The organism is Fusicatenibacter faecihominis (assembly GCF_020686945.1).
GTDB lineage: Bacteria > Bacillota > Clostridia > Lachnospirales > Lachnospiraceae > Limivivens > Limivivens faecihominis.
The window spans coordinates 1-55,156 of the sequence record NZ_JAJEPR010000017.1 but is presented as its reverse complement, the minus strand read 5'-3'; the positions used below and the strand labels follow the sequence as shown (position 1 = coordinate 55,156).

Sequence of the window (55,156 nt, the reverse complement as noted above, 5' to 3'; positions counted from 1 at the left end):
ATAAGCTTAAAATGCAAGGGCGGTTCATAGATACATGAGCCGCTTTTGTCAATTTGACGGAAAAATTAAAAAATACTGGACATCTTTCACAAATAAGCTATAATAAATGCAAAAAGTACCAGTCGAAAAAAGGCGAAAGAGGGTGTTTTGTATGAGAGAAATTTTTGATCTTTATTCATACCTAAAAATTTCCGGGGCCCAGGCAGCCGGAAGGCGTCTGAAGGCAAGGGAAGCCGGGATTCATGTTCCGGTATTTCTGCAGGCAGATATTTCGGTCCATTGCAATCTGTCCTGTCCAGGTTGTGAGAACGGTTATATTCATACGAAACATCAGGAAGAGCTCATGACGGTAAACGAGTGGGATGTTCTGTTTCGGGAGGCGGAAAAGCTGGGTATCCGTTTTTTCTTTCTCACCGGTGGAGAGCCGCTGATGGAGAGGGAGATCCTGGAGCGGGCGGCCCGGTATCAGAACAGCTGGTTTCTGGTTTTCACGAAGGGAACGCTTCTGAATGAAGAATATGATCAGTTTTTCAGCGATCACCGGAATCTGGTTCCCATGCTCTGTCTTGATGCCTGCTCGGATATCAACCTGGAGAAAATGGGAAAGAGTTCCTATCTTTATGAGAGCCTTATGTATTCCATGGATGCTCTGAGCCGTCGGGATATTGTATATGGAACCAGCGTTACCCTGACAGGAGAGAACAGAAACCGCGTTCTCACCAGAGGCTTCCTGGATGGACTGAACCGGAGAAAATGCAACGGCGTCCTCTATCTCGTCCGGGATGAGGCAGACGGCCACGGCGCGGGTCATGGCGTGGGAAATCCGGCCTGGGACGGAAGCCTTCGCCTGACGGAAGAGGAAAAAGAAGAGGTGAAGGAGAACTTAAAGGAGCTCTGGAAGGACTATCACGATATGGTATTGTATACACTATCCAGAAGCGGACATTTCTTGGGGCAGCCCTTTGAAAAGGCGGAGGTTTACCGGGTTTCCGCAGAAGGGAATGTATACAATTCTCCCGCAGGCCTGGAAAAACTGGGAAATCTCAGGGAAAAAGATCTCCGGAGCATTTTGCAGAGGTAGTAAGTTTACATTTTGATTACAAAATCTTGTATACTTTTGTGAGCCACAACTGCTATAATTTTGTTAGGCTTTACGGCAGCAGTTCGCGTCAGAGCTGTTGCTTTTTCATGTAACAGGAAATTCTGCTGGATTACCGGTTACACAAATATATGAGGGGCAGGATAAAGAATGGAACAGTTGAAGGAATATCTGGAGAAATTGGAAAGCGCCGATATGACGGCGGCTTTTTGTATAGATGGAGAAGAAGAGGCGGAGGTCAGGGGGGTGACCTTTGATTCCAAGGAGGTGGTTTCCGGCGGGATCTTTGTATGCAAAGGGAAAAACTTCCGGGTGGAGTATTTAAAGGAGGCCCTGGAGCGGGGCTGTATCTGTTATGTGAGCGAGAAGCGGTACGAGCTTTCGGAAGAGACCGCCTGGATTCAGGTGAAAGATATCCGGAAGGCCATGCCGGTGCTGGCGGCCATTTTCTACCGGACGGAGCCGCTGCCGCTTCATCTCACCGGCGTCACGGGAACCAAGGGAAAGACGACCACTTCCTATTATATTAAGGCGATCCTGGATGTCTGGGAGAAGAAGCAGCAGGGGAAGGAGACAGGCATCCTTTCCTCCGTGGATATCTACGACGGAAAAGAACTGGTACCGGCGAAGATGACTACGCCGGAGGCTATGGAAATCCACCGCCATATCCGGAACTGTGCGGACGAGAACATCCGTTATCTGACGATGGAGGTCTCCAGCCAGGCGCTGAAATATAAGAGAGTACGGGGGCTGAAATTTGATGTGGGGATCTTCCTCAACATCTCCGAGGATCACATCAGCCCCTGCGAGCATGAAAATTTCGAGGATTATTTTACCTCGAAGCTTTCTCTTTTCAAGCAGACGAAGGTGGCCTGCGTGAATCTGGACAGCGCAGAGAAAGAGAGAATCCTTTCTGCCTCTCAGATTGCGGAGAAGGTGCTGACTTTCGGAACCACGGGAGCGCCGGATATCTGGGGACACGATATCGAGATGCACGGGGGAAGGATTTCCTTCTGGGTGCGCTGCGACCGGTTCCATGAGAAGTTCAATCTCCGGATGCACGGCCTTTTCAATGTGGAAAATGCGCTGGCGGCCATCACGGCGGCTTATGCCTACGGGGTGGATGTGGACTCCATGAAGGAGGCTCTGGCCAATGTGCAGGTGAAGGGACGGATGGAAGAGTTCGAGAGCCGCGACCGGAAACTGGTGGCCATCGTGGATTACGCTCATAACCGGCTGAGCTTCGAGAAGCTCTATGATTCTGTATACAAGGAATATCCGGGCTATGAGATCTACACGGTCTTCGGCTGTCCAGGAGACAAAGCATTGAACCGGCGGCGGGATCTGGGACTGATTTCCGGGCTTTTTTCCAACCGGGTTTATCTCACGACGGATGATCCGGGGACGGAATCTGTGACCAGGATTTCCGAGGAGACCGGTCATTATGTGGAGATGGTGGGCTGTCCCTGCGAGTGCATTGAGGACCGGGCGCTGGCGATTCACCGGGCAATTCAGGACGCGGGGGAGAAGACCGTCGTGCTGGTTCTGGGAAAAGGAAGCGAGGGGCGGCAGCGTTTCGGAAACCTCACTTACGACTGTCCCACGGATTCTGAGATGGTGCGAAAGAGCATGAATAATTACGACCGCCAGACGATTCGGAAGAAGATTTCCAGGAGAGCGTAAAGGTATTTTTTCCGGCTGCAGGAGCAAGAAACTCCGGCAGCCGGATTTTTGTTGTGGCGATGAGGAGAGGGTTGTCCGTCATGGAAATACAAATATCTTCCTTGTGAAAAAATAAGCGGCATGGTAGAATAAGACGAACCAGAATTGCGTGAGCTGCCTGTCAGCAGAGCAATTCGCAGGTGTCGAAACGAAAAAAGAGAAAACGGAGATTCTATATATGGAAAAGATTGTGCTTGCTTCTTCTTCTCCGAGAAGACGGGAGCTTATGGCCCGGGCTGGGTTTAGATTTGAAGTGATTGTAAGTGAAGCAGATGAAAACATCGAGGTGGAGGCCCCGGACCGAATGGTGGAGGAGCTCTCCAAAAGAAAGGCGGGAGCCGTGGCGGAACTGGTGAAAACGCAGGGCTTTGCCGAGGATTCCGTTCTGATCGTCGGGGCCGACACCATGGTATCCATCGATGGGAAAAAGCTGGGAAAACCCGCCGGGGAAGCAGGTGCAGAAGCCATGCTGAAAGAGCTTTCCAGCAGAACCCATCAGGTGTATACCGGCGTGACCCTGATTCGCATCAAAAAGGAGAGCGGGCATTTTTCCCAGGAGAGCAGGACGTTTTCCGAGGGGACGGACGTCTCCTTTTATCCGATGACGGAGCGGGAGATCTGTGACTACATCGCCACCGGGGAGCCCATGGATAAGGCAGGGGCTTACGGAATCCAGGGAAAAGCGGCGATTTTTGTCAAAGGAATCCGGGGGGACTACAACAATGTGGTGGGACTTCCCATCGCAAGGCTCTATCAGGAGCTGAAAAGCTGGAAAGAGAAAAAATAGAAAAGAGGGATATTTTGAAAAACAGAATTTTGGTCATAGAGGATGATACTGCCATTTCTGAGCTGATCTCCATGAATCTTACAGTGGCGGGGTACGATACGGAGGCGCTTTTCGACGGGAACGAGGTGGAAGAGCTCTTAAAAACGGACAGGAATTTCGACCTGGCCCTTCTGGACGTGATGCTTCCGGGAAAAGACGGCTTCGAGCTCATGGACCTTATGAAGGAGGCGAAGATTCCGGTGATCTATCTCACGGCGAAAAGCGACGTGGGCTCGAAGATCCGGGGACTTCGTTCCGGAGCGGAGGATTACATTGTCAAGCCTTTCGAGGTGCTGGAGCTTCTGGTCCGCGTCGAAAAAGTGCTGGAGCGGACCGGACGGCAGATCAGCCGGATCACTGTGGGCGATATCGAGATCAACTTAAATGAGCATCAGGTCACAAAAAACGGCCAGGAGGTCAGCTTAAAACCCCTGGAGTACGATCTTCTGGTGCTGCTGGCGAAGAATAAAAACATGGCTTTTACCCGGGAACAGCTCTTAAATCAGGTCTGGGGAAGCGATTATCTCGGGGAGACCAGGACCGTGGACGTCCACATCGGCCAGCTTCGGAAAAAACTGGAACTTTTTGATGTGATCAAGACGATTCCCAAGATCGGATACCGTCTGGAGGATTAAGGATGAAGTTATGGAAGAAAATTTCCCTTCTGACGGCAGTGGTGCTTTTCATTGCCATGGGGATTTTCGGAGGCGGCATGCTGTACGAGACCTGGAAGTACAACCTGAACCAGACCGTCAGCAGCTACCAGCAGCAGATGAAGGTCAATTCTTATGTCATCGCCCAGGAGATCAACAACAATCCGCTCTCCCGTTTCAGCGAGGTGACGAGGAAATCCTTTCTGAATTATACCGTGCAGAAATACGGCGGGACGGATTACATTCTGCTGAAAAACGGCCAGGAGGTCGTGAATCTCACGGGCTATACGCTGGTGAGTGGGGAGGATGCGCGGTTTAATGACCAGGATCCGGCCTATGTCCTGCAGAAAACGGACAACCGCCATCTTCTGGTCATGGGGCAGACGCTGAAGACGGAGAAAAAGGAAAATCTCAAGTTCCAGCTCATTCTTGTGAAGGATATTTCCGGCATTTATGAGGAAATGACAAAGCAGATGTGGCTTTTCATCATGATCTATCTGGTGGTGATCTTTTTTGCTGTGGATATTGTATTCTGGCTCGTGCGGATGGTCTTAAAACCGCTGACGGAGCTTGAGAACACCGCGGGGGCCATCAGCCGGGGTGACTGGGAGCGGCGCTGTCGGGTTCGTCGAAATGACGAGATCGGCAAGGTGAGCGTGGCTTTCAACCGGATGGCGGACAAGATGGAGGAACAGATGGAGGAGCTGGAGACCGTTTCCGAGCGGCGGCGTCAGCTGCTGGGAAGTCTGACTCATGAGCTCAAGACGCCCATGACTTCGATTATCGGCTATTCCGACACGCTTCTCCATGTGAAAATTTCCGAGGAGCAGCAGAAAAAAGCTCTGGAGCACATCAATTCCGAATGCCGTCGTCTGGAGCGTCTTTCTGGAAAAATGATGACCCTCATCGGTCTTTATGACGAGGACCGGATTCACAAGGAACCTTACCCGGTGGACAGACTGGTCCGGGAGGTGGCCGATCTGGAGCGCTACCATATGCAGGACAGTCAGATGGAGCTTCTGGCTTCCTCCGAGAGCTGGGAGTGTGAGATGGATGTGGACCTGATGGAAAGCCTTCTGGTGAACCTTCTGGACAACGCCATCAAGGCCTCGAAGCCGGGCTCTGTCATTGAGCTTCACGGGGAAAAGGGCTGCATCTGGGTCCGGGATTCCGGAAAAGGAATTCCGGAGGAAGAGATACCGCGGATTACGGAGGCCTTTTATATGGTAGATAAATCCCGGAGCCGGAAGGCCGGAGGCATTGGCATGGGTCTGGCGCTCTGCCAGAAAATCGCCGAGATTCACAGGGCGAACCTTGTGATCGAGAGCGTTGTGGGTCAGGGAACGAAAATCAGCGTGGTATTTCAGGAGGAGACGGACGAATGAGAAAAGGGAGAATTTTGCTGACAGGTTTTCTTCTGGGGAGTCTTTTGCTGAATGGCTGCAGCCGGAATTCCAGCCTTCAGGTGGTGGTTCCGAAAAAAGAGCAGGAGAGTGTGCTTTTAAATCAGGGAGATGAGAGCAGCGTGCAGGAGCAGGTTCAGGCTCCCGTGCGTTACCTCTGCGATAAAGATTTCAGCAATTTCCGCCTGTTGGCCAACGCGCGGGTCATTGTGCCGGAGGTGGAAGGAATCCAGCTGAAAAAGATCAGAAGCCGGAATTTTTCCAGTGAGGAGATGGAACGCATGGAAAAAGCCCTCATGAAGGGCGGCGCTTTCTATGAGATCAGGCAGGGGTTCGACTATGATACGGAAATCAAAGAGACGGAGATCGAGGAGGAGTACGGTTATAATGCTTCCAGCCAGGCAAGTCTTCAGAAGAAGGAAGTCGGGTTTACCATGGGGACCGGCGAGGCGGCTGCGGAGGTTCAGGAGGTTCCTGTTGGTGAGAATGTGGAAACTTTTACAGAAGGGAGTACCTACGAGGAGCTCTATTCCGGCCAGACAGAGATGGTAAAACCCAAGCCTCCGGACAGCTACGCGGATGCCTGGAAGCTTCTCTGTGATTTCCTGGATGGAAAGAAAACCTTCTATTTTAATACGGAGGATGATTTTACTACACTGCAGGAGCTCTTGGGAGAGACGGCCGAGAAGGAAAGCGACTGGAGAGAGCAGCTTATGACCCAGAATCTCGTCATGCTCTGTGAGGAGCTTTCCTGGAGCACAGCGGATGGAACCAACTGGGAGAGAAAGGAGCTGAAAGACCTTGCAGGCAGAAGTGAATTTCTGGGGTTTGCCATGATGGATAACGGCTTTTTTTCCTGCACAATGCAGCACTATATGGATGAACTGAATCCGGTGCAGTTTACGATGTACCTCCCTTATGCGGATGTTTTTTCCAGTCAGGATGCGGAAAAGCTGAACGAAGCCCAGAATGGGGTAAACCGGATCCATGAGGAAAATCTGGCAGAGGTGGATCTCCAGAAGCAGGGAAGCGAGCTGATGAGAACGCTTGGACTGGAGGAGACAGAGCTCTGGGAGGTCAAAGACGGGATGCTTTTCTGGTGGAGCAAGCTGGATGCCATGGTTCAGCAGACGGATGAGGAGCCGGTGAGGCGCTTTTCCTATTGCAGAAGTGTGGATGGCGTGCCGGTGATCCGTACTTCCACAGCAACCTATTGTGACATTCAGGACGACGGTCTCATGAACTGGCCCCAGGAAGATATTAACGTGGTCTATGGAAAAAACGGCCTTGTCTCTTTCAACTGGATGGCGCCGGTTGAGATCGAGGACTGGCAGGATGATTATGCGTTCCTTCTGCCTTTTTCAGAAATTTCTCAGATTTTTGAGGAAATGCTGGAGGGTAGTCTGACGATAGATGCTGGAGTCCTTACGGGAGATCTGAATATATCTGAGGTGCGCCTGGGGTATGTGAGGGTCATCAGCAAGGATCTTCTGCAGGAAGACAGCAACGTTACCACAGAGAACGGAGTGGAGGTCTATACAGGCGTTCTGGTGCCTGCCTGGAGTTTTATCGGGACAGCCACGGGCTCTGTGGCGGAGGCCTATGGCGTGGAAGAAGGGACGAGAATCAGCTACATGACTATCAATGCCACTGATGGAAGTATCATCGGGAACTAAAGAAGGAGGAGCCTTTATGAAAAATGTTGTTCTCATCGGAATGCCGGGATCCGGCAAAAGTACCGTTGGCGTAGTCCTGGCGAAGGTGCTCGGCTACCGTTTTATCGATTCCGATCTGGTGATCCAGGAAGCGGAAGGAAAACTTTTACATGAGATTATCTCAGAAAGAGGAATCGAAGGCTTTCTGGAGGTAGAAAATAAGATCAACAGCGAACTGAATCCGGAGCGGAGCGTCATTGCCACAGGAGGCAGCGTCATCTATGGAAAAGAGGCCATGGAACATTTAAGTGAGATTGGTACCGTGGTCTATCTGAAGCTTCCCTATGACGTTCTGGTCCGTCGCCTGGGAAATTTAAAAGACAGGGGAGTGGTGCTGAAAGAAGGACAGACCTTAAAAGGGCTTTACGAAGAGCGTACCCCGCTTTATGAAAAATATGCACAGCTGACCGTGGATGAGGAAACTCTGGGCATCCGGGAGACGGTGGAGCTGGTAGCAGAGGCCCTGAAAAAGGAGTGAGCCGGATACTTATCAGATAGGTCGAAAAATAAACACGCAGGGAAATGTATCCATGGAATCACCTGATTATGTCCTGAATATTGGATAATATGCATAAAAATGGCTTAAAAATTTAAGAAAATATTATGATTTCAAGCTAAAATTACCGAAATCTTAATTTTTGTTTACAAACAGGGCGAAAAAGACTATAATAATCATTAGTTTCGATGCGTAAGCGAGGACAATGGTGCCACCGAAGATGAGAAAAGAAGCCCTGAACCTACGGGAGAGATTTTCTTTGCATGCGGTGGCTTTTATCGGTAAAGGGCAGGATTGTGAAGCTGCCTGAGTCTGAATAAAAAAGAATATTTGAGGTGTCTTTATGGATCAATATATAATTAAAGGTGGAAATCCGTTAGTTGGCGAGGTAGAGATCGGCGGAGCGAAAAACGCGGCGCTCGGCATCCTGGCAGCAGCGATCATGACGGATGAGACCGTGGTGATCGATAACCTGCCTGATGTTCAGGATATCAATGTACTTCTGGAGGCCATTGCCGGAATCGGCGCGAAGGTGGACAGACTGGACCGTCATAAAGCTGCAATCAATGGATCTATGATCGGTGACTGCAGTGTCGATTATGAATATATCAAAAAGATCAGAGCGTCTTATTATCTTCTGGGAGCCCTGCTGGGTAAATATAAGAGAGCGGAAGTTCCCCTTCCCGGCGGCTGCAATATCGGAAGCCGTCCCATAGACCTTCATCTGAAGGGTTTTAAATCTCTGGGAGCAGAGGTAGAGATCTGTCATGGATCTATCATTGCCAAGGCAGAGCGTTTAAGAGGAAGTCATATTTTCCTGGATACCGTTTCTGTAGGTGCGACCATCAATATTATGATGGCAGCTTCCATGGCAGAGGGCTATACGATCATCGAGAACTCCGCCCGTGAGCCTCACGTTGTTGATGTGGCAAACTTCCTGAACAGCATGGGAGCCAACATCAAGGGTGCAGGAACCGATGTGATCCGTATCCGCGGAGTGGAGAAGCTTCATCGCACGGAGTACTCTATCATTCCGGACCAGATCGAGGCAGGAACCTTTATGTTTGCCGCAGCAGCCACCAAGGGCGATATCATGGTGAAAAACGTGATTCCGAAACATCTGGAGGCTACCACAGCGAAGCTTGAGGAGATCGGCTGCGAGGTGGAAGAGTTTGATGATGCGGTGCGTGTGGTCGCGTCCAAGCGTCTCCGGAACACCCATGTAAAGACCCAGCCGTATCCGGGCTATCCGACGGACATGCAGCCCCAGATCGGTGTAACCCTGGCTCTGGCTTCGGGAACCAGCATTGTGACAGAGAGTATTTTTGAGAACCGTTTCAAATACATCGATGAGCTCACCCGCATGGGAGCCAATGTGAAGGTGGAAGGAAACAGTGCGATTATCACCGGCGTGGAAAAATTCACAGGAGCAAGAGTCAGCGCTCCGGATCTGAGAGCAGGAGCTGCTCTTGTGATCGCAGGACTGGCTGCGGAGGGTATTACCGTGGTCGATGATATCGTGTATATCCAGAGAGGATATGAGTGCTTCGAGGAGAAGCTGAGAAGCCTTGGAGCGGAGATTGAGAGAGTGTCTTCGGAGAAGGAGATACAGAAGTTTAAACTTAGAGTTGGATGATATGAAAAAAGAGAGCGGGAGGCTCTCTTTTTTAATATGGGGGCTTTTGAAAGCCACCAGGGAATAAGCAGGGGGAAAACCATCGGAGTCTTGCAGTCCTGGTTTTCCCCCTGCACCCCCTTTCCTGGGCACGCTAGAAAATAAGGGGCTTACGTCATACTGCTATTGCGTGAAATGACGGGTGGTTGTGGATATAAAAACCTAGTATAGCGTTTTTGAAATAACCAGACCATTGACTTGTCTACAAATCCGATTGCACAGTTGAATCTGCATCCTGCGTGAATGCTCCAGTTATTTTCGAAACGTTATACTAGAAAATAAGGGGCTTACGTCAAGCTGGTACATAGCGATCATATGGTGTTTAACGCTTCATATTGAAATCCAACAATTTAAGCTTTCAATATGAATAACAAAACATCTTATTATCACTGCGTAGCAGTCTGACGTAAGCCTCTTATTTTTTGATCTTCTTATCCAGTAACACCTGTCATTTCACGCATTCCCAGTCTGACGTAAGCCCCCTATTTTCTAAGCGGGCCCAGTGGGGAGTGCAGAGGGGCGGCGGGCTCGCGACTCCGAGCCGCCCCTTTGCGCTATCATTTCTTCAGCTTTCTCAAAGCTGTCCTCTTTTGTCAAAAGGTTTCTTAGGCTTTACTTAAAGCGTATCCGGTTTCTCGACAGAGTAGTCACTCCAGCTTCCCTCACTGGTTGCCCCAGTGAGATCCACAGAATCACTGTAGCTTCCCGTCGTGATCGTATACTCGCTATCACCCTCTACATAGGTAGTACCATCAGTACCCACGATAGAAATCGTTTTTCCATCCACATCTACGATACTTCCCTCAGATTCAATCGAAGAAACCGTGCTGTCTCCGGTTACAGTCCAGGTGCAGCCTTCTGCAAGATAAACGTTGCAATATCCATCTCCGCCATTACCAGCGTAGGTTTCATCATCTACAATAGCTCCGGTAAGTATACTGTTGTCGGTGATGTAGAAGTCAAGGTCACTGATGGAATCCCAGACGACATCGCCCTGCATCTCCTGGTTGATGGCGGTGAAGAGGCAGTCAGAACCATTGTTTCCGGTCTGACCCCAGCCGCGCTGGTTATTGTTGCCGGTGCAGCGGAGAAAGAATTCGCTGTCCGGAGCGTAGGTGATATCCACGCTGTCCAGGGTCAGTGTACACTCGGTGTTGGTGGTGTAGAGCAGACCGCCGTTTCCGGTGGAAAGTTTGCCGCCGGTCATCTGGAAGGTGCTGTTGCCGACTTCAGAGTCACCGGAACATGCTCTGGTATACGATGACGCCCCAGGTGCAGTCATTCTGATCGTCGTCGGACATATTTCCGGAGAGGTCGCAGTCGAAGAGATGAAGGGAGTTCAGACCCTCGATGCAGACGGCCTCGGAGCCGTTGGCTGTCAGAGTGACATTATTGATGGCAATATTAGCGGTGCAGTAAACTGCCGGAGAACCAACTCTGTTGGAGGTATAGGTTCCGCCTTCTACTACCATGGTGCCGCCGCCGCGGTCGCTGCGGATTCACCGTTGGTCTCCACGTTCAGATCCCAGGCATAGAGAGTGCCGCCGCCAGCAGCGTGGATTCCACCGGAGGTATCCTGGTGGGTAGTGATTGTACTGTCAGCTGCATAAATGGTGCCGTCGCCGTAAGCGAAGAGGCCGGCTCCGCCTTTAGCATCAGTGGTGATTGTGCTGTTGCTTACGGAAGCGGTTCCGTCTGTGGCGAGAACGGCTGCACCCACGCCGTAAAAGCTGGAGTTGTCGCCGCCGGTGCTGTCCTCGGAATTGCGGGTGATGGTGGCGTTTTTGATGCTGACGTTGGCTCCACTGTCCACGAGAACGGCGTTTTCGTCGGTGCCTGTGGATTCGATGGAATCTCCGTCAAGAGAAGTATCTTCGGAGTAAGTGTTGACTGCGGTGTAGCTGTCTACGCCCTGGGACTGGCCGCCGGGAGCACCCATGACGCCGCCCATGTTACCGCCGCCCATGGACTGAACGGTAATGGAAGCAGCGGTTCCGTCGTCATTTAATACAACAGAGACGATGTCGCCTTCTTTCAGGTCAGAGAGGGAGAGGGGCTCGGAGCTGTCAGCGCTGCCATTCGGGGCCTGACCGTCCGGAGCACCGTTGCCATCGGGAGCCTGCCCCTGCCCGTTGCTGCCAGGATCCTGCATGGTCTGTCTGGTGATGACAGTGTCGGAGGTTACGGTGATGGTCTGCTCCTCACCGGTCAGATCCAGCATGGAGGGCTGACCCTGTCCATTTTCATCGGGAGCATCGTTGCTGGCCGGAGCTTCTGGAGCTTTCCCGTTGCCGCTATCAGCGGAAACCGTATCATTCTCAGAAAAACCTTCCTCGGAGCTTCCTTCTGGTTTTTCGGGAGGAGTCTGCTGGTCAGAGGAATCACCGTTGGAATCGTCGGGTTTTTCCGGCGGCGTCTGCTGGTTGCCATTACCGTCCGGGGCCTGTCCCTGGCCATCGCCACCGGGAGCCTGCATTTCTTTCTGAGTTCCGATGGCGATGGTGATGGAGTCGTCATTTACGGCTGTCACCTGTCCCAAAACGGTATTTTCTTCTGCTTCAGAATCAGAAGTGGTCTCAGTTTCCAAGCTGTTCTCTGCATTTGTGGTGGCTTCGGTTGTATTCTCTGCCGCATATACCGGGCAGGAAGAGATGGTCAGTGCCAGTCCTAATACGATTGCAGCATATTTATTTTTCATAAAAATTCACCATACCTTTCGTGAGAACGCCGAAACGTTCTGGATCATTTATTTTCTGCTCTTTCAAAATCTCTTCTATTCTGAAGTAGTTTTGATGGTTTTACTATACTGGGAAAATGTGTTAGCCCTGTGAAGAAACTGGTAAAGAATTGTGACTTCTCCTCGTCTCTGTGGTATAATGCCACAGGAGTTTCAAATGAGGAGGAAGATTATGCAATTATGACTTTGAATAGTAACAAATGACAAAAAAGAGATCCAGTCAATGCAGTTGACATCCTGCATGAGGCTGGATCTTTTTTTAGAAATTTTCCGATTTATGAATCGACAAATCCTCCCGGACAACAAAGCCTTCCACCCCGTCGAGCCGGTTCAGAAGCTCCAGCCCTTTTTCTTCGCCCAGGGCGAAAACGGTAGTGCTCAGTGCATCTCCGGTAAGAGAATCGTCGGAACGGATTGTGACGGCGGTGAGGCCATTATCATAAGGATAGCCGGTCTTCGGGTTTAAAATATGATGGTAGAGCCGGCCGTCCTTTTGGAAAAAGCGCTCATAGGTGCCGGAGGAGACGAGGGACTGATCTTCGATGGGACAGATCGTGAGCGTCTCTGTTGATTCGCCGAAGGGTTTCTGGACACCGATGCGAAAAGCTGTTCCCTCCGGTTTGTCGCCCAGGCAGAGGACATTTCCACCAAGATTGATCAGGGCGTGCTCGACGCCTTCTTTTTTGAGGTACTCTTTGATGCGATCGGCGATATAGCCCTTGGCGATGGCTCCGAGATCGAGGCCCATGCCGGGGGTGTCGAAGGTGACAGTATTGCCGTTTACATGGACTTTCCGGTAATCTACGAGAGCCACAGCTTCGGCAAGTTCTTTTTCGTCGGGGATCACAGCATTTCCGGAGGTGAAATCCCAGAGGGAGGAGACGGGCTCGATGGAGATATCGAAGGCTCCTTCGGAGAGTTCGCCGTAGGACAGGCCGATCTGAATAAGCTCCGAGGTTTCCGGGGAAACCTCGCTGATCTCGCCGTGGTTCAGCCGGTAAATTTCGCTTTCCGGCAGCGTGCGGCTGAAGAGTTTTTCGTAGTGATCGCAGAGGGCGAAGGCCCCGTCCAAAAGTTCTGTCCGGTCTGTGCCGTAGAGCGTGACAGTTACCAGCGTATTGAGGTGAATTTCCTGAGCGGAGATGGGAGTTGTGTTTCCTTTTCGGTGGGAAAAATAAAAGCCTCCCCCTGCCAGAAGCAGGAGAAGGAAGATGAGAAGCGTGCGTCGGATTTTTTTCATGAAAATTCCTCATACTAAGTAGGGTGTCCCGGGGATCTCGGGATAGCTTCCCATCGCGATGAGAAGCTCCAGGCCGATCTGGCGGGCGGAAAGGACCGCTTCCTTTGCGGCGTCCGCGGTGCCGGAGAGCGCCAGGATCACTTCGTTGGAATGGCTGGTGCCGAGACTGGGCGTCATATAGCGGGCGATCTGAACCGAGGCGGCTTTCATCGCGGTGTCTGCCATGACAAGACCGATAGCGGCGGGGGAGCCTGCCATAAAACCAAAGGCCTGGCCGCGTCTGGCGTGGAAGGCTTTTTCAAGGACGCTTCCCGCGCTGGCGGAATAGGCAAATTCCAGGTGGCCGGCTTCGCTGATATAGAGCTCGCCTGCATATTTATTGGTAAGTTCAAGGGCTGTACGGATGGCATCGCGGACGTCGGAGACGCTGTCACCGCCGATGACGATATAGTTTCCGTGGCCGCCCCAGCCTTTTGTGTCTCTGGGAAAATCAATCGAGAGGACTTCGGTGTCGGTGGATTTCACGGCCTCATCCATGGCGGTGAGCTGGCCTGCAGCTCCGGTACGGGAGCTGAAAAGCCCCAGCGCGTGATAGCGGGTCCCGATATTCATCGTTTTCAGAAGAGTATCGTCCACACCGGCGATACAAAGGCCGATGGTGTCCAGCACGGCGGTGCCGACAAATTCTGTTCTTTTACAATTCATGCTGATCTCATGGACATCCATGGCGCTTCCTCCCTCATGTTTGGCGGGTTCCAAGGTCAAAAACCTTATCGTGCAGGCACGAACGGCTTTTTGACTTTGGAACTCTGGCATTATCAGTATATGTGATTTTTGTAGAAAAAGCAACCGGGAAAGCATTCTGCCGCAATAAAGCAATGACGCAAAACCACGTTATCACAGTCGTTTGCAAAGAAAAAAGGAATGACATATAATCGGAAGCGATGAGAAAAAAAGGAGAGAAGAGAAAATGAACCGAACACTGATAAAAAAACTCATTTTGATCCTTCTTGGGAATTTTATTCTGGCCTTCGGGGTAAACTGTTTTATGGTGTCAACAGGGATCATTATGGGAGGGGCCACCGGTATTGGTCTGGCCGTTAATAAATTTACCGGCATCAATCTGAGTTATGTGGTCTGGGTACTGAATTTTATTCTGTTTTTCCTGGGACTGTTTTTTATGGGAAAAGCGTTTGCCATGTCTATCATCCTGAGCACTTTTTTCTATCCGTTATGCCTGAATGTGCTGGAGCGGATTCCGGGAATCATGCATCTGACGGACAACCTTCTTCTGGCTGATATTTACGGCGGTGTGCTGGTGGGACTAGGGATCGGCCTTGTGGTGCGTCAGGGCGCTTCCACAGGAGGACTGGATATTCCGCCTCTGATTATGCAGAAAAAGTTCGGGATTCCGGTGGGAATTTCCCTCTATGTCTGCGATTTTACCGTGTTGGTGATGCAGGCCTTTTTCTCGACCAGCGACCAGGTGCTTTACGGTATTCTCAACGTGTTCCTTTCCTCCATGGTGGTCAACTATGTGACGGTCATGGGCGAGAGAAAAGTACAGCTTCTGGTGATCTCTGATAAATATGAAGAGATCCGGAAGGAACTTCTGACGGATATGGATCTGGGAGTGACTCTGGTTCATGTGGAGACAGGTTATATGCGCCAGGAACAGATGGCAGTGCTCTGTGTGACCACGGCCCGGAAGCTCTACGGCGCAAATCTGGCGATCCAGACGATCGATCCCAGAGCCTTCATCAGCATTACGAACATCAGCGAAGTCCGGGGCCGGGGCTTTACCCTCGAACGAAAGTATAAGTAAATGATACCTACGGCTCCCAAGTTTAAAAGTTTTGACCCTGGTATTAAAAATTTTCTTGACTGATGGTCAGTAATGGTGTATGGTAATACCCGTAGATGAAAGATAACTAAATAACCTTTTTATATTTTCTCTTATTCAGAGTGATGGAGATACATAGGATCTGTGAAGTCACGGCAACCCCTCGAAGGAAGGTGCCAACCTGAGCGAGTAATATCGAACAATAAGAGGATTAACCTGTCATAGATAAGTTGGTCCGCTTGTGCGGGCCTTTTCTTATGTGATAAACAGGACAGAAGAGAAAATATAAGCAAGCATTATCCAAGGAGGAGAACATGGATAAAAGATTATTCACATCCGAGTCCGTAACAGAGGGACATCCGGATAAAATGTGCGATGCCATTTCCGACGCGATTCTGGACGCTCTCTTAGCACAGGATCCCATGAGCCGCGTAGCCTGCGAGACCGCAACCACCACCGGTATGGTTCTGGTAATGGGTGAGATCACCACCAAGGCTTATGTAGATATTCAGAAAATCGTTCGCGATACCGTTCGTGAGATTGGTTACACCAGAGGTAAATACGGTTTTGACGCTGACACCTGCGGCGTGATCACTGCCATCGACGAGCAGTCCACCGATATCGCTATGGGCGTTGACAAAGCGCTGGAAGCAAAAGAGAACCAGATGAACGACGAGCAGATCGATGCCATCGGCGCCGGCGACCAGGGTATGATGTTCGGTTATGCAACCAACGAGACCGAGGAGTATATGCCCTATGCAATTATGCTGGCTCACAAGCTGACCCGTCAGCTGACCAAGGTTCGTAAAGACGGAACCCTGTCCTACCTTCGTCCGGATGGAAAGAGCCAGGTTACGGTTGAGTACGATGAGAACGACAAGCCGGTACGTCTGGATGCAGTGGTACTTTCCACTCAGCATGATCCGGATGTAACTCAGGAGCAGATCCACAAGGATATCAAGAAATATGTCTTCGATCCGATCCTTCCGAAGGAGATGGTCGATGAGAATACAAAATATTATATCAACCCGACCGGCCGTTTCGTAATCGGCGGACCGCACGGTGACAGCGGACTGACCGGAAGAAAAATCATCGTAGACACCTACGGCGGATATGCCCGTCACGGCGGCGGAGCTTTCTCCGGAAAAGACTGCACCAAGGTTGACCGTTCTGCAGCTTACGCAGCCCGTTATGTGGCAAAGAACATCGTTGCCGCAGGTCTGGCTGACAAGTGCGAGATTCAGCTGTCCTACGCAATCGGCGTTGCTCATCCGACTTCCATCATGGTTGATACTTTCGGAACCGGCAAACTTTCCGATGAGCGTCTGACCGAGATCATCCGTGAGAACTTCGATCTTCGTCCGGCTGGAATCATCAAGATGCTTGACCTTCGCCGTCCGATCTACCGTCAGACCGCAGCTTACGGTCACTTTGGTCGTCATGACCTGGATCTGCCCTGGGAGAAACTGGACAAGGTAGACACCCTGAAAAAATATCTGTAAGAAAAATGCTCTCTGTTTCGCCTGAAAAGGCGGACAGTGGAGCGAAAATAAAAATACCGCCGCGGACCAATCAAAGCTCGCGGCGGTTGTTTTTTATTCAGCTTCCGTATTGACGTCGGAATAAATTACATCCTCGAAGGGAAGGGTGACACGCTCTCTCTTCATGGAAGAAAGGTAAATACCTTTGATCATCTCCAGGGTCTTTCTGCCCTCGAGTCCATCGACCGCTACCGGCAGATCCTCGCGGACGGAGCGATAGAAATCGCGGAGCTGGATGTGGTGGCTGCTTCCCCAGTAATCCGGACCTACGTTTGTGGTTTCGTAGGTGTTCCGGATCTCAGCGTAGGTGCCATCCAGATCATAGTAGCCCATATCCTGAATCAGGCCGCAGCGGCCTTTTTCTCCGATGAACTCGATGTTGATGGGAGAGTCGTCACCGTAGATATTGCAGGCGTAGAGGTTGTAGAGACAGCCGTTCTTGAACATGATGGCCGCATCTGCGGAATCCTCGACTTTTACGAATTTATGGGCGTAGTTGTGAACGCTGCCGTCGATCCACTCCACGTCGCTGTCCAGCATGAAACGGACACGGTCGATGCTGTGGATGGCCTGGTCGATGAGAACGCCACCGCCCTCTTTGTCCCAGGTGCCTTTCCAGTCGCTGCTGTCATAGTAGTTCAGCGGGCGGTTCCAGGTCAGGTAGGAGCGGGCAGTGAGGATTTTTCCGAAATCTCCGCGCTGGATCATTTCTCTTAATTTTTCCACACTCTTCGTGTAGCGGGTCTGGAAGATGCAGCCCAGCTTTACGCCGGTCTCCTTCTGAACCTCCAGCATCCGGTCTGCGTCCTGCAGGGAAATGGCGATGGGTTTCTCTGTCAGCACGTTGATACCTGCTTTCATGGCTTTGATGGCCATGACGGGATGGAGAAAATGGGGCAGGCACAGGTGAACGACGTCGATGTCCTTATCCAGAATCTCATCAAAATCTGTCGTCCAGGCACAGCCGAACTCATCGGCGAATTTTTTTGCCTTCTCAGGAACTTTGTCTACGGCGTAGACAAGCTCGATCTCGTCTGCCAGTCTGCGGAAGGAATCCGCATAGGAAACGGAAATTCTTCCGCAGCCTACAATTGCGATCTTCAGTTTTTTCATAATAACCTCCTTATCCGATAAAAAATCCTGATGGATTTTTATCTGTGAAAGAATAATGGATATCAAAAAAATATTTCATGGCTCCATTTAGGAAAGAATCGCTTTGGAGCCTGGAATAGCGCACCTGCACGGCGTCCACCATACGGCGGAAACCGGTCTTTTTTAAGTTTTTCCGGACGTCCTCGAGGAAAGCTTCCCCGAGATCTGGGATTTTTCCACCCAGAACGATGAGTGAGGGATTGACGGTACATATGAGGTTGCTTAGAGCCAGGGAAAGCTCCAGGGCGATCTCCTGGGTCATGGCAAGGGCCACAGGATCCCGGAAGGTAGCTGCCTTTCCAAGGTCAGAAAAAGTCACCTGGGAAAGGGAATTTAAGGAAGGGATCTCGCCAAATTCCACGCTTCGCTCCTTAAGCCTGGGCTCCGCGATGAGAGCCTCCAGGCAGCCATGGTTTCCGCAGACGCATAAAGGCCCTTCGGGGTCCACAGAATAGTGGCCGAACTGGGTAAAAGAGCCGCTGGCCTTTCCCAGCATGGAGCCGTCCACGAAAAGGGAAGCACCGATGCCCCGGTTTCCAAAATTGATAAAGGCGAAATTTTTCTCTGTGATGCCCCCGTAGATCTTCTCTGCGTAGGAATAGCAGGCGGTATCGTTCAAAAGATCCACCGGATAATCCGGAAAAGCTTCCTTAAGAGAATCCAGGATCTGGGAACCTTCCATAGAGGGAAGGCTGATGGTGGTGGAGTAAATTTCCCCGTGTTTTTCATCGATCATGGCAGCAATGACCACGCAGATTCCCAGGATCTCATCGGGAGCGCAGTGCTGCAGGACGGAATTCTGGAAACAGTTCCGGGAGGCGGAAACGTAAGCTTCTCCCTGTTTCAGCTCGCAGGCTTCCTGAAAGACGGAAGTCCCCGCAATGTCTACCAGATGGGTATAAATCCGGTTCTCGTACCAGTTGAAAACCACAACGAAATGGCTGTTGCGGCGGAGGTAGAGCTGATTGGGTTTCCGGCCCGTTGTGCCGGATTCGCCGGCTCCGCCATCCAGAATAAAATTTCGCTCAATCAATTCATCAATTAAGGTGGATACCGTCGTTTTGCTTAAAGCGGTCTGTTTGGAGAGATGAGCGCGGGAGATTCCGGGATTATGATAAATAGAAGTGTAAAGATGCTTCATATTGGTATCCTTGATCAGCTGCTGATTGATAAATTTCAAAATTCTCATCTCCTGTCTCTGTTAATAGTAAAATCACCGGAATAACAATATCCTATCATAAATAAAAGGAATAGGCAATACGAAATAGGAGAAGCGGGAAAATTGTAAGAGTGACGAAAGAGATGGTGAAAAACTGTATAAAATATACAAAGATCACAGGGTGGAAGTGAAAAAGAAGAAATAATATTGACAGTGCGAAGGGTTGATGATATGCTTAGGCTAAGTCCGAAAAAAATGGTTTGAAAATTTTTTTAATCAAATAGTAAAGCCACCGGACAAATTAAAAAACGAAAAGAAGCAAGATAAAAATAATCATAAGAAAAGTGAGGTATTGAGATGAAAATCGGTATTATCGGCTGTGGAGGAATGGGCACCACACATTATCTGTCCTTACGGGCACTCGCAGAGCAGGAGGGCGTGGAAGTCACCTGTATCGCTGAGTGCAGAAAGGAATTTCTGGATAAGGCAGCTTCTTATTTCCCCAATGCAAGGACCTACGAGTATGGCATGGATCTGATCAAAAATGAGGAGCTGGATATCGTTCATATTTGTCTTCCGAGCTACATGCATGCGGAACACGCGATCGCAGCCCTGGAAAAAGGCATGAATGTTTTCGTTGAGAAACCGGTCTGCCTCACAGAGGAGGACTGCCAGGCCCTTCTTGACGCGGAGAAGCGCAGCGGAAAGAAAGTCATGGTTGGCCAGGTGGTACGTTCCTTCAAAGAGTACAAATTCCTGAAGGAAGCCTATGATTCCGGAAGATACGGAAAGTTAAAATCCATGGTAATGCAGCGAATCAGCGGCGACGTGAGATGGGGTTTTGAAAACTGGTTCCAGGATGAGAAGAAGAGCGGTTCCGTGGTTCTGGACCTGCATGTGCATGATCTGGATTTCATCCGCTATATGCTGGGCGAGCCGAAGAGCATGGATGTGAAAGCAACGGAGTTCCCCAGCGGAATGGTCAATCAGATCGTTGCTTCCTATGAATATGATGACACTTTTGTGACGGCAGAAGGAATTTGGGATATTTCTCCGAGCCTGAAATTCCATGCGACCTACAGAGCCTGCTTTGAAAAGGCCACCCTGGTGTTTGACAGCGGAGCAACTCCTTCCCTTGAGATTTACAAACCGGACGGAGAAGTGGAAATTCCCGAGCTGCCTTCCGAATATGAGGAAGAAAGCGACGTGGCCGGAATCAATATCTCCAACCTCGGCCCGTATTTTACAGAGATCAAATATTTCTTTGAGTGCGTGCGCGATGATAAGCCGGTAGAGCTTGCACCGCTGAGCGAGGGTGTGAAGTCCGCAGAGCTTGCAATCAAAGAATGGAAGATGGCGAAAGAATATATCGAAAAGAAAAAGCATCACTGAGAAGATGTGGGAGGATATCAATGAAAGTAGGAGTTTTAGTTCAGTTTACCAGTAAAACGGACATCGAGGCAAAATTTACCGAGTTAAAAGAACTCGGCGTGGACAGCTGCCAGCTGGTGTGCTGGGATCGCCCGACCCTTCACGACGATGTGATGGTCGAGAAGATCAACAAAGCCATTGAGAAGTTTGGCATCCGTGTGACTGCCTTCTGGTGCGGCTGGGAAGGCCGTCGGGTCTGGGATTTCTATGAAGGCCAGCTGACCCTGGGCCTGGTACCCACTGATTATCGCGTAGAGAGAATGAAAATGATTCTGGAGGGTTCTGATTTTGCGAAAAAGATCCATGTGACCGATCTGGCAACCCATGTCGGTTTCATGCCGGAGAACCCCTATGATCCCAAATACGAAGAGGTGCTCGTAGCCTGCAAGACCATCGTGGCAAAATGTAAGGAGAACGGACAGAATTTCCTCTTTGAGACCGGTCAGGAGACCCCTGTCACCCTGAAACGTGCCATCCAGGATATTGAAAAGGCTCTCGGAAAAGGCAATGTGGGAATCAACCTTGACCCCGCAAACCTTCTGATGTACGGCAAAGCAAACCCGGTGGACGCTCTGGAGGTCTTCGGCGAGTACGTTATGGGAATCCACGGCAAAGACGGCAAATATCCGACCGATGGCCATCACCTCGGCGATGAAGTACCCCTGGGCCAGGGCAAAGTCAACTACCCCGCCTTTATCGCCAAATTAAAAGAGGTCGGTTACGAAGGTGACATCACCATCGAGCGCGAGATTGACGGCGACGAGCAGAAGAAAGATATCCGCATGGCGAAAGACCTGCTGGATAAACTGATCGCGGAATAAAAATCAGCTGAATCGGGCAGTAAATACGGATTGAGGATATACCTGTAAAAGGGCCGGCGCACATTTTTGTGCGTCAGCCCTTTTTTAAAAGAAAGCCATTTTTATTTCTGTTCACTGTAAAAACAATAGCTTCCCGCTTTCACCTGATAATTCTTTCCATCAATAACAATTGCAGTATCTACCGGTGTGGTAATCTCATACCGCCAGAAGTTCTCTTCTTTTTTCCATTCGGAAGTAACTTTTCCATGTCTGGTTTCCAGAACTGCCTTTAACCAGTCAAGACGGGTATCAGGGTGTGGTGCGATCAGGATTTTTTCGTATCCGGGGGCATTTTCCACGGTATTGATTCCGGCAGCCACCATATAGACCCAGTCAGCCACGGAGCCGTAAGCATAATGATTGTAAGAATTCATGTCAGAGCTCCAGAAGTTCCCATCTTCCATAATGCCGTCCCAATGTTCCCAGATCGTGGTGGCGCCTTTGGTTACCGGGTAGAGCCAGGAGGGATATTTTTCCCGGAGCAATAATGTGTAGGCCAGTTTCAGATGTCCGTATTCACTGAGTACATGCAGGAGATATGGAGTGCCCACAAAGCCGGTCTCCAGATGATTACCGCAGGCTGTGATCATTTCTGCCAGCTGGTCAGCTGCGGCCTGGCAGTTTTCTGCCAGCTTAAAATGAGCAGCAAGGACGCATTCTGTCTGGGTATGGTAAACAGGATACTGGCTGCGGAAGGTTTTTATGATATGTGCATACAGATCTTCGAATTCCGAAACGTCTTCGCCCAGCACGTTACCTGCTTTTATTACCAGGGAAGTGGAATATGCGTAGAAAGCGGAGGCGATAAAGGTTTCATCGGAGGCTCCTTTATAACTTCCTGATGGAGCATCCAGTCCCAGCCAGTCTCCGTAGTGTTTTCCGCCGGCCCAGCCCAGACGTTCGTCGCGCTGCTGGCAGTCGGTTGGTACGTCTACAAAATTTCCTTTCTGTCCCCAGATGATGTTGGAGAAAAATTTGTTCAGGCTGTCATTGGAACAGGAGAGGTAACCGGTGCGTTTCATATCAGAATGAACTGCAATTGCAGTAAAAGCATCCAGTGTTACTTTGTCGATCCCACCGGGAAATGCATTTGGTATGAGCGAAGCGTTCCAAAAGAGGATGTTTGAGCTCTTTTCCCAGGAAGAAGGCGAAAAAGGAGTCAGTGCCTTACTCAACGCTGCTCCCGGAACTGACCGGGAGAAAATGAACAGAAAAAAAGCGCCCCTGCTGACAGGTAAAATCAGCAGGGGTTTTGTAGTTTCAGGCTTTTTTCAGTGCCTGGATTCCGAGAATCATCAGAATCGGGAAAATGATGGCTGCCAGGATTCCCATGCGGAGGTTATCGCTGAGGGCGCTGGAAACCATACCGGCAAGGGTTGGACCGCCGGAGCAGCCGAGGTCTCCGGCCAGAGCCAGGAGGGCAAACATGGCAGTTCCGCCGTTTCGCACGGAAGCGGAAGCTTTGCTGAAGGTTCCGGGCCACATGATGCCGACGGAGAGACCGCAGATGGCGCAGCCCGCCAGGCCCAGAGCCGGAATCGGGAGAAAGGCGATGCAGAGATAGGAGAGAATACAGAGGAGAGCGCTGTATTTCATGAATTTATCCAGATCGATACGGTCGCCGTATTTTCCATAAAAAGCTCTGGAGATTCCCATGAGAAGGGCGAAGGACATGGGACCGGCCAGGTCGCCGACGGTCTTGCTGACACCAAGGCCCCTTTCAGCGAAGGTGGAGGCCCACTGGCTCACGGCCTGTTCGCTGGCTCCGGCGCTCAGCATCATCAGGAAGAGGATCCAGAAAATTTTCATGGAGAAAAGCTGCTTCATGGTAAGTCCGGTTTCACCTTCTTCGATGATGGGAGCGATGGGCGTCCGGGCGAAAACCAGGGTGTTGAGGATCGGAACGATGGCCCAGATCAGAGCCAGCAGTTTCCAGTTGGAGATTCCGGCCAGTTTGAAGAAAATGGTGGAGATCAGCACCACGCCCATATGGCCCCAGCAGTAAAAGGAATGGAGAAGGCTCATGGCCTGTTCCTTGTTGTCTGTGGGACAGGACTCCATGATAGGACTGATGAGCACCTCGATGAGGCCTCCGCCCACGGCATAGATCATGACGGAGATCAGAATACCGATGAAAGAATCACTCAGAAGATCCGGCAGGATCGTGAGAAGGATCAGCCCGGCAGCAGCGCAGATATGGGCTGCCAGAATGGAGACCCGGTAGCCGATGCGATCCACGAAATTTGCGGAGAACAGGTCCACGATGAGCTGGATGCCGAAATTCATCGTCACAAGCATCGTGATTTTGGCCAGCGGAATGTCATAAGTGCTCTGGAAGGTCAGAAAAAGAAGGGGAACAAAGTTGTTTACAATGGCCTGAACGATGTACCCCAGAAAACAGGCATAGATGGTTTTCTGATATCCGTTTTTCATAAAAAAGCCTCCTGAAATAAAAAAATCTGTCTCTGATTTTACCATAATCTTTCTGAAATCTCAAAGAAATTTCTTGCGGTGCGGGAGTCTTTTTGCTATGCTGAAATTATCGAGAGATATCCACGAAAAAGTGGAGGATATTTCAGGCAGGCTGTGGAAAACCCAGTGCCTGTAGAAAAGAATTGTGGAAAAAAGGGAGGATGCAAAAATGGAGTTTAAGACAGATGTGCTTCTTCACGGCGGTGATTACAATCCTGATCAGTGGCTGGACCGGCCGGATATTCTAGAGAGAGATGCGGAAATGCTGGCGGAATCCGGCTGCAATGTGGTGAGCCTGGGGATTTTTGCATGGTCTACGCTGGAACCGGAGGAAGGGGTGTTCCGGCTGGACTGGATGGAACAAGTCATCGACCGGCTCTATGCGAAAGGAATCCGCGTGATCCTGGCGACGCCCTCCGGCGCTCGGCCGAAATGGCTGGCTGACAAGTACCCGGAGGTGCTCCGCGTGGACAAGGCCAGAAGGCGGCAGCTTTTCGGAGTCCGTCACAATCACTGCTACACCTCTCCGGTTTACCGGGAAAAGGTGCGGATCATCAACCAGAAGCTGGCAGAGCGTTTCGGCAATCATCCGGCGGTAATCATGTGGCATATTTCCAACGAGTACGGCGGAGAATGTCACTGCCCCTTATGCCAGGCAGCTTTCCGCGACTGGCTGAAAGAGAAATATCAGACGATCGGGAATCTCAACAGCCGCTGGTGTACGACTTTCTGGAGCCATACCTACCAGAGCTTTGACGATATCGAGAGCCCCTCTGAGATCGGCGAGACTCAGCTTCACGCTCTGAATCTTGACTGGAAACGCTTTGTTACCCATCAGACCCGCGATTTCATGCGCTGGGAGATCAAAGCTGTTCGCGATGCAGGAAGCAGTCTTCCGGTGACAGCCAACCTGATGTACTACTTTGACGGTCTCGATTATTTCAAGATGGCGAAAGACATCGACGTGGTTTCCTGGGACACTTATCCGACCTGGGGAAAGAAGGAGGATATCGCCATCGCCCGGGACAACGCCATGTGCCATGACCTCATGCGTTCCCTTAAGAAGAAACCCTTCTTCCAGATGGAGTCCTGCCCCTCCTCCACGAACTGGCAGGGCATCAGCAAGCTGAAAAAGCCGGGCATTCTCTTTGCCCAGTCCATGCAGCCCATAGCCCACGGCGGTGAGGGAGCCCTTTATTTCCAGATCCGCCAGAGCCGCGGCGCTTCCGAGAAGTTCCACGGGGCCGTGATCGACCATTATGGCGGAAGTGACACCCGGGTGTTCCGGGAAGTGACGGAGGTAGGCGATACCCTGAAAGCCATCAGCGAGGTGGCAGGCAGCCGGGTGGAGAGTCCGGTAGCCCTTCTCTATGACTGGAGCAGCAACTGGGCCATGGAGGACAGCCAGGGTCCGAGAAACAAAGGCCTCCATCATCATGAGGCCCTGCTGAAAATGTATGGCGGCTTCCGCAAACTGGGCTTGAACGTGGATCTGGTGGACGAGGACTGCTCGCTGGAGAACTACAAAGTCCTGGCCATCACCATGGGATACATATTTAAGGAAGGTTTTGCGGAGAAGGTCAAAACCTTTGTGGAAAACGGCGGCACTCTCATTACGACCTACTGGAGCGGTATTGCCGACGATACGGACCGCTGCTATCTGGATGGCGTGCCCTATGGTTTAATGGATGTGCTGGGTCTTCGGAGCGAGGAGATCGACGGCCTCTATGACTGGGAGGAAAATCATCTGATCCCTGTCGGCGGTAACGAGCTGGGCCTGACGAAAACTTACAGCTGCCGTTATCTCTGTGATCTGGTGCGGGTAAACGGCGCGGAGCCGCTGATGGTCTACGGCGACGATTTCTATGCCGGTCATGCGGCCCTTACGAAAAATACTTACGGAAAAGGAACGGCCTGCTATGTGGCAGCCGATGCGGAGGAAGCCTTCTACGATGACTTTATCGCAGCACTGATGAAGGAGAAAGGCATCAAAGCTCCTGTTACAGGAGCGATTCCCGTGGGCCTTGAAGTGACCACACGGGAGACCGATACGCTGCGCTATTATTTTTACCAGAACTTCTCCGCTCATCCGGTGAAGCTTCCGCTGCCAGAGGGAGCTTTCGAGACCGTCTATGGCGACGCGGAGGCAGAATTGAAACCGCTGGGAATGGTAGTTTTGAAAGCGGAAAAAGAAATTTCATTTGTATAGAAATCGATTTTCTGAATCATTACAACAAAAAATCCCCTGAGAATTTTCTTAAAAGAACGATTCTCAGGGGTAATTTTTTCTCAAAAACCGCTTCATCGATAACTCGACGGCGGCATTCCCATCACTTTCTTAAAGGCCCGCCGGAAAGACAGCGAGTTGGTATATCCAACCTCGGCGGCGATGGCCTCGATGTTCAGATCGGAATTTCGAATGAGCTCGCAGGCTTTTTCGATCCGAAGTCCCTCGAGGTATTTGCTGAAGGTCACGTCCAGGTGCTTCTTAAAATAAGTGCTGAGATAGGACGAGGACATGGAGAAGGCTTCCGAAGCGGAGGTGACGCTTAAGGAAGAGTCTCCGTAGTGCTCGTTTATGTAGGCCATAATCTTGCGTGGCGTGTCGTCGGACTCAGTCTTCGGAGCGAGATCCTGTATCATCTGTTTATAATATGACAGCAACACAGGAAGCACAGTACACAGGCCAGGGTTATCTGACCCCGCTCAACGACCTGATTAAAGAGAACATGCCGAACTTCTCCGCGCTGATGGAAAATGATCCCCAGATCGAGAAACTGATCTCCCAGAATGATGGAACGATCTACTCCCTGCCCGGCATCAACGAGTGCTACCACTGCAACTACTCCCAGAAAATGTACATCAACAAGACCCGGCTCGACAATTTGGGACTCCCACCACTATCGATGAGTACTACGAAGTGCTGAAAGCCTTCAAAGAGCAGGATGCCAACGGCAACGGCGATCCGGACGATGAGATCCCGCTGATCACCGCAGCAAACGGCTGGCATGTATAGCTGGACGGTTTCCATGCTGGTAAATATCCCCTGCCCTATCATTCTGGCTCTCTCCATCAACTCCTCCAGAAGCAAAAAGGCAGGAAAAGCCGTTCAGATGCTGACCTACGCTCCTTACTTTATCTCAACGGTTATCGTCGTTTCCCTGATCATCCAGCTCTGCGATGTGAGAAGCGGTCTTTTCAACATCCTCCGCGACATCATGTCCGATGCCCAGACACAGGCAAACATGGTGCAGGCCACCGGAAAAATGTCAAGTTCCGCTGTTCTTGCTATGACGGAATCCCTGAAATACACAACGATCCTCTGCGCAAGCGTTCCGATGCTGGTAATTTATTCTTTTGTGCAGAAATATTTCGCAAAAGGTGTTATGATTGGATCAGTAAAAGGTTGATAAGGAGGTTCCAATATGGAGAAAAAGACACTCTATCTCATCTGCAACGCCCATCTGGACCCGGTCTGGCTCTGGAACATGGAGGAGGGCATTTCCGCGGCCCTCTCCACCTTCCATACGGCGGCAGATTTCTGCGAGAATTACGACGGTTTTGTTTTCAATCACAACGAGGCTCTGCTCTATCAGTGGATTGAGGAGTACGATCTGCCGCTGTTTGAGCGGATTCAGAAACTGGTGAAGGCCGGAAAATGGCACATCATGGGGGGCTGGTACCTGCAGCCGGACTGCAACATGCCTTCCGGCGAGTCCTTCGTCCGTCAGATCCGTTCCGGTCAGGAATATTTCCGGGAAAAATTTGGCGTGACGCCAAAGACGGCCATCAATTTTGACCCCTTCGGTCACAGCAGAGGCCTGGTACAAATCCTAAAAAAAGCCGGTTACCATTCCTACCTCTTCGGCCGCCCCTCCGAGGGGGACTGCCCCTTAGGCGGTGACGATATCATCTGGGAAGGTTTTGACGGCTCGCAGATTCTGGGCCACCGGACCAGAGAGGGCTACAATTCCCTCATGGGCGAAGCAGGGAAAAAGGTCCGCGAAAAGTTGGAGGCTCTCCGAAAGGAGCCGGAGCGCACCGAAGCCATCCTCCTCTGGGGCGTGGGCAACCACGGCGGCGGCCCTTCCCGCCAGGATATGGCGGATATCGCGAAACTCATGGAAAATGAGAAGGAATGGACGATTGTCCATGGCATCCCCGAGGACTATTTTGAAAAAGAGGACACCACGAAGCTTCCGGTGATCCGCCGGGACTTAAATCCATGGGCTGTGGGCTGCTATACCTCCCAGATTCGGACGAAGCAGAACCACCGGAGACTGGAAGGCCTCCTTACGGAAGCGGAAAAAATGGCCTCCGAGGCGGTTCTGGCCGGTGTGATGACCTATCCGGCGGAGGAGCTTGCCGATGCGGAGAAATCCCTGATGTTCTCCGAGTTCCACGACATTCTCCCGGGAAGCGCGATTCAGAGCGTGGAAGAGCAGGCTCTGGGCATTCTCTCCCACGGTGCGGAGATCGCCGACCGGGTGAAGAGAAGAGCTTACTTTTCCCTGCTTTCCAGAGAGAAAAAGGCAGGCGAGGGCGAGTATCCGATCCTGGCCTACAATCCCCATCCCTGGCCAGTCAAGGGCGTTTTCACCTGTGAGTTTCAGCTGAGGGATCAGAACTGGAGTGAAAAATATGCGATGCCGGTGCTCTATCAGAATGGTCAGAAGATCCCTTCCCAGGTGGAAAAAGAAGAGTGCAACATGAATCTCGACTGGAGAAAAAAGATGGCCTTCGAGGCTGTCCTTCCGCCCGCATCCATGACGAGAATTTCCGCCTATATCGAGTGGCTGTCCGGGAAACCGGACCAGACGCATCTGCTTTCCGGAGAGGAATTTATTTTCAGGGGCGAGGGGCTGGAAGCTCATATGAGCAGAAAGACCGGCTTCCTGACGGCGCTTCGGGTGGATGGAAAAGAGTATCTAAAGGGCGACGCAGGCCGACTGAAGGTGTTGAAAAGCGACAAAGATCCCTGGGGCATGAACCGGAAATCCTACCGCGAGACGGAAGGGTATTTTGAACTTCTCACCGGTGAGGAAGAGAAAGACTTTACCTCCTCAGGAAAAAATCTGGAGGGTCTTCGGATCATTGAGGACGGAGAAGTCCGCACGGTTGTGGAGGCAGTCTTCGGCTACGGAAGATCCAGGGCGAGACTCCGCTACAGTTTCCCGAAACACGGAACCGCTGTAGAATTAGAGGTAAAGGTGGAATGGCTTGAAAAAGGCGCGTTCCTGAAGCTGGAGTTCCCCACCGTTCTGACGGAGGGACAGGCCCTTAGCGAGACCGCTTTCGGGGTACAGGAGCATGAAAAAGACGGCCTCGAGAAAGTCAGCCAGCGCTGGAATGGTCTTTTCGATTTTGAGAAGGATATGGCGGTGACGCTTATCAATGACGGCACCTATGGCATCAGTTTTGTGGAAGGCTGTATGGAGAGCTCCATGGTTCATTCCGCAGCCTATGCTGCCCACCCTATCGGGGACCGGCAGCTGATTCGGGACGACCGGGCACTGGATTACATTGATCAGGGAGAGAGAACCTTCCATTATATTATTGAGGCCGGTTCAGCGAAGGAGCTGAGAAAAGAGATCTCCGCGAAAGCATTGTCCGTCCAGGAGGCGCCGATGATTGTCAACGCCTTCCCGGCAGGCAAAGTGGAAAAAGTGGAGAAGGTGACACCAGTCGTTTTGAGTGGCGAGGGTGTGATCCTGACTTCTCTTCACCGGACTTCCGATGGTACGGCTTATGTGGTCCGGCTGGCGGAGACCTGTGGCCGGGAAACAGAGGCGGAGCTCCATTTTGAAGGCTTGAGCAAAGTAATTCGGCTTTCTCTTGGCAGATACGAGGTGAAAACCCTTCGGATTTCACCGGAAAAAGACAGCTGGGAGGAAAGCTCTATTCTGGAATAAACGATATATAAGGAGGCAGAAGAGATGAAGAGCGAAAAATTTCATGGCAACAGGCGAAAGGCAGGATGGAATCAGGCGGTCGGAGCGCTGCTTTTTCTGCTCCTCTGATTCCTTCCTTTCGCTTCCGTGAAAGTGGAGGAGGAAGAAGTTCTGGAGATCTGCTATTTTTACAACAATCCCTGCGAGACCTGCCATGAGGTGGAAAACTTCATGGCAGACGTTCGGGAGAGCTTCGGAATTGCGGGCGCGGTATGAAGCCTTTTTGGAGGAGCATCAGGCGGACTACCGGAAGCTTTACGACCGGGTGGACGTGGATCTCGGAGAGGATTTAAGTGCAGGTCTGCCTACAAGCCGCCGCCTGGCCTACGGAGCCGAGGGTGTGGATGATCCCTCACTTTACGGGCTCTATCTCCAGTATTCCCGCTATCTCATCATCGCTGGTTCCCGGCCGGACAGCCAGGCGCTGAATCTACAGGGGATCTGGAATGATACCGTGATGCCACCCTGGTCCAGCAACTACACGAATAACATCAACGTGGAGATGAACTACTGGCTGGCGGAGACCGGAAACCTCTCCGAGTGTCATCTGCCTCTGACGGACCTTTTAAAAGAGCTTTCCGTGACAGGAAGACAGACCGCCGAAGGATATTATCATATGAAGGGCTGGGTGACGCATCACAATACGGACCTCTGGCGTTCCAGTGAGCCGAGCTGTGAGGACGCTTCCTGGAGCTGGTGGCCCATGGGTGGAGCATGGATGTGCGAACACATCCGGTCTGTGATCCGGAAAACTTTGAGCGAAATCTCCGGGCGGAAGGATCCCGTTTTTCTCTGGTCAACGGCAATTTCTATCTGGCAGGAGGCCATGATGACGATACCTCCGTCCTTGGCCATCCGGAGCAGGGCTGGGGCTGGCTCATGGACAGAGGTTTCGACATCATTCAGACCGACTGGGCGAGGGAGCTTTCCCTTTACCGGGCCAGCAGGCTTTCAAGCTTCTGACGGGCATCTTCATAACCCGTAAACTGGATGCCGTGGAGACCAACCTGGCAGGCGGCTTCGGCGTTGGCAGCGCTGTCATCGAAGAAGACCGCCTCCTCACGGTTGAGCTTGTAACGGTAAAGCAGTTCCTCGAAGATCCAGCGGCTGGGCTTGATCATTTTCACTTCATAGGAGAAGATACCGCCGTCCATCAGCTCGCGGAAATCCAGTGCTTCCAGGGTTTCCTGCACGCCGAACTCTCCATAGTTGGAAAGGTAATAGAGGCGGAGACCTTTCTCTTTCAGCTCTTTCAGCCACGGTTTGGTATAGTCGTACTGATGAGCCATATCTTTATAATTATAGATGGCCTGGCGGATCTCTTTTTCATATTCCGGTGCGCGTTTGATGAAGCGCTGGAGCAGTTCCTCCAGGGTCAGAACGCCCCGGTCCATCTCATTCCAGTCTGCACTTCTAAAGACCGCATTTCCGATGATTTCCCTTGTTTCCTCAGAATATCCGAGACGCTTCAGCGCGTCCTCCCAGTCGTAAGCGGCCAGTACATTTCCAATGTCAAAGATGACAGTCGTAATCATGATAAATCCCTCCGTAAAAAGTGATAAAAGATAGGTTTATTGTAGCAGATGAAGACCGGATATGCCACCGAAAAAGCAGGATTTTTTCAGTTGCTTTTACAGGAAGCGCTTTGTATAATAAACAAAGATAAGGGCAGGAAAATGGCTGCCTGTAAGAAAAGAGGAAAGTAACATGAAAAAAGAATTGAAAGAGGGCTTTGTCTTTTATCTGGACCAGATCCGGGAAAATGTGACAAGCCTGGGAAAATGGCTTCTCCTTGCGGTTCTGACCGGCTGTGTGGTGGGAGGAGCCAGCACACTTTTTGCTTTTGTGCTCACAGCAGTGACCAGCTTCCGTCAGGAAAACGGTTGGGTATTTTTCCTGCTTCCGGTGGCCGGCCTGATCATTGTCTTCCTGTATCAGACCTTCTGGAAGAATGATGGAGGAGCCAATCAGGTCTTTGCCACGATCGCATCGAGAGACGATGTGCCCCTTCGCGCGGCTCCACTGGTCTTTGTCTCCACGGCGCTGACCCATCTCACCGGCGGTTCTGCCGGCCGCGAGGGAGCCGTGATCCAGCTGGGTGGAAGCATCGGAAACCAGCTGGGCCGGTGGCTGCCCCTGGACAAGGAAGACCGGCACGTCATGGTCATGTGCGGCATGAGCGCGGCTTTTGCAGCGCTTTTTGGAACGCCGATGGCGGCGGCTGTTTTCGCAATGGAAGTGGTGAGCGTGGGCGTCATGTATTACACCGCTCTGGTGCCCTGTGTGATCTCTGCCCTGATCGCCAGTAATTTCGCCGCAGGCATGGGGATCCATCCGGAAGTCTTCCATGTGAGCGAGATCCCGGCTCTGACTGTTGAGACCGGAATCAAGATCGGCCTCATCGGCCTTGGCTGTGCGGTGGTCAGTATCCTGTTCTGCCTGGCTTTAAAAGGCGTGACGGAAGGCTATAAAAAATGGCTGAAAAATCCCTACATCCGGGTGGTGGCGGCCAGTGCCCTGATTATCGTTATCACCCTGCTTCTTCACACGACAGATTATATGGGAGCCAGCACCGGTCTCATCACGAAGGCTGTGGAAGAGGGGGAGGCAAGACCTCTGGATTTCTTCTGGAAGCTGGTGCTGACGGCCCTCACGATGAAGGCGGGCTTTAAAGGCGGCGAGATCGTTCCCTCCTTCTGTATCGGTGCAACCTTTGGCTGCGTGCTTGGAAACTTTTTAGGAATGCCCGCGTCCATCTGCGCGGCTGCCGGAATGGTGGCAGTCTTCTGCGGCGTGACCAACTGCCCGCTGACTTCCATTCTCATCGCCTTTGAGCTTTTCGGCTTTGAGGGTGTGGCTTTTTATCTCATCGCTGTCTCCATCAGTTATGCGGCCTCCGGCTACTATGGTCTTTATAAGGAGCAGACGATCCTGTATTCAAAATACAAAGCAAAATTTGTAAATCGCAAAACCAGAACATGATTTGTATTTGAGGAGAAAAGAAAAATTTTATGCAGAACGACATGACAAAAGGCAGCCCTCTTCGGCTGATCGTTTTCTTTACCATTCCCGTATTGCTGGGAAACATTTTTCAGAATGTATACAACCTGATGGATTCCATCATCGTGGGCCGTTTCCTGGGCGTCAATGCCCTGGCGGCGGTGGGAGCCACCGGAACGCTTACTTTCCTGGTCTTTGGCTGGATCACGGGTATGACGGGAGGCTTCGGCATCCTTCTTGCCCAGAGCTTCGGGGCGGGAGATGAAAAAAGACTCCGCCACTACACGGTGATGTCCCTTTACCTCTGTGTAGCCATGGCTGTATTGATGACAGCTGGTCTTCTTCTGGCCAACCGGGGAATTTTAAAGCTGATGAATACGCCAGATACCATTCTGGACGACACGGCGGGCTACATTGGGATCATTTATGCAGGTCTTCCGGTCACGATTGCATACAATATGCTTTCTTCTGTGAGCCGTTCCCTGGGAGACAGCCGGACCCCGCTGATCTTCCTGATCATTTCTTCGGTGCTGAATATCATTCTGGATATCGTGCTCATCACCGTGATTCCGCTGGGCGTCCGGGGAGCGGCTTATGCCACCGTCATCGCCCAGGTCGTTTCCGCTGTGGCCTGCTTCTTCTATGTAAAGAAGAAATATGAGATTCTTAAGATCCGGAAGGGCGAATGGGGATTTTCCTGGGGCAGCGCGGGAAGACTTCTGATGATGGGTCTTCCGATGGGCCTTCAGTTTTCCATCACCGCCATTGGTACGATGATGGTGCAGGCGGCAGTCAATCTGCTGGGAGCTACCTATATTGCGGCTTTTTCCGCCGGAGGAAAGATCTGCAACATTGTGACGCTGCTGTTCCCGTCTCTTGGAGTGACCCTGGCTACCTATGTGGGCCAGAACATGGGCGCCGGAAAGATTAAAAGGATCCGCCAGGGTGTCCGGATCACCCAGGTTATCACAATCATCGCCGGAATCGTCTGCGGTCTGGCGGTATTTATCTGGGGCGGTACGGCTTCAAGACTCTTTGTTGCTGATCCCACCGGTGAGATCAAGGCCATCTGTGATGAATATTTCCATGCGACGGCCTGGTGCTATCCGTTTCTCGGTTCCATTTTCATCTACCGGAACACGCTTCAGGGAATGGGAGACGGGCTGGTGCCCATGTTGGGCGGCGTCTTCGAGCTGGCAGCCCGGGGCATCATGGTAACGGTTCTGGCCGCACCCTTAGGTTTCCTGGGAATTTCCCTCTGTGACCCGGGAGCCTGGATCTCCGCGTTGATTCCGCTGGTACCTGTATACATTATGCGTATGAAAAAGATCACGAAAACTTACAGCTCTGCTGAGACAGAATAAAAAAAGAGGAATTTTATGATTTTATGGGCGGTCCTGATGGTTGTCCTGTTTGTGGCGATGATCGCGGGAATGGTATATCTCATCACGAGGATACAAAAATTTACGTTTATGAAAAAGCTGGCCGGAGGCAGCAGAAAGAAGGCGACGCTTCTTAGCACGGCCGTGATTACGGGAGCTGTAGCTTTTTTCTGGCTGCTCTGGGGCTTTATAAATGCGGTAATTATTCTTCTGCATCTCATCGTTTTCTGGCTGGTGAGCGAGGGGATTTTCGCTCTCGTCCGGAAAAAGAGGGGTGGAGAGTTCCAGCGGTATTATGCGGGAGTGGTGGTTGTTCTTTTTACCATCGGTTATCTTGGTGCGGGCTGGTATCAGGCCCATCACGTCTGGGAGAAAACCTATACGATCACTACAGATAAGAAGGTTGGCAATTTCCGGGCCGCCCTGATCTCGGATTCCCATACGGGAACCACCTTCCACGGAAAAGGCTTTGCGGAGCATTTAAAGGAAATCGAGAAGCAGAATCCAGATGTCCTTCTGGTGGCAGGGGATTTTGTGGACGATGATACCACGAAGGAGGATATGATCCGCTGCTGTGAGGCGCTTGGGCAGGTGAAGACCACCTATGGCGTTTACTATGTGTTCGGAAATCATGACAAGGGTTATTATTCTCCGGATTACCGGGGCTACAGTGGGGATGATCTTGTGGCGGAGCTGGAGGCCAACGGCGTTCATGTTCTGCAGGATGAGAATGAGCTGATTGACGACCGGATCTACATTGTCGGCAGAGGGGACCGTTCCGAGGAAGCAAAACAGGGACGGGTAGATATGGAGACGCTGACGGCAGACCTGGACGATTCTCATTTTTCCATTGTTATGGATCATCAGCCCTGTGACTATGAGGCTCAGGCAGCTTCCGGCGTGGATCTGGTGGTTTCCGGCCACACTCATGGCGGTCAGCTGTTCCCGCTGATGCAGTTTGAGAATCTTATGGCTCTGGGCGGGGATGACAAGGTCTACGGCTATGAGAAGAGGGAGAATACGAATTTTATTGTGACGTCCGGTATCTCTGATTGGGCCATCAAGTTTAAGACCGGCTGCCGGTCCGAGTATGTGCTCATTGACATTCAGGGGGAAGCTTAAAATTTAGGATTTCTTTAGGAAAAATACAGGAACTTCTTTAAAGGAGCATGATAAAATAGGAAAAAAGAGTGGAAAGAAGTGAAGAATATGGGAATGGAAATTCAGATTCTGGACTGGCTGCAGAAACTGCATACGCCGGTTCTGGACAAGATTATGTGTTTGATTACGAGGCTTGGGGACGCGGGGATTCTGTGGATCCTTCTGGCGGCGGTTCTGCTTTTGATCCCGAAGACGAGAAAGGGCGGATTGATCCTGGCAGGGGCGCTGGTTGTGGATGCTCTCCTCTGTAATGTGATTTTAAAGCCTCTGGTAGCCAGAATCCGGCCTTATGATGTGAATACAGCGGTGCAGCTTCTGGTGAGTAAGCCAGTGGATTATTCTTTCCCGTCCGGACACACCGCCGCTTCTTTTGCGTCGGTCGTTGCGCTTTTCATGGCCGGGGAGAGGAAGCTCTGGAAACCGGCACTGGTATTGGCTGTGCTGATTGCTTTTTCAAGACTGTATCTGTATGTACATTATCCGACGGACGTGCTGGGTGGACTGATCCTGGGACTCATTGCCGGATATTTGGGAAGCCGGCTGGTTCTCTGGCTCATGGCAAAAAGAGAGAATTGCCGGGCGGCTGCTTGACAGGAGGAAATGAGTATGCTTAGTGTTTTGTTTACGATTCTGATGATCGGGATTTTCGGAAAGCTGATCGGCTTTGCGTTTCATGCGGCCTGGGGGCTCACGAAGGTGGTCTGTACTCTCGTGGTGCTGCCGGTTGTTCTGATTGTGCTCGTGGTGGCTGGATTTGTGGCGCTTGCATTGCCGGTGCTGGTGATTGTGGGGATTGTGGCACTGGGGATGGGAGTGTTTTCCAGGAGATAGAGTGAAGAATGGATTCCCGGACGCCCATCAGCAACATTGCGTTTCTGCCTTCGGTTTCACAGGCGGCAGAAATCGCAATGTTGCTGATGGGTTGTTTTTTGGTAGGCGGTGATGAGATTTAGTTTCGGTTTTACTGACAGCAAAAAAGGCCTGCCTCACGATTTGTGAGACAAGCCTTTTTCGTAAAATTTAAGCTTTTTTCAGCGCTTTCTGTTTCTTGAAGGTCTGAATTCCTTCGACTACCAGGAAGATCGCCAGGATCGCCATGGCTGCGGCGAAGAGAAGCTGGAACCAGTCGCCCCAGAGGGCTTCGCCTGCGCTGATCATCACGAGTTTTTTCTTAACGGTGATGAAAAGGCTGCTGAGAGTAGCTGCGAGCATGAATACCATCGGGACATAGAACATCTTGTTGTTCTTACCGGCCTGTCCCAGCCATGCACAGACTGCCATAAGAGCGATACCGGCCAGCAGCTGGTTGGCTGCTCCGAAGAGGCCCCAGATCTGGCTTAAGGAAAGTCCGCCGAGGATACAGCCGATGACAACCAGGAAGGTGGTACCTACCATCGGATGAGCCAGGAAGCGGCGAACTCCGGTGGCATCTTTCCAGCTCTTCTCATTTTCTCTGAGGAAAAGCTCGGAGAAGAGGAAACGGCCCAGACGGGTTCCGGTGTCCAGAGAAGTCAGGGCAAATACGGAAACGGCCAGGGTTAAAAGGGCGTAGATTGTGTTGTAAGTGCCGGAGTTTTCATCGGAGAACATGGTAGCGACACCAGCTGCGAAAGCTGCGGGCGGGCCTCCGAAAGCGCCTCCGGTGTATTTGTCATAAACCATACCGAGAGCGATCAGGGCTACGATACCGAGAGCGGATTCGATCAGCATGGAACCGTAAGCGATGGGCTTTGCATGTTTCTCATTGTCCAGCTGCTTAGAAGAAGTACCGGTAGCAATGAGGCTGTGGAAACCGGAGCAGGCGCCACAGGCAACGGTGATAAAAAGTGCCGGGAACAGAGTTCCGATGGAAGTATTCCAGCCTGTGAAAGCGGGGATGTTGAAGTTGGAACGGCCGGTAGCTGCGGCTACGAAGATACCAACCAGAGCCAGAAGCATCATACCGTAAAGCAGGAAGCTGGAAAGGTAATCACGGGGCTGCAGAAGGATCCATACGGGAACCAGGGAAGCCACAGCGATGTAGATTCCGATGGTAACAATCCAGGCGGTACGGCTCATAACGAAACCGAAGTTCAGGCCAAGGATTACGATGGCAACAATACCGATGATGCCGCCGATGGTTGCGGGCAGAGTGCCGACGCTCATACGGTTTGTGATATATCCGTAAATGATGGCAAGAACGATGAACAGAAGGGAGATCATAGCGGTGGTCTGGTTTCCGGTAGGAGCGGTGGAAACGCCGAAACCGCCGTCACTCATGAAGGTTCCTGCAACGACATTGACAAAGGATGCGATAACGAGGATCAGTACCAGCAGTGCAAAGATCGTGAAGAGCTTCTGGGCTCTTTTTCCCATGGAATCGCGGATGATCTCACCTACGGATTTTCCGTTGTGGCGAAGGGATGCGAACAGGGAACCGAAGTCCTGCAGGCCGCCAAAGAAGATTCCGCCGATGATGCACCATAAGAATACGGGTACCCAGCCGAAAACTGCGGCCTGGATCGGTCCGTTGATAGGGCCGGCTCCCGCGATGGATGAAAAGTGGTGTCCCATAAGGACTGCCGGTTTTGCTGCAACATAGTCCACGCCGTCTTCCATTTCGACAGCCGGAGTGGATTTTTTCGGATCGATGCCCCACTGCTTTGCAAGCCATGAACCATAGCCGACATAGCCGATCAGGAGCAGTACGATCGCTGCTACGATGATTAGGATCGCTGTCATTTTTTTCTCTCCTTTTCTTGCAAGGTAAATATTTTGCTAAAGATCTTTTTCATGGGATGTCCCTGCCGGTTACAGGTCGTTTTTTCATTGGAAAGATCTAAAACAATCAGACGATAATGGCTGAACCCGTGAAGACTCAGGCGGTAACTCTTGTAATGTTTCTGCCTGCGGGCCAGATTTTCCGCGCCTTCCGTGACGGAAGAGGCGATAACGACGAGGGAGATATCGGTATTCCGGTGATTGGTGTGAGGTTTCACCCTCGCCAGGCCTTTTTCCCAGGCGGCATGGTCCAATTTCCGGAAAAGTTCCTCGTCCAGGCGGTCTGCAAGGGCAAAAAATACATATTCGTTGGATTCTGCCTCGCCGATGGTCGCGGATTTTGTGAGAAAATAGGTGCTGCTGTGTGAATGAAAGGCTGCTTCCGCTGCAAAAGGCTCCTCCGGCGTCTCCCGTTCCACATCATAGTAGGCCATATAGGAACGCAGGACCCTTTCCAGCACTTCTTCTTTTGACATAAACTCTTTTTTCTCCCTTTTTCGATGGAAATTCTCAAAATTGCACTTTATCACGATAGCACATTAAGACGAAAAAGGCAATAACATTTTTTCGTAGGCTTTACTCTTTTAAAAACCTGTGTTAAAGTACAGAAAAAACGGAACAGGGGCAGAATCATGAAACTTCTGGTGATGGAAGATGAAATAAGACTTGCGGATATCCTGTCGGACTGGTTTCAGAAAAAGGGTTTTGCAGTTACGGTCTGCATGACGGCCTTTCGGGTTATGAAAAAGCGCAGAATGAAAATTTTGATGTGATCCTGTCGGATGTGATGCTGCCGGGGCTGGACGGTTTCCAGCTGGTGAGAAAGTTGCGGGAGAAAAAGATCGCGACGCCGGTCCTTTTTATGACGGCGCGGGTGGAGCTTCCGAGGGAAATATGTCGCTTTTTGCTTCCATGAATCTGCAGATTGCCTCGCTGAACAGCGGAACCGATGCGAAGCTCGAATGGCAGTGGGACGGCGGGCATGTGCCTTCCGAAATCTTCAGTGAATCCCTGGCGCTTTATATCGATGAGATGTATGGAAAATACATGGAAGGAGCAGCAGAGATCACGAAGGCAGCCCGGAAAAACAGACAGTCAACGGGGACGCCGAAGAGGCTTCCGGAACTGATATCAGCAGCTGGGTTTCCTGCGAGGATGGAAACGTGAGCTTCACGCTCAAAGATGCAGCCGCCTACCGGGTCAAAGGAGCCAGCAAGGCCACGCTCGGCTTCGACGTCATGGACTACGGCCAGGAAACCTATGAGTTCGGCAACACCTCCCAGGACGCACGCCATTTTGACAAATATGTCCTGAAAGTACTGGAAGAAAAAGCGGAAACTTTGAGTGAGCTTTTCAATCAGGCTTCGTGACGACAGCAATTTACCGGAGGGCAAGATAAAAAAAGATATATAAAAACAAAATCCCCGTAGACTGCAAAAACAAAATCAGCATCATCACCGGTGCGGCGTCCGATGGCGATATCTGAGGTCAGTAGGGTAAAACCGAAGGTCAGTACCAGGACCAGATAGATCACCAGAAAAAGCCCGCCGCCGTCCTTTGCAGCCAGGTAAGGGAAACGCCAGAGGTTTCCGACACCTACGGCACTGCCGGCAGCAGCCAGCACGAAGCCGATCTGACCGGAAAATTTGCTTGATTTCTTTTCCATAAAAAAATTTTCCTTTTAAGTGTTTAAAGTAATTTCAGAATCTCGTGCAGATCCTCTATTTCATAGTCGATCCGGTATTCCGGGCCAGCAGAAAGGTGGTTGGGATTGTACCAGCAGGTGAGAATCTCCGCGTTATTTCCGCCGCGGATATCGCTGGTCAGGGAATCGCCCACGATCAGAACCTCTGACTTATCCACGGGGCCAAGGGCATCAAAGACCTGGTTGAAAAATTCGATATTCGGTTTTTCATAGCCCAGCTGCTCAGAGAGGAAAATCCCGTCCATAAGCTCGCCGATGCCGGAGAGTTTCAGTTTCTTTGTCTGGGCGGAGATGGTGCCGTTGGAGACGGCGTACTGTTTTACTTTTCCCTGAAGGGATTTGATGAGATTCAGGCTGTCGTCGCAGTAGACGATGGAGTCCGCATCCCCCAGCCGGTCCTGATATTTTTCATTGAATTCTGCAGCGATGGAGGCATCCAGGCCCTCGGACTCAAAAAAATCATGAAAACGGCCAACCAGAATCTCCGGTTTGGTCATCTCGCCGTTTTCCAGTTTTACCCAGTAGGAACGGTTAATTTTGCTGTAACGGGCAAGCATTTTATCGGTGCATTCGCCCAGATGATATTCCCTAAAAAGTTTTCGGATGGCGGCTTTCTCTGCAGCGATGAAGTCCAGAAGGGTGCCGTCCACATCCCATAGAAGTGTTGTAATCATTCTTTCTCCTTCCTGTTGATTTCTCAGTGGAAATTTTCTGCCGACGCTCCTATCCGCAGCGCGGCAACCCTCCCCAGCGATTATAACCCTGAAAAGACAAAAGCACAAGGAAAAAGCTCGAACGTTGACAGATCAGGGCAAAAGGAGTAAATTTCATTATAGAAGAAGCGGACATCGTAACGGGTCCGGGAGGAAATACTGTATACAGGTTACGAAAGGAATAGAGAGGATGAGAAATCTGGAAGTTTTAAAAAAACAGGGACGGGAACTTTTGGATCAGAGACGGGATGAGTTTGTCCGTCAAAGCCTTTTGTCGGATGAGTTTCTGAATATGATTCAGAAAAATAAGAAACCCATGGATCTTCTGATGTCTTATTACCAGTGCGCGATCATGGAGATCGAGACGAAATTCCGGGTGCTGAATCAGGAATATTCCCTGGAATACGACCGGAATCCCATTGAGGGGATCAAGACCCGGGTAAAATCCTATGAAAGTATCCTGAAAAAGATCCGCAAAAAAAATATCCCCATAAACCTGGAGTCAATCGAGGAAAATATCCGGGATATCGCCGGAGTCCGGGTGATCTGCTCGTTCCCCGAGGACATCTATGAGATTGCAGAGAGCTTTTTAAGGCAGGATGATATTATCCTCATTGAGAAAAAGGACTACATCAAGGAGCCCAAGCCCAGCGGTTACCGAAGCCTCCACCTCATCGTCCAGGTGCCGATTTTTCTACAGAAAACAAAGAAGTTCGTCTATGTGGAGGTCCAGCTTCGGACGATCGCCATGGACTTCTGGGCGAGCCTGGAGCACAAGCTTCGTTATAAAAAGAACATTCCCGCCGAGCAGGAAAAGCTCATTCAGGAAGAGCTTTACGACTGCTCCATTCAGAGTGCGGAGCTGGACAAACGGATGCAGGACATCCGGAATATGATCATCAAAGCCAATGGCGACGGAGAAGAATAGAGAGGAGCAGAAAAATGAAAAAAGATTTATTTGGTGTGAATCGTTTAAAAATCAATCTTCATACACACACGACACGTTCCGATGGCGCAAAGACGCCGGAGGAGGTCGCAGAGATTTATAAGAAGGCCGGTTATGATGTGATCGCCATTACAGATCACTGGAATCATCTGGATAGTGGAAGGATTGCAGGCCTGCGTATTTTGTCAGGAGCAGAGTACAATATCGGCGGCGGAGACGGATGCGGCAATGTTTTCCATATTCTGGGCATCGGCTGCGAGAGCAAACCGGCTCTGACAGAGACAGCAGGACCACAGGAAATCATTGACGAGGTGCATCGCTGCAAAGGCCTTGCGGTTCTTGCTCATCCGGCCTGGTCACTGAATACGGCACAGCAGGCAGCCCGGCTTTCCGGTGTGGATGCCACAGAAATTTATAATTCCGTATCGGACGCCGGAGAGTCTTCACGCCCTTATTCCGGAGATTTTGTGGATACGGCGGCCTGCCAGGGACTCTTTTATCCGCTGATTGCAGATGATGATGCCCATTTTTATAACGGCAGTGATGAGACGAAGGCCTGGATCATGCTGGAAGCGGAAGAAAATGCTTCCGATGAAGAGCTTTTAAAAGCACTCAAAGAGGAAAAATTCTACGCGACCCAGGGCCCGGAGATTCATATCAGACGGGAAAACAATGAGGTGACAGTGATCTGTTCGCCTGTCAGTCGGATTTCCTTCTTTTCCAATGCAGTCTGGGCGCCGGAGCGCTGCCACAGGGGCGAGGGTCTTACAAAAGCCGTGTGCCATGTACAGCCCTGGGAAAACTTTATCCGCGCGGAGGTCACTGATGCCCAGGGAAAAATGGCCTGGAGCCGGGTAATACGGCTGAATGAATGACAAAACAGGGGGTAAAAGGCTTCTCATGCGGACGATTCAGAACGTTCGGACAAAAAAGCTGGCTCTTAGGAGTCAGCTTTTTGCACTTCTTTTTCCACCCAGAGCTGCAGGGCTTCGATGGCCAGCGAGACTTTCTCGAGATTTTCCTGGATATTGGAGAAATCAGGGCTCTCGTCCTCAGAGATCTGTCCGTCCCGGGAGATCTCGATGAGCCGGTTGGTCAGAGGGTAAACGGCATTTAAGGAGGCCACGGTCTCCAGAATGATCGCGGGAAGCTCCGTCATCTCGATCGGTGGAACGTATTTCCGGCCGATGGGACATTCGTGGGAGCAGTAGTAGTTGCAGAGCTCCGGCGCTTTGTAGACCTCCGCCATGCGGATCACGTCCTCCGGCGCGGGTTCGCTTTTCTCATTTTCGATGCGCTCCAGGCGGTCCTCGGAGATAAATTCCAGAAGTTCGGCTGCTTTTTCCCGGGTGAGGTCGTTTTCCTCCCGGAGTTTCTGGTAAATCGTTTTATTTTCTCTGGTTGATTTTCTTCCCATGTCGTCCCCTTAATATTTTGTATTTTCTGCGGAATAAGAGGTTTTATTCTGCGAAGGCCGCGGTGTATTTTCACGGCGGGATTTCTTATAATAGTCACATCAGACGAATTTATTATATCATGAAAGAGAAAGAAGAGGAAAAGAAAATGGAAGGTTACAACATAGAAAAAGAAATGAGAGAAGCCATCGAGGCCGGTGAAAACGCACTGTACAGCCTCAGGGCAGCGAAAGAAGAGCTTCGGAAAGCCGGCAACTGGGGAATCGCAGACCTGCTTGGCGGCGGTTTTTTTGTAAGCCTCATCAAACATTCCAAGATGGACGAAGCGTCCCGCCTGATGGAGCAGGCCAGATACGATCTGAAAAAATTCCAGAAAGAGCTCCGGGACGTGACTGTGAACACCGATTTATCTTTGAACTGCGGCGATTTTCTTACCTTCGCCGATTTCTTCTGGGACGGTGTCGTTGCCGACTGGCTGGTTCAGTCGAAGATCAACGAGGCGAGGAGCCAGGTTGAGCAGGCCATCCCTCAGGTAGAACAGATACTCAGCAACTTGAAACGTTATTAAGGGGGAAAACGATATGTTATCATTCATCATTCTTATTTTTGTTCTCATGGCACTTGGCAGCGGAGGCCGCGGACGTTATTATTATCACCATCATGGTCCTTATCATCATGACCCATTTTTCGGCCCGCCTCATCATCATGGCGGCTGCTGTCATCATGATCACCACCATCATCACCATGGCGGCTGGTAAAATTTTTATGCAGGCACAGTTTCCGGACTGTGCCTCTTTTTTTGTTATGCGACGGGGAAAAGAAAGGCTTGACAAATCAGGAGATTTTCATATAATTATCATTGGTAATTAACAAAGGTAACTATCAAGAGGGGTACATGACATGACCAGTGAGAAAATCAAGAGGATGCTCGATGCCTGCTATCAGGCAAAACGGATTCGGGATCTGCTCCCGCCTCTGCCGGAGGGAGTCATGCCGTCTTACATCCAGTATCTGGAGAAGATCCAGACACTGGAAAAACAGGGCATTCGGGTGAAAGTCTCTGATATCAGTGCTGCCATGAGTCTTCCAAGACCCGGAGTCACCAGAACGGTGAAGGAGATGGAGAAAAAAGGCTATTTGAAGAAACTCGCGTCTCCGGATGACGGGCGTGTGACCTATATCTCTGTCACGGAAGCGGGAAAAGCGCTTTCCAGGGAATATGACGAGCTCTATTTTGGCACACTTTCCCGGGAGCTTTCCGGTATTTCCGAGGAAGAAGCAGACTGTATGATTGAGACGATCGGAAAATTTTATGAGATCATGTGTGAGAGGAGGAGTCGTTATGACAAATGACAAGGCAGATTTTACTCAAGGAAGTATTTTGAAAAAACTCGTTGCTTTTATGATGCCGATTCTGGGTGCGCTGATTCTGCAGGCGGCCTACGGCGCAGTGGACCTTCTGGTGGTGGGAAGATTCGGTTCCACCTCAGGTCTTTCCGCAGTTTCTACCGGAAGCCAGGTGCTCAACCTGGTGACTTTCGTGGTGATTCAGTTTGCCATGGGTATCACGGTTCTGATTGCCCGCTATCTCGGAGAGAAGAAGCCGGAGAGGATTGGAGCCGTTATCGGCGGATCCGCCGTTGTGTTCACGATCATCTCTGTGATTCTTTTTGGGGTGATGGTCAGCCTGGCGCGACCCATCTCCGTACTGATGCAGGCCCCCGAGGAAGCGTTGGATCTTACTGCCGCCTATGTGAGGATCTGCGGAAGCGGTATCTTTTTCATTGTGGCTTATAACCTGTTGTCCGCCATTTTCCGTGGTTTAGGGGACAGCCAGTCACCGCTGCTTTTCGTGCTGGTGGCCTGTATCGTAAATATCATCGGCGACCTGATTCTTGTGGCTGGTCTTCATATGGATGCGGCAGGAGCGGCCGTGGCGACGGTTCTGGCCCAGGCTCTCAGCGTGGTCTTTGCGGTCATGCTTCTTATAAAGAAGAAACTGCCGTTTAAGATCACAAAGCAGGATTTCTGCCTGAATTCCCAGTGCAAAAAGTTCCTCAAGATCGGTCTGCCGCTGGCACTTCAGGAATTTCTGACCCAGGTTTCTTTCCTGGCGCTCTGTGCTTTCGTCAACCGTCTGGGACTGGAGGCCTCCTCCGGTTACGGCGTTGCCTGCAAGATCGTAAACTTCGCCATGCTGGTGCCCAGCGCTCTGATGCAGTCCATGGCTTCCTTCGTTTCCCAGAACGTGGGAGCAGGAAAGACAAAACGTGCGAAACAGTCCATGTTTACCGGTATCGGCGTGGGTCTCTCCGTCGGCTGCCTGGTCTTCGCACTCATCATGCTGAAGGGCGATATGCTGACAGGCTTTTTCTCCACGGAGACAGCCGTTATCCAGAATGGCTATGATTATCTGAAGGGTTTCGCTCTGGAGACCCTTGTGACGGCGGTTCTTTTCAGTATGATAGGTTATTTCAACGGAAACAACAAGACCGTCTGGGTTATGACCCAGGGCCTGATCCAGACTCTTCTGGTCCGCCTGCCGCTGGCCTACTTCATGAGTATCCAGCCCAACGCCAGCCTGACCAAGATCGGTCTCGCTGCCCCGATCTCAACGATTGTGGGTATTATTCTGAATGTGGGATTTTTCCTGTATCTGGAGAAGAAAGAACGAAAATAAAAGAAGAGGAATTCCTGAATGATCTGAAAAAGGTAAACGACACCCTGGGCCATGAGATGGGAGACATTATGATCCTTAACTTCGCAAAACTTCTTCGGAAGGTCGTTCCGCTCCGCTATTTCGTGGACCGCTTCGGCGGAGATGAATTTATTGTCATCGCGCTGACCCTTGTGCTGCCGCTGGATGATAAAGTATTTACGAGAGAATTGTGGGAATCCGCGACTGAGTGCCCGGTAGTATTTCCGGATGGCGTTGGCGTTGTTCCGTGGATGGTTCCCGGTGGAAGAGAGATCGCAGTGAAAACCGCGGAGCTGATGAAAAAGTAGTGATTTTATTGTATTTAGGGCTAGCCGCCGCGCTAGCGGCTTGGTACAATAAGTGCATATGAAAAATCTGTTATACAAGGAGAAGAAGATGAAAAAGAAATGGATAGCAGCAGTGCTCTGCTTCAGCGTTCTGACTACGCTGACGGGGCCTTTTGTCAAAGCAGATGATACGGTGCAGGAAGAAAGCATTCTGGAGAAATACGAACATCAGCATCGGGATATTGGGGAAGCGGTATATCGGGAGGCCGCCTTTGCATTTGCGGGCGGAGACGGAAGTGAAAGTTCTCCTTATGAGATCAGCTCGGCGGAGGAACTGCAGTATCTCGCAGAGCTTCTGGCAGAGGATGCCCTTAGTGATTACCGGGGAAAATATTACATTCTGACAGCCGATATCAGCCTGAATGATGTTTCCAATTATGAAAACTGGGGAGAACAGAGACCGTCCTATGACTGGAAAACGATCGGAACAAAGGCGGCGTTTACCGGTGTCTTTGATGGAAACGGCCATACGATCAGCGGCCTGTATCTGAACAGAGATATCGAGGAAAATAATACGGACGCTTCCGTTGATTACTGCGGACTGTTCGCAGATGTGTACCAGGGGACGATTAAAAATCTGAATCTGACGAATGTATATATTGAAGTATCTGGGGACAGTTCCAGAGTGGGTGGAATTGCGGGCATGGCATCGAAAACGCAGATCCTTGACTGTACCGTGGATGGAACGCTGATTGGGTATGACGGCTATTATGGTGGAATTGCAGGAAGTGCATCAGGTACGATCAGTGGCTGTGAGTTTAGCGGAAGCGTGAGTGCAGCGAAGAATCTGCAAAATAGTCAGAGCGGCCAGGCTTATGTCGGAGGAATTGCGGGAGATTTTTCATCTGCGGTAGTTGGCACCGGTGATGAGAGCGCGGATGATTTCGAAGGAATTATAAACTGTGTAAACAAGGGAACGATAGAGATTGAAAACGGCTATCAGTCTGCGTTGGCAGCAGGGGGAATTGCAGGCTCAAACTCGGCCAGAATCACAGGTTGTACAAATGAAGGAACTGTGGAAGCAAAAGCGGCAGCGGAAGACAGAGAAGAACTGGGAACTGCGGCTTTGTCCATAGGAGGAATTGCAGGAAGCTTTGTTGTGGCTGTTCTGGGAGAAGACGGTGTGCTCAGTGGCTGTGAAAATACCGGAACGGTTATGTCTGACAGTGCCAATACAGGCGGAATCGTGGGTACTGTAGATCTGTCAGATCCTAGATATGCAGTAACGATTGAGAATTGCAAGAATACAGGAAAGGTATTTTCGGCAAATCATTATTATGCCGGAATTGCAGCAGATATAGGAGTTAAGGCGGATAACACGCTCACGATTGCCGGCTGTACAAATGAAACCGATTTTACAGAAGGAGAGGGCGCCGGAATCGTCTATGAATTGGTGATGCAGAAAGGAAATATGCTTCTTTCAGGCAATGTCAATCATGGAACGATCACCTCATCCGGGCAGAATGCCGCAGGTATTCTCTGCTACACGGCAAATATGGGAGATGACTGGCAGCTGAATATCGAAGACTGTGAGAATACGGCAGATATCAGTTCCGAAGGAAATGTGGGAGGAATCGCAGGCTTTACCGCTTATTATAAAACAGATGAAGCGGGTTCTTCTTTTAACATTCAGAATTGTAAGAACAGCGGAAATCTCTCTTCCACGACTACGAATGGTTATATCGGCGGTATTCTTGCAGTGGATGGTTTTATGCAGACGCAGACAACCATCGACAGCTGCGAGAACAGTGGAACGATTTCCTTCACGAAGTCATGGGTCATGCAGGAAAATGAGCTTAAGACAGAAAATGACGATGGCGAAAAAGAAGACGCAAGCCTCTTTACCCTGTCTGTTATGGGCGGCGGAATCGTCGGCAGAATCGGTGAAGCAGTCATGCTGTCCGTTGATGCGGATAAGCCGGATGGGCAGGAAATCAACAAAAAAGACGCGCTTGTCAGGATCAGCAACTGTGTGAACACCGGAGCTCTCAGCTATGAGGAACCGCAGAAAGGAGACGGTGTAACCGAAGAAGACTTACAGAAAGCAGCAGAAACATACTGGAAGGCAAGCATGGGCGGAATCTTGGGAGACTGCTCCTGTACGAATGGGTACAGCGTGAATTTTGAAAACTGTACTTACAATACAGAGCGCGGAATTGGAAACACAGAGCTTCCGGATATTGAATGAGCCAAGGGGGACGGAGTTTGTGCCAAAAACTCCGTCCCCTTGGTTTCAACAGGACATGACAGCGCGAGTGAGCTCCCTGCCACTCTGTGTCTTCACGATCTTTTCTACAAAATTTTCTACATTTTCTTTGCTGTATCCATTCTCAGAAGCGTTTACGATGTAGTCGGCTTCGATCAGAATCTGATAATCCATTCCTTTAATATCAGTAAGGGTGTGATGGTGGCCCACCAGATAAGCCACGCGGCTGATCTGTTCGGTGGTCATTCCCGTATCGGAAAGAAACTCTGTTACCAGGGGTGCGCCTTCGATTTCCTGATATTTTCCATTGGCATTTCCATATTTTTCACGACAGAGAGGGCAGGCGATGTCATGGGTGATGGCGGCAACCTCCAGAACAAACTGTGTCTCTGGATCGAGCCCTTCCAGCTCGCCGATGGTTTTGGCATAGGTCCAGACCTTGATCAGGTGGTCGATGTCGTGGATGTTTCCATTGGAAAAGGTAATCATTTTTTTCAGAATCTCAGCAATCTTCATTGGTATCCTCCTCAGTAATTATTTATCAGTATTGTACTCCTAAAATTCACGGATGGAAAGCGTCAGATCACGAAATGCATCTTGCATGTGAATACAACTGGTGCTATAATTGTTATCGACATATGACGGAAATGGATGTGAGACAAGATGGCACGACCGACAAGATGCAGAAGAATCTGTATAGAACCTGCTTATGATAGCTTCAGGCCGGAAGGGATACCGACAGGCGAAAAAATAACGATGACCGTAGATGAATATGAGGTAATCCGTCTGGTTGATCTGAAGAAATATACGCATGGACAGTGCGCCCAGCAGATGGGGATTTCCAGAACGACCGTTACGGAAATATATGAATCCGCACGTTACAAGCTTGCGGACAGCCTGGTTCACGGAAAGGTACTGAGTATCTCCGGGGGGAATTACTGCTTTTGTGATGGCAGAGATCCATTTTGCTGTAATCAGAAGTGTGAAAGAACAGACAGATCCGCCTTTGAAAATAAGATCCAGGGAAAAGGAGAAAAAGAGATGAGAATTGGTGTAACATATGAAAACGGAGAGATTTTTCAGCATTTTGGACACACAGAGCAGTTCAAATTGTATGATGTTGAAAATGGCGAGATCAAACAGACCCAGGTTGTCGATACGAATGGACAGGGTCATGGAGCACTGGCTTCCTTCCTGACGAATGCAGGCGTTGAAGTACTGATTTGCGGCGGTATCGGCGGCGGAGCCCAGGCAGCACTTGCAGCTGCCGGAATTCAGCTGTTCGGCGGCGTAAGCGGGGATGCAGATGAAGCGGTACTCCGTTTCGTAAGCGGAAACCTGAATTATAATCCGGAAGTACGCTGCAGCCATCATGCACACGAGCATTCCTGCGGAGAGCATCACTGTGGCGAGAATAAAAACGGTTGCAGTGGCCATTGAAGAAATGTTCATTGATGAATATCCTTGTCTTTCAGTTGTGAAAAGCTGGAAGGCAGGGATATTTTTTTGGTATAAGATAAGATTGTACAGTAAAAATTCTACAGGGAGTTGTCCGGATTCTGTAAAAGCTGATGGGTGTTCTGTATTCCCAGAAAAAGGATGACAAATCTGTCCATGTAACCACCAAATGGATACCGCGTTGGATGGCAAAAAAATCCGAATTCTTATTTATGAACCCCGGAATTGTTCGGAAAATCTGCCATGCCTTTATTTTATCCATGGCGGCGGGTTTGTATTTAAAATTAATGGATTCTCGAAAATGAAAAACAGTTAAAAATCCAAACGGACAGAAGAATGATTACTCAGAGCTACTGGAAATATACAGATACGCCTATGTGCAACAGCAAAGATATGAGAAAATATCTGAAAATGTATGTGAAAGATCTTGATGAATCAAAGCTCCCGTATTTGTCGCTGGCAGAAGCTCCTTCCCTTATAGGACAGCCCAGTGCCTGTATCGAGACAGCAGAATAGGACTGTCTTCATGATAAGGTGTGAACTATGCGGAAAAATTGAAAAAAGCAGGAGTTCCTGTCACCTTACATGAAATTCCACGGGCTATGCATGGATATGATATTGCGCAGGAAACTCCGCTTATTAAGCAGATCATGGAAAAACGTATCCGGTTTATAAAAAAGAATTTGTATTGAATCACAATGCTTCACAAAAAATTAGCACTCGGGGGTTGACAGTGATAAAACTATATGTTATATTACATATAGAATAAAGCGAGGAACAGAAAAGAGAGTTCCGATCAGAGTTAATGTAGCTCGTTTTGGAAAATGAATCTCAGGAGGAACCGTGTATGCATGAGTATGAAATCTTTGTTGAGGAAATAAATCCGTGTGGAGGAGAAAAATACAGCAAGAAAACTTTGATTGAAGCAGAAGCAGAGAGTCCGGAAGCTTATGTAAAAGAAAATGGAAGATTTCCGGTCCTGGAATCCGCACATAATGAAAGTGGAGATGTTGTAATTGTAACAGGAGATAATAAAGGCTCTTTTGTACGTTATACTTTTACGGAATAAAAGTGCCGATTAGTAAAAAGAGAAATATGTCTGGTGCTTCAGATAACCGGTTTTAAAGTGTATGAAACAAAGGAAAAACGGGATTAAGTGAGTTTCTGGAATTCATAAGACCTCCTTATGGCGTTGCAAAAAAATAAGCGTGAAATCTGTAAGGACAAGTAAATCCTTAAGATTTCACGCTTTTACAAAACGGCTTTTGTTATGATTATTATTTTCTTCGGGCATGTTATAAACGAAAAAGAAGAGAAAATGCAAGAAAAAATTTGTTTGACTTTTTGAAAATCAGGAAATATAATAATTGCCATGAAAAAGTGTGTAGCTTATCAGCGTAAGTCCAACTTACTTATGCGATAGGGCTGCACTTTTTTTATGCAAAAATAAAAGGGAGGAATGAAAACAAAATGGCAGAAAGTAACAAGATGAAAGACATGCCGGTGAATAAGCTGATGATTCAGATGGGAATCCCGATGATCTTATCCATGGCCTTGCAGGCGGTCTACAACATTGTGGACAGCGCGTTCGTAGGAAATATGAAAGTGGGCAGTGAAGCGGCGCTGAATGCCCTGACTCTGGTATTTCCGGTGCAGATGCTGATGGTCGCAGTGGGAATCGGAACCGGCGTAGGTACCAATGCACTTCTTGCAAGGACACTTGGACAGGGAAAAAGGAAAAAGGCGGCAAAAGTAGCAGGAAACAGTCTGTTTCTTGGCGTGATTATTTATGTGGTATGTCTGCTGTTTGGCATTTTCGGAGTGAAAGCATATATTGCATCTCAGACAGGGGATGCAGAAGTGCTGGAGATGGGAACCAGCTATCTGAGGATATGCTGCGTGCTCTCTTTTGGAATTATTTTCTTTTCCCTGTTTGAAAAGTTATTGCAGGCAACGGGCCGTTCCCTCTACTCCACGATCGGCCAGGTGGTCGGAGCAGTTGTAAATATTATTCTTGATCCGATTATGATCTACGGGTTGGGGCCGTGCCCGGAAATGGGCGTAAAAGGCGCCGCCTATGCAACGGTAATTGGTCAGGTGGCCTCCGCAGTGCTGCTGTTCCTTTTCCATATCAAAATGAACAGGGAATTTGAACATGATGCGAAATACATGAAGCCGGATACAGGCATTATAAAAGAAATCTATGCAATCGGACTTCCGGCCATTATCGCACAGGCTTTGATGTCCTTTATGGTCTATGTGATGAACCTGATCCTGAAGTTTAATCCGTCAGCTCAGACAGCTTATGGTCTTTTCTATAAGGTACAGCAGTTTGTTCTCTTCCTGGCCTTCGGTCTTCGAGATGCGATTACACCGGTCATTGCTTTCGCCTACGGAATGAGAAGCAGAAAGAGAATTCAGGATGGAATCAAATATGGGCTGATTTATACGATCGCTCTGATGATTTTGGGCATTGCAATCACGGAGATTTTCCCGGGAGCGTTTGCAACGCTGTTTAATGCCGGACAGTCAAGAGAATATTTTATCAGTGCGATGAGAGTGATTTCGTTAAGCTTTTTGTTTGCCGGAGTCAATGTGGCTTATCAGGGAATTTATCAGGCGCTGGACGGGGGTGTGGAATCACTGGTTATTTCTCTTTTGAGACAGATGGTGCTCATCTTACCGCTGGCAGGAATCTTTTCTATATTTGTGAGAAATGGCCAGATGGGAGTTTCCCTGATCTGGTGGGCCTTCCCGATTACAGAGGTACTTGCGTGTCTGGTGGGCTATGTATTTTTAAAGAAAACCAGAAAAAATAAGGTCAATGTTTTGGAATAAGGGGGCGTCAGAGATGGCAAAAAAAATCATCACAATCAGTAGGGAATTTGGAAGCGGCGGACGCTTTATCGGTGAAGAGGTAGCAAAGAAGCTCGGAATGGCTTATTATGACAAAAATGTCATCACTGAGATTGCAGAAAAGTCCGGGCTGTCACCGGAATACATTCAGGAAAACGCGGAGTTATCTCCGAAAAAAGGCCTGTTTGCCTATGCGCTTGCCGGGCGTGACATTACGGGAAAATCGGTGGAAGATATCGTATATGAGGCACAGAGAAAGGTGATTTTGGAACTGGTAGAGAAAGAACCGTGCGTGATCATCGGAAGAAATGCAGATTTTATCCTGAAAGACCGGGACGACGTACTGAATGTCTTTATTCACGGCAATATGCCGGAAAAAATGCAGCGGATCAGCTGCCTATATAATGTCAGCGGGCAGGAAGCTGTAAAAATGATGGCAGATACGGATAAAAGACGTCTGGCAAATTATAACTTTTATACCGAGCAGAAATGGGGAAAAGCCAGCAATTACACACTGTGCCTGAACAGTTCTGAACTCGGATATGACAGATGTGAAGCAATCATTATGGAGTGTGTGAAGTAAAATATGCATCTCTTGTAGAGTTCACAAAATCTGAAGAACCATAAAAATTCTCTGTATCAGGTCATGCTCCTGCAGGACACCATTAGAGAGCATCTTCTGGAAGTAGACAAGGCAGCCAAAGAACGGGAAGAGGTAATTCTAAAGCGGTTAGAAGAAAAAGAACCATTGCCAGACAAAGAAGTAGATCAGATGGTATGGGTAAGAGCAGCCAACCAGCACAGAGCGATTGCGGAAGAGATTATACTCAAGGAATGGATTTATGTTTAAATGAAGGTGATGAGGTCGTGGATTGCGACCTCATTATTATATGTGAACATGAAATAGCAGTAGGCATAATGAGAAAAATAGGGTAATATAACAGTAAGCGGTTGGGATTGTTTTGAAATGTCAATTTGGCATTTCAAGTTATAGAAGGGAATCGATAATGAAAATAGAGATACTAATAGCAGATAATATTGATAACATTTATGATGAAATAAATGCGTTGATCAGAGAAAACACCACTTTACAACTTTTTCATAAAAAATATCGTACAGGGCTTTCTGATGTATAATGAGTTTGCCTAAAACATTACAAAGGAAAGTGACAATACAAAAAAATGTGGAACGAAATTTCACAAATGTTTTTGATTGGAAGCCTTTCAGGGATAGCAGTGCTTGGAGGTGTAATCAGAGGGTATCTACCTGTGAATTTGATCCTGTTATTTGTGTTTGTCAATATGGGAATCATGTTGCTCAGAGTGTACCGGGCGTCCCTGACATGCAATTGAATCCATGCTGCTAAATAGACAAGGGGCTGAACAGCAAAGAATGCCATTCAGCCTAGAAATTAAAAATGCAGTAAAAATCCCGCAAGAAGTAAATCAGCATAAACTAATTATCCATTTACGCCTTCTAAAGATAATTAACGATACAGCAAGCCTGAATAATTCCTCCGTGGTAAGCAATGTATACACACCAACAATTCCCCACTTGAATACATATGCTGCAAGCAGACACAGGGGAAGTCCAATACACCATGTGCCAACAATATCAATAATCATAATGATTTTGGTGTTACCGCCACTTCTTATAATGCTTCCGTCAAGTATCATATTTTCTACCTTGACCGGAGCATACAAGGCAAATACGATAAGCAGTGTTCTTCCAAGCTCTTTTACGCTGTCATCAACACGATATAATCCGGTATATACTCCGGCCAAAAGAATGAGATGACATCAACCGCAAAATCAATGGTGTAATTAAAGTAGATCAGGCTGCTGATGATGTAATCGAGCAGGAGTTAAATGAATATGTCATTACCAGAGAATTGAAGAAACACTTCATTACGTTCTTCAATTATTACGGTGATGCTTTTGACCAGCCGATATGGGTGTTTGGATTTCCGGTTTCTTTGGAAGTGGTAAATCTCACTTTCGGAAAATGCTTTCCTACCTTCGGGAAAATAAAGAGGTAAAAGGTATTCGGAGTGTAGAACGTTTCCGTAAAAAGTTTGAGGACGATCCGGCAACTTTTATGCTGATTGACCGTGCTACAAAGGGAACAACAGAGACAATTCTGTTTAATATTGATATTGAGGGATTCAGCAATAAAGATAAGACAGCTGTACTTCGTGTTTTTGCGAAGATGTTCTATAACCATCTGGGATTTTACGGAGAAAATCTGAAAGTTGCCATGATGGAGCGTTATATTGACCAGCAGGGAAAAACGGAGGAGTTCCGTAGAGTTTTTGAAGAAAAGAAAGGCAAGTCCTGGATGGAAATGCGCCGTGCCTTTGCATTCAATGGAAAGTTTATTATTCCGACTTAGCTTCATTGTGTAGCATATTATCATCTCCTACACTATATTTTATCACCGCTGTAAAGGGACTGCATTATTTAACAAATGTAGCAAGAATTCTCCCACCTCTTCAGGTGGTGAGATGAATTGCACATCTGAGCATATCTGCTCAA

60 protein-coding genes, 4 pseudogenes and 1 riboswitch (1 of these 65 cut by a window edge) are annotated in these 55,156 nt (G+C 49.8%); of the genes and pseudogenes, 47 read left to right on the top strand and 17 right to left on the bottom strand.

The annotated features are described in order from the left end of the window. From LKD71_RS10905 to LKD71_RS10865, 9 genes are all read left to right on the top strand, one after another. Positions 1-4: the end of an aldo/keto reductase gene (locus LKD71_RS10905; RefSeq protein WP_227615429.1), read on the top strand. The gene continues 1,130 nt to the left of window position 1, outside the view; only the last 4 of its 1,134 coding nucleotides appear in the window; its start codon lies beyond the left edge, outside the window; the stop codon is at positions 2-4. A gap of 147 nt (positions 5-151) precedes the next feature. Then, positions 152-1,081 (top strand): radical SAM protein, encoded by a 930-nt coding sequence (locus tag LKD71_RS10900; protein ID WP_227615428.1) that lies wholly within the window; start codon positions 152-154, stop codon positions 1,079-1,081. Positions 1,082-1,249: 168 nt separating this feature from the next. Then, positions 1,250-2,782 carry a Mur ligase family protein gene (locus tag LKD71_RS10895; protein ID WP_227615427.1) on the top strand — a complete coding sequence of 511 codons (1,533 nt, stop codon included), beginning with the start codon at positions 1,250-1,252 and terminating at the stop codon, positions 2,780-2,782. Between the two features lie 217 nt (positions 2,783-2,999). Further along, complete coding sequence (locus LKD71_RS10890) at positions 3,000-3,608, top strand: Maf family protein (protein WP_227615426.1); 609 nt, start codon at positions 3,000-3,002, stop codon at positions 3,606-3,608. A gap of 14 nt (positions 3,609-3,622) precedes the next feature. Then, complete coding sequence (locus LKD71_RS10885; RefSeq protein WP_178047091.1) at positions 3,623-4,282, top strand: winged helix-turn-helix domain-containing protein; 660 nt, start codon at positions 3,623-3,625, stop codon at positions 4,280-4,282. Between the two features lie 2 nt (positions 4,283-4,284). Then, complete coding sequence (locus tag LKD71_RS10880) at positions 4,285-5,685, top strand: sensor histidine kinase (protein WP_227615425.1); 1,401 nt, start codon at positions 4,285-4,287, stop codon at positions 5,683-5,685. Then, entirely contained in the window at positions 5,682-7,379 is a 1,698-nt protein-coding gene (locus LKD71_RS10875) for a DUF6034 family protein (protein ID WP_227615424.1), read from the top strand. The genes LKD71_RS10880 and LKD71_RS10875 overlap by 4 nt, the downstream gene beginning before the upstream one ends. A gap of 16 nt (positions 7,380-7,395) precedes the next feature. After that, entirely contained in the window at positions 7,396-7,896 is a 501-nt protein-coding gene (locus LKD71_RS10870; protein ID WP_227615423.1) for a shikimate kinase, read from the top strand. Between the two features lie 361 nt (positions 7,897-8,257). Continuing rightward, positions 8,258-9,550 (top strand): UDP-N-acetylglucosamine 1-carboxyvinyltransferase, encoded by a 1,293-nt coding sequence (locus LKD71_RS10865; protein ID WP_227615422.1) that lies wholly within the window; start codon positions 8,258-8,260, stop codon positions 9,548-9,550. A gap of 655 nt (positions 9,551-10,205) precedes the next feature. Here the strand turns inward: LKD71_RS10865 and LKD71_RS10860 are convergent. The 5 genes from LKD71_RS10860 to pduB all read right to left on the bottom strand — a co-directional run bounded on the left by LKD71_RS10860 (position 10,206) and on the right by pduB (position 14,292). Continuing rightward, complete coding sequence (locus tag LKD71_RS10860) at positions 10,206-10,796, bottom strand: hypothetical protein (protein WP_227615421.1); 591 nt, start codon at positions 10,794-10,796, stop codon at positions 10,206-10,208. A gap of 28 nt (positions 10,797-10,824) precedes the next feature. After that, complete coding sequence (locus LKD71_RS10855) at positions 10,825-11,061, bottom strand: hypothetical protein (protein WP_227615420.1); 237 nt, start codon at positions 11,059-11,061, stop codon at positions 10,825-10,827. Further along, positions 11,055-12,287 (bottom strand): hypothetical protein, encoded by a 1,233-nt coding sequence (locus LKD71_RS10850; RefSeq protein WP_227615419.1) that lies wholly within the window; start codon positions 12,285-12,287, stop codon positions 11,055-11,057. The genes LKD71_RS10855 and LKD71_RS10850 overlap by 7 nt, the downstream gene beginning before the upstream one ends. Positions 12,288-12,585: 298 nt before the next feature. Continuing rightward, a complete protein-coding gene (locus LKD71_RS10845; RefSeq protein WP_227615418.1) occupies positions 12,586-13,566 on the bottom strand; it encodes an FAD:protein FMN transferase in 981 nt (326 codons plus the stop codon). Positions 13,567-13,575: 9 nt separating this feature from the next. Then, a complete protein-coding gene (gene pduB / locus LKD71_RS10840; RefSeq protein ID WP_227615417.1) occupies positions 13,576-14,292 on the bottom strand; it encodes a microcompartment protein PduB in 717 nt (238 codons plus the stop codon). 244 nt (positions 14,293-14,536) lie between these two features. On the opposite strand from pduB, the gene LKD71_RS10835 reads away from it, so the two are divergent. Together LKD71_RS10835 and metK are read left to right on the top strand one after the other, a co-directional pair. Then, positions 14,537-15,391 (top strand): YitT family protein, encoded by an 855-nt coding sequence (locus LKD71_RS10835; RefSeq protein ID WP_178044661.1) that lies wholly within the window; start codon positions 14,537-14,539, stop codon positions 15,389-15,391. Positions 15,392-15,519: 128 nt separating this feature from the next. After that, positions 15,520-15,618, top strand: a riboswitch (SAM riboswitch). Positions 15,619-15,723: 105 nt separating this feature from the next. After that, a complete protein-coding gene (metK, locus tag LKD71_RS10830) occupies positions 15,724-16,911 on the top strand; it encodes a methionine adenosyltransferase (RefSeq protein WP_227615416.1) in 1,188 nt (395 codons plus the stop codon). A 93-nt stretch (positions 16,912-17,004) separates the two neighbouring features. On the opposite strand, the gene LKD71_RS10825 is transcribed toward metK, so the two are convergent. Further along, positions 17,005-18,063: a Gfo/Idh/MocA family protein gene (locus tag LKD71_RS10825; protein WP_178044663.1), complete on the bottom strand. Its 1,059-nt coding sequence runs from the start codon at positions 18,061-18,063 to the stop codon at positions 17,005-17,007. A gap of 10 nt (positions 18,064-18,073) precedes the next feature. Then, positions 18,074-19,291: an ROK family transcriptional regulator gene (locus LKD71_RS10820; protein ID WP_227615415.1), complete on the bottom strand. Its 1,218-nt coding sequence runs from the start codon at positions 19,289-19,291 to the stop codon at positions 18,074-18,076. Positions 19,292-19,618: 327 nt separating this feature from the next. Here LKD71_RS10820 and LKD71_RS10815 point away from each other — a divergent pair, with 327 nt between their 5' ends. Both LKD71_RS10815 and LKD71_RS10810 read left to right on the top strand, forming a co-directional pair. Then, positions 19,619-20,653 (top strand): Gfo/Idh/MocA family protein, encoded by a 1,035-nt coding sequence (locus LKD71_RS10815; RefSeq protein WP_178044665.1) that lies wholly within the window; start codon positions 19,619-19,621, stop codon positions 20,651-20,653. 20 nt (positions 20,654-20,673) lie between these two features. Next, positions 20,674-21,513: a sugar phosphate isomerase/epimerase family protein gene (locus LKD71_RS10810; protein WP_227615414.1), complete on the top strand. Its 840-nt coding sequence runs from the start codon at positions 20,674-20,676 to the stop codon at positions 21,511-21,513. Positions 21,514-21,614: 101 nt separating this feature from the next. On the opposite strand, the gene LKD71_RS10805 is transcribed toward LKD71_RS10810, so the two are convergent. Both LKD71_RS10805 and LKD71_RS10800 read right to left on the bottom strand, forming a co-directional pair. Then, positions 21,615-22,574 (bottom strand): alpha-L-rhamnosidase-related protein, encoded by a 960-nt coding sequence (locus LKD71_RS10805; protein WP_227615413.1) that lies wholly within the window; start codon positions 22,572-22,574, stop codon positions 21,615-21,617. Positions 22,575-22,812: 238 nt separating this feature from the next. Then, positions 22,813-23,985 (bottom strand): MFS transporter, encoded by a 1,173-nt coding sequence (locus LKD71_RS10800; RefSeq protein ID WP_227615412.1) that lies wholly within the window; start codon positions 23,983-23,985, stop codon positions 22,813-22,815. A 208-nt stretch (positions 23,986-24,193) separates the two neighbouring features. On the opposite strand from LKD71_RS10800, the gene LKD71_RS10795 reads away from it, so the two are divergent. After that, positions 24,194-26,233, top strand: coding sequence for a beta-galactosidase (locus tag LKD71_RS10795; protein ID WP_227615411.1), 2,040 nt, complete (start codon positions 24,194-24,196; stop codon positions 26,231-26,233). A 92-nt stretch (positions 26,234-26,325) separates the two neighbouring features. Here LKD71_RS10795 and LKD71_RS10790 read toward each other — a convergent pair whose 3' ends face one another. Beyond that, positions 26,326-26,667 carry a helix-turn-helix domain-containing protein gene (locus LKD71_RS10790; RefSeq protein ID WP_227615410.1) on the bottom strand — a complete coding sequence of 114 codons (342 nt, stop codon included), beginning with the start codon at positions 26,665-26,667 and terminating at the stop codon, positions 26,326-26,328. Between the two features lie 11 nt (positions 26,668-26,678). Between LKD71_RS10790 and LKD71_RS10785 the strand changes: the two genes are divergently transcribed. From LKD71_RS10785 to LKD71_RS18550, 6 genes and pseudogenes are all read left to right on the top strand, one after another. After that, on the top strand, positions 26,679-26,951 hold the full coding sequence (locus LKD71_RS10785; protein WP_227615409.1) for a hypothetical protein: 273 nt from the start codon (positions 26,679-26,681) through the stop codon (positions 26,949-26,951). Positions 26,952-27,032: 81 nt separating this feature from the next. Further along, the gene (locus LKD71_RS10780) at positions 27,033-27,434 is read left to right on the top strand and encodes a hypothetical protein (protein WP_227615408.1); all 402 of its coding nucleotides are present in this window, start codon (positions 27,033-27,035) and stop codon (positions 27,432-27,434) included. Positions 27,435-27,449: 15 nt separating this feature from the next. Beyond that, positions 27,450-29,936: a glycoside hydrolase family 38 N-terminal domain-containing protein gene (locus LKD71_RS10775; protein WP_227615407.1), complete on the top strand. Its 2,487-nt coding sequence runs from the start codon at positions 27,450-27,452 to the stop codon at positions 29,934-29,936. A 132-nt stretch (positions 29,937-30,068) separates the two neighbouring features. Next, positions 30,069-30,191, top strand: a complete 123-nt coding sequence (locus tag LKD71_RS18160; RefSeq protein ID WP_255632983.1) for a hypothetical protein — start codon at positions 30,069-30,071, stop codon at positions 30,189-30,191. 49 nt (positions 30,192-30,240) lie between these two features. Then, positions 30,241-30,648: pseudogene (locus LKD71_RS18705) on the top strand (glycosyl hydrolase family 95 catalytic domain-containing protein); the annotation flags it as partial. Positions 30,649-30,689: 41 nt separating this feature from the next. Then, positions 30,690-30,938: a DUF4996 domain-containing protein gene (locus LKD71_RS18550; RefSeq protein ID WP_227615406.1), complete on the top strand. Its 249-nt coding sequence runs from the start codon at positions 30,690-30,692 to the stop codon at positions 30,936-30,938. Here LKD71_RS18550 and LKD71_RS10765 read toward each other — a convergent pair. After that, positions 30,908-31,510 (bottom strand): HAD family hydrolase, encoded by a 603-nt coding sequence (locus tag LKD71_RS10765; protein ID WP_227615405.1) that lies wholly within the window; start codon positions 31,508-31,510, stop codon positions 30,908-30,910. The genes LKD71_RS18550 and LKD71_RS10765 overlap by 31 nt on opposite strands. 172 nt (positions 31,511-31,682) lie before the next feature. Between LKD71_RS10765 and LKD71_RS10760 the strand changes: the two genes are divergently transcribed. From LKD71_RS10760 to LKD71_RS10740, 5 genes are all read left to right on the top strand, one after another. Then, positions 31,683-32,957, top strand: a complete 1,275-nt coding sequence (locus tag LKD71_RS10760; protein ID WP_227615404.1) for a chloride channel protein — start codon at positions 31,683-31,685, stop codon at positions 32,955-32,957. Positions 32,958-32,986: 29 nt separating this feature from the next. Then, positions 32,987-34,339, top strand: coding sequence for an MATE family efflux transporter (locus LKD71_RS10755; protein ID WP_227615403.1), 1,353 nt, complete (start codon positions 32,987-32,989; stop codon positions 34,337-34,339). A 15-nt stretch (positions 34,340-34,354) separates the two neighbouring features. After that, positions 34,355-35,479, top strand: coding sequence for a metallophosphoesterase (locus LKD71_RS10750; RefSeq protein WP_227615402.1), 1,125 nt, complete (start codon positions 34,355-34,357; stop codon positions 35,477-35,479). A gap of 87 nt (positions 35,480-35,566) precedes the next feature. Continuing rightward, positions 35,567-36,109, top strand: a complete 543-nt coding sequence (locus LKD71_RS10745; protein WP_227615401.1) for a phosphatase PAP2 family protein — start codon at positions 35,567-35,569, stop codon at positions 36,107-36,109. A 15-nt stretch (positions 36,110-36,124) separates the two neighbouring features. Next, positions 36,125-36,349 carry a hypothetical protein gene (locus LKD71_RS10740; protein ID WP_178044699.1) on the top strand — a complete coding sequence of 75 codons (225 nt, stop codon included), beginning with the start codon at positions 36,125-36,127 and terminating at the stop codon, positions 36,347-36,349. A gap of 189 nt (positions 36,350-36,538) precedes the next feature. On the opposite strand, the gene LKD71_RS10735 is transcribed toward LKD71_RS10740, so the two are convergent. Both LKD71_RS10735 and LKD71_RS10730 read right to left on the bottom strand, forming a co-directional pair. Further along, positions 36,539-38,239, bottom strand: a complete 1,701-nt coding sequence (locus LKD71_RS10735; protein ID WP_227615400.1) for a carbon starvation CstA family protein — start codon at positions 38,237-38,239, stop codon at positions 36,539-36,541. Beyond that, entirely contained in the window at positions 38,236-38,754 is a 519-nt protein-coding gene (locus LKD71_RS10730; protein WP_227615399.1) for a hypothetical protein, read from the bottom strand. Before LKD71_RS10730 ends, LKD71_RS10735 begins: the two co-directional genes overlap by 4 nt. A 156-nt stretch (positions 38,755-38,910) precedes the next feature. Between LKD71_RS10730 and LKD71_RS10725 the strand changes: the two genes are divergently transcribed. Genes LKD71_RS10725 through LKD71_RS10710 form a run of 4 tightly spaced genes read left to right on the top strand, consistent with a single transcriptional unit; the run spans position 38,911 to position 39,648 of the window. Continuing rightward, a complete protein-coding gene (locus LKD71_RS10725) occupies positions 38,911-39,051 on the top strand; it encodes a hypothetical protein (protein ID WP_227615398.1) in 141 nt (46 codons plus the stop codon). Next, a complete protein-coding gene (locus tag LKD71_RS18700; protein WP_349194987.1) occupies positions 39,048-39,194 on the top strand; it encodes a response regulator in 147 nt (48 codons plus the stop codon). The genes LKD71_RS10725 and LKD71_RS18700 overlap by 4 nt, the downstream gene beginning before the upstream one ends. Then, a complete protein-coding gene (locus LKD71_RS10715; RefSeq protein WP_178047341.1) occupies positions 39,173-39,445 on the top strand; it encodes a hypothetical protein in 273 nt (90 codons plus the stop codon). The genes LKD71_RS18700 and LKD71_RS10715 overlap by 22 nt, the downstream gene beginning before the upstream one ends. Beyond that, complete coding sequence (locus tag LKD71_RS10710; protein WP_178047342.1) at positions 39,442-39,648, top strand: hypothetical protein; 207 nt, start codon at positions 39,442-39,444, stop codon at positions 39,646-39,648. The genes LKD71_RS10715 and LKD71_RS10710 overlap by 4 nt, the downstream gene beginning before the upstream one ends. A gap of 77 nt (positions 39,649-39,725) precedes the next feature. Here LKD71_RS10710 and LKD71_RS10705 read toward each other — a convergent pair. Beyond that, a pseudogene (locus tag LKD71_RS10705) lies at positions 39,726-39,944 on the bottom strand (sodium-dependent transporter); the annotation flags it as partial. A gap of 23 nt (positions 39,945-39,967) precedes the next feature. Beyond that, positions 39,968-40,657, bottom strand: coding sequence for a YjjG family noncanonical pyrimidine nucleotidase (locus tag LKD71_RS10700; protein WP_227615397.1), 690 nt, complete (start codon positions 40,655-40,657; stop codon positions 39,968-39,970). A 229-nt stretch (positions 40,658-40,886) separates the two neighbouring features. Between LKD71_RS10700 and LKD71_RS10695 the strand changes: the two genes are divergently transcribed. Together LKD71_RS10695 and LKD71_RS10690 are read left to right on the top strand one after the other, a co-directional pair. Then, the gene (locus LKD71_RS10695) at positions 40,887-41,624 is read left to right on the top strand and encodes a GTP pyrophosphokinase (RefSeq protein WP_178047345.1); all 738 of its coding nucleotides are present in this window, start codon (positions 40,887-40,889) and stop codon (positions 41,622-41,624) included. 14 nt (positions 41,625-41,638) lie between these two features. Further along, positions 41,639-42,517 (top strand): PHP domain-containing protein, encoded by an 879-nt coding sequence (locus LKD71_RS10690; RefSeq protein WP_178047346.1) that lies wholly within the window; start codon positions 41,639-41,641, stop codon positions 42,515-42,517. 65 nt (positions 42,518-42,582) lie between these two features. Here LKD71_RS10690 and LKD71_RS10685 read toward each other — a convergent pair whose 3' ends face one another. Continuing rightward, positions 42,583-43,059 (bottom strand): helix-turn-helix domain-containing protein, encoded by a 477-nt coding sequence (locus tag LKD71_RS10685; protein WP_227615396.1) that lies wholly within the window; start codon positions 43,057-43,059, stop codon positions 42,583-42,585. A gap of 146 nt (positions 43,060-43,205) precedes the next feature. Between LKD71_RS10685 and LKD71_RS10680 the strand changes: the two genes are divergently transcribed. The 6 genes and pseudogenes from LKD71_RS10680 (at position 43,206) to LKD71_RS10655 (ending at position 48,290) form a co-directional block, all read left to right on the top strand. Further along, entirely contained in the window at positions 43,206-43,625 is a 420-nt protein-coding gene (locus LKD71_RS10680) for a hypothetical protein (protein WP_227615395.1), read from the top strand. A 13-nt stretch (positions 43,626-43,638) separates the two neighbouring features. Next, positions 43,639-43,815 carry a hypothetical protein gene (locus LKD71_RS10675; RefSeq protein WP_227615394.1) on the top strand — a complete coding sequence of 59 codons (177 nt, stop codon included), beginning with the start codon at positions 43,639-43,641 and terminating at the stop codon, positions 43,813-43,815. A 142-nt stretch (positions 43,816-43,957) separates the two neighbouring features. After that, entirely contained in the window at positions 43,958-44,410 is a 453-nt protein-coding gene (locus tag LKD71_RS10670) for a MarR family winged helix-turn-helix transcriptional regulator (protein WP_178047350.1), read from the top strand. Continuing rightward, the gene (locus LKD71_RS10665) at positions 44,400-45,737 is read left to right on the top strand and encodes an MATE family efflux transporter (RefSeq protein WP_227615393.1); all 1,338 of its coding nucleotides are present in this window, start codon (positions 44,400-44,402) and stop codon (positions 45,735-45,737) included. Before LKD71_RS10670 ends, LKD71_RS10665 begins: the two co-directional genes overlap by 11 nt. Before the next feature lie 14 nt (positions 45,738-45,751). Then, positions 45,752-46,063: pseudogene (locus tag LKD71_RS18545) on the top strand (diguanylate cyclase); the annotation flags it as partial. Positions 46,064-46,151: 88 nt separating this feature from the next. Beyond that, on the top strand, positions 46,152-48,290 hold the full coding sequence (locus tag LKD71_RS10655) for a M26 family metallopeptidase (protein WP_227615392.1): 2,139 nt from the start codon (positions 46,152-46,154) through the stop codon (positions 48,288-48,290). Between the two features lie 45 nt (positions 48,291-48,335). Here the strand turns inward: LKD71_RS10655 and LKD71_RS10650 are convergent, their stop codons facing one another. Continuing rightward, on the bottom strand, positions 48,336-48,824 hold the full coding sequence (locus LKD71_RS10650; protein WP_178047353.1) for an HD domain-containing protein: 489 nt from the start codon (positions 48,822-48,824) through the stop codon (positions 48,336-48,338). A 147-nt stretch (positions 48,825-48,971) separates the two neighbouring features. Between LKD71_RS10650 and LKD71_RS10645 the strand changes: the two genes are divergently transcribed. The 10 genes and pseudogenes from LKD71_RS10645 (at position 48,972) to LKD71_RS10605 (ending at position 55,013) form a co-directional block, all read left to right on the top strand. Next, positions 48,972-49,748, top strand: a complete 777-nt coding sequence (locus LKD71_RS10645) for a DUF134 domain-containing protein (protein ID WP_227615391.1) — start codon at positions 48,972-48,974, stop codon at positions 49,746-49,748. Continuing rightward, the gene (locus LKD71_RS10640; protein WP_227615390.1) at positions 49,714-49,911 is read left to right on the top strand and encodes a hypothetical protein; all 198 of its coding nucleotides are present in this window, start codon (positions 49,714-49,716) and stop codon (positions 49,909-49,911) included. Before LKD71_RS10645 ends, LKD71_RS10640 begins: the two co-directional genes overlap by 35 nt. Positions 49,912-50,102: 191 nt before the next feature. Further along, positions 50,103-50,282 (top strand): alpha/beta hydrolase family protein, encoded by a 180-nt coding sequence (locus tag LKD71_RS10635; RefSeq protein WP_227615389.1) that lies wholly within the window; start codon positions 50,103-50,105, stop codon positions 50,280-50,282. 331 nt (positions 50,283-50,613) lie between these two features. Then, complete coding sequence (locus LKD71_RS10630; RefSeq protein WP_227615388.1) at positions 50,614-50,835, top strand: hypothetical protein; 222 nt, start codon at positions 50,614-50,616, stop codon at positions 50,833-50,835. A 401-nt stretch (positions 50,836-51,236) separates the two neighbouring features. Continuing rightward, positions 51,237-52,604, top strand: a complete 1,368-nt coding sequence (locus LKD71_RS10625) for an MATE family efflux transporter (protein ID WP_227615387.1) — start codon at positions 51,237-51,239, stop codon at positions 52,602-52,604. Positions 52,605-52,617: 13 nt separating this feature from the next. Continuing rightward, positions 52,618-53,205, top strand: coding sequence for a cytidylate kinase-like family protein (locus LKD71_RS10620; protein ID WP_227615386.1), 588 nt, complete (start codon positions 52,618-52,620; stop codon positions 53,203-53,205). 30 nt (positions 53,206-53,235) lie between these two features. Next, positions 53,236-53,472 (top strand): annotated as a pseudogene (locus LKD71_RS10615) (TnpV protein); the annotation flags it as partial. A 157-nt stretch (positions 53,473-53,629) separates the two neighbouring features. After that, positions 53,630-53,758: a hypothetical protein gene (locus LKD71_RS18155; protein WP_255632982.1), complete on the top strand. Its 129-nt coding sequence runs from the start codon at positions 53,630-53,632 to the stop codon at positions 53,756-53,758. Positions 53,759-53,803: 45 nt separating this feature from the next. Continuing rightward, entirely contained in the window at positions 53,804-53,974 is a 171-nt protein-coding gene (locus LKD71_RS18540) for a DUF6040 family protein (protein WP_227615385.1), read from the top strand. A 598-nt stretch (positions 53,975-54,572) separates the two neighbouring features. After that, the gene (locus LKD71_RS10605) at positions 54,573-55,013 is read left to right on the top strand and encodes a hypothetical protein (RefSeq protein ID WP_227615384.1); all 441 of its coding nucleotides are present in this window, start codon (positions 54,573-54,575) and stop codon (positions 55,011-55,013) included. The last annotated feature ends 143 nt before the right edge of the window (positions 55,014-55,156 follow it).

Bases quoted from the DNA above. Each gene is read 5' to 3' on its own strand.
- LKD71_RS10805 (WP_227615413.1), bottom strand. From the start codon at position 22,574: ATGAAACGCACCGGTTACCTCTCCTGTTCCAATGACAGCCTGAACAAA.
- metK (WP_227615416.1), top strand. From the start codon at position 15,724: ATGGATAAAAGATTATTCACATCCGAGTCCGTAACAGAGGGACATCCG.
- LKD71_RS10850 (WP_227615419.1), bottom strand. From the start codon at position 12,287: ATGAAAAATAAATATGCTGCAATCGTATTAGGACTGGCACTGACCATC.
- LKD71_RS10795 (WP_227615411.1), top strand. From the start codon at position 24,194: ATGGAGTTTAAGACAGATGTGCTTCTTCACGGCGGTGATTACAATCCT.
- LKD71_RS10790 (WP_227615410.1), bottom strand. From the start codon at position 26,667: ATGATACAGGATCTCGCTCCGAAGACTGAGTCCGACGACACGCCACGC.
- LKD71_RS10800 (WP_227615412.1), bottom strand. From the start codon at position 23,985: ATGAAAAACGGATATCAGAAAACCATCTATGCCTGTTTTCTGGGGTAC.
- LKD71_RS10685 (WP_227615396.1), bottom strand. From the start codon at position 43,059: ATGGGAAGAAAATCAACCAGAGAAAATAAAACGATTTACCAGAAACTC.
- LKD71_RS10900 (WP_227615428.1), top strand. From the start codon at position 152: ATGAGAGAAATTTTTGATCTTTATTCATACCTAAAAATTTCCGGGGCC.
- LKD71_RS10765 (WP_227615405.1), bottom strand. From the start codon at position 31,510: ATGATTACGACTGTCATCTTTGACATTGGAAATGTACTGGCCGCTTAC.
- LKD71_RS10810 (WP_227615414.1), top strand. From the start codon at position 20,674: ATGAAAGTAGGAGTTTTAGTTCAGTTTACCAGTAAAACGGACATCGAG.
- LKD71_RS10870 (WP_227615423.1), top strand. From the start codon at position 7,396: ATGAAAAATGTTGTTCTCATCGGAATGCCGGGATCCGGCAAAAGTACC.
- LKD71_RS10675 (WP_227615394.1), top strand. From the start codon at position 43,639: ATGTTATCATTCATCATTCTTATTTTTGTTCTCATGGCACTTGGCAGC.
- LKD71_RS10890 (WP_227615426.1), top strand. From the start codon at position 3,000: ATGGAAAAGATTGTGCTTGCTTCTTCTTCTCCGAGAAGACGGGAGCTT.
- LKD71_RS10745 (WP_227615401.1), top strand. From the start codon at position 35,567: ATGGGAATGGAAATTCAGATTCTGGACTGGCTGCAGAAACTGCATACG.
- LKD71_RS10775 (WP_227615407.1), top strand. From the start codon at position 27,450: ATGGAGAAAAAGACACTCTATCTCATCTGCAACGCCCATCTGGACCCG.
- LKD71_RS10750 (WP_227615402.1), top strand. From the start codon at position 34,355: ATGATTTTATGGGCGGTCCTGATGGTTGTCCTGTTTGTGGCGATGATC.
- LKD71_RS10620 (WP_227615386.1), top strand. From the start codon at position 52,618: ATGGCAAAAAAAATCATCACAATCAGTAGGGAATTTGGAAGCGGCGGA.
- LKD71_RS10605 (WP_227615384.1), top strand. From the start codon at position 54,573: ATGGGTGTTTGGATTTCCGGTTTCTTTGGAAGTGGTAAATCTCACTTT.
- LKD71_RS10715 (WP_178047341.1), top strand. From the start codon at position 39,173: ATGTCGCTTTTTGCTTCCATGAATCTGCAGATTGCCTCGCTGAACAGC.
- LKD71_RS10855 (WP_227615420.1), bottom strand. From the start codon at position 11,061: ATGGTAGTAGAAGGCGGAACCTATACCTCCAACAGAGTTGGTTCTCCG.
- LKD71_RS10655 (WP_227615392.1), top strand. From the start codon at position 46,152: ATGAAAAAGAAATGGATAGCAGCAGTGCTCTGCTTCAGCGTTCTGACT.
- LKD71_RS10645 (WP_227615391.1), top strand. From the start codon at position 48,972: ATGGCACGACCGACAAGATGCAGAAGAATCTGTATAGAACCTGCTTAT.
- LKD71_RS10895 (WP_227615427.1), top strand. From the start codon at position 1,250: ATGGAACAGTTGAAGGAATATCTGGAGAAATTGGAAAGCGCCGATATG.
- LKD71_RS10735 (WP_227615400.1), bottom strand. From the start codon at position 38,239: ATGACAGCGATCCTAATCATCGTAGCAGCGATCGTACTGCTCCTGATC.
- LKD71_RS10665 (WP_227615393.1), top strand. From the start codon at position 44,400: ATGACAAATGACAAGGCAGATTTTACTCAAGGAAGTATTTTGAAAAAA.
- LKD71_RS10845 (WP_227615418.1), bottom strand. From the start codon at position 13,566: ATGAAAAAAATCCGACGCACGCTTCTCATCTTCCTTCTCCTGCTTCTG.
- LKD71_RS10630 (WP_227615388.1), top strand. From the start codon at position 50,614: ATGCATGAGTATGAAATCTTTGTTGAGGAAATAAATCCGTGTGGAGGA.
- LKD71_RS10785 (WP_227615409.1), top strand. From the start codon at position 26,679: ATGACAGCAACACAGGAAGCACAGTACACAGGCCAGGGTTATCTGACC.
- LKD71_RS10835 (WP_178044661.1), top strand. From the start codon at position 14,537: ATGAACCGAACACTGATAAAAAAACTCATTTTGATCCTTCTTGGGAAT.
- LKD71_RS10690 (WP_178047346.1), top strand. From the start codon at position 41,639: ATGAAAAAAGATTTATTTGGTGTGAATCGTTTAAAAATCAATCTTCAT.
- LKD71_RS10680 (WP_227615395.1), top strand. From the start codon at position 43,206: ATGGAAGGTTACAACATAGAAAAAGAAATGAGAGAAGCCATCGAGGCC.
- LKD71_RS10780 (WP_227615408.1), top strand. From the start codon at position 27,033: ATGTATAGCTGGACGGTTTCCATGCTGGTAAATATCCCCTGCCCTATC.
- LKD71_RS10820 (WP_227615415.1), bottom strand. From the start codon at position 19,291: ATGAGAATTTTGAAATTTATCAATCAGCAGCTGATCAAGGATACCAAT.
- LKD71_RS10865 (WP_227615422.1), top strand. From the start codon at position 8,258: ATGGATCAATATATAATTAAAGGTGGAAATCCGTTAGTTGGCGAGGTA.
- pduB (WP_227615417.1), bottom strand. From the start codon at position 14,292: ATGGATGTCCATGAGATCAGCATGAATTGTAAAAGAACAGAATTTGTC.
- LKD71_RS10650 (WP_178047353.1), bottom strand. From the start codon at position 48,824: ATGAAGATTGCTGAGATTCTGAAAAAAATGATTACCTTTTCCAATGGA.
- LKD71_RS10875 (WP_227615424.1), top strand. From the start codon at position 5,682: ATGAGAAAAGGGAGAATTTTGCTGACAGGTTTTCTTCTGGGGAGTCTT.
- LKD71_RS18550 (WP_227615406.1), top strand. From the start codon at position 30,690: ATGGATGTGCGAACACATCCGGTCTGTGATCCGGAAAACTTTGAGCGA.
- LKD71_RS10760 (WP_227615404.1), top strand. From the start codon at position 31,683: ATGAAAAAAGAATTGAAAGAGGGCTTTGTCTTTTATCTGGACCAGATC.
- LKD71_RS10730 (WP_227615399.1), bottom strand. From the start codon at position 38,754: ATGTCAAAAGAAGAAGTGCTGGAAAGGGTCCTGCGTTCCTATATGGCC.
- LKD71_RS10725 (WP_227615398.1), top strand. From the start codon at position 38,911: ATGAAACTTCTGGTGATGGAAGATGAAATAAGACTTGCGGATATCCTG.
- LKD71_RS10670 (WP_178047350.1), top strand. From the start codon at position 43,958: ATGACCAGTGAGAAAATCAAGAGGATGCTCGATGCCTGCTATCAGGCA.
- LKD71_RS10755 (WP_227615403.1), top strand. From the start codon at position 32,987: ATGCAGAACGACATGACAAAAGGCAGCCCTCTTCGGCTGATCGTTTTC.
- LKD71_RS18155 (WP_255632982.1), top strand. From the start codon at position 53,630: ATGAAAATAGAGATACTAATAGCAGATAATATTGATAACATTTATGAT.
- LKD71_RS18540 (WP_227615385.1), top strand. From the start codon at position 53,804: ATGTGGAACGAAATTTCACAAATGTTTTTGATTGGAAGCCTTTCAGGG.
- LKD71_RS10700 (WP_227615397.1), bottom strand. From the start codon at position 40,657: ATGATTACAACACTTCTATGGGATGTGGACGGCACCCTTCTGGACTTC.
- LKD71_RS10815 (WP_178044665.1), top strand. From the start codon at position 19,619: ATGAAAATCGGTATTATCGGCTGTGGAGGAATGGGCACCACACATTAT.
- LKD71_RS10880 (WP_227615425.1), top strand. From the start codon at position 4,285: ATGAAGTTATGGAAGAAAATTTCCCTTCTGACGGCAGTGGTGCTTTTC.
- LKD71_RS10695 (WP_178047345.1), top strand. From the start codon at position 40,887: ATGAGAAATCTGGAAGTTTTAAAAAAACAGGGACGGGAACTTTTGGAT.
- LKD71_RS10825 (WP_178044663.1), bottom strand. From the start codon at position 18,063: ATGAAAAAACTGAAGATCGCAATTGTAGGCTGCGGAAGAATTTCCGTT.
- LKD71_RS10625 (WP_227615387.1), top strand. From the start codon at position 51,237: ATGGCAGAAAGTAACAAGATGAAAGACATGCCGGTGAATAAGCTGATG.
- LKD71_RS10740 (WP_178044699.1), top strand. From the start codon at position 36,125: ATGCTTAGTGTTTTGTTTACGATTCTGATGATCGGGATTTTCGGAAAG.
- LKD71_RS10635 (WP_227615389.1), top strand. From the start codon at position 50,103: ATGATTACTCAGAGCTACTGGAAATATACAGATACGCCTATGTGCAAC.
- LKD71_RS10860 (WP_227615421.1), bottom strand. From the start codon at position 10,796: ATGACCGGCGGCAAACTTTCCACCGGAAACGGCGGTCTGCTCTACACC.